This window comes from Streptomyces sp. NPDC018693 (genome assembly GCF_044391385.1).
Taxonomy (GTDB): domain Bacteria; phylum Actinomycetota; class Actinomycetes; order Streptomycetales; family Streptomycetaceae; genus Streptomyces.
On the sequence record NZ_JBIRZZ010000016.1, the window covers coordinates 111,676 to 157,430 of the forward strand.

Genomic DNA, 45,755 nt, shown 5'->3' on the forward strand with positions numbered 1-45,755 from the left:
CAGTGCCAACACCCCCGTGCCGTCCGGGAGTCGGTCGGCGAGGTCGGGGTCGGAGAGGACGAGTGCGCTGCCCGACTGGCGGACGATGTAGGCGAGGTCGTCGCCGGTGAGGTTCTGGTTCACCGGCACATGGACCAGCCCTGCGCGGGCGCAGGCGAGGAAGGCGATGAGGTAGGCGTCGGAGTTGTGGCCGTAGGCACCGACCCGGCCGCCGGGGGCGAGGCCCTGCGCCAGCAGGACGCCCGCCGCCCGGGAGACCGCCTCGTCGAGTTCCTCGTAGGTCCAGGTGCGGTCGCGGTACTCGATCGCGACGCGTGCCGGGGTGCGCCGGGCGCTGCGCCGCAGCACCCCGTCGACCGTACTGCCGTGTCCGGGCATCATGACCCTTGATCCTCGGCGCACCACCGGAGCGGGTCAAGTCGCCCGCCTCTGAGGGCCGTAACGCCTGCCCGCCGTCAAACTCCAGGCGACCTGCGCCGTCGAGAACTCCGGCCCCGCCATCCGCCCGGTGGTCGGAGTGTCCACGGCATCGCCGACCGCGTCCAGCAGCGTCACGCGCGGGTCGTCCACCGGATGACTGTCGGGGGGCCGCGCCGGAGCAGAAGGTTGTCCGGGCCCGGAAGTCCGTCGGTGCGGTCGCCGCTGCTCATCGGCGCCCGGTGGGGCGGCGGACAGGCCGCCGCCATCCGGTGGAACTCGGGGCGATCGGTCGTTGCGGTCCGCGCCGGCGGGCGGTTGAGAGACGATTCTGCTGACTCGTCCCTCTCCTCCCCCGCTCACCCGCCGCCAAGGGGCCGTATGGACATCCTCCTCGTCGCCAGCGCGTTCAACAGCCTGTGTCAACGGGTCCACGTGGAACTCTCCGACCTCGGGCACCGGGTGGAGGTGGTGCTCGCCTCGCACGGTGACGACGCGGTCCGTGCGGCCGTGCGGGAGTTCGGCCCCGAGCTGATCGTGGCGCCGATGCTGCGGACGGCCGTACCGGAGGCCGTGTGGCGCGCCCATACCTGTCTGATCGTCCATCCGGGTCCGCCCGGTGACCGCGGCCCGTCCTCCCTGGACTGGGCGGTGGCCGAGGGCGTGCCCCGCTGGGGGGTGACGGTGCTGCAGGCCGAGGCGTCGATGGACGCGGGGGACGTGTGGGCCTCGGTGCCGTTCACCGTGCCGCCGGTCGGCAAGAGCGACCTGTACCGCCAGGAGGTGTCCGACGCGGCGGTGGCCGCCGTACTGCTGGCCGTGGAGCGGTACGCGGGCGGCGGGTTCAAGCCGCAGCCGCAGAGCGATCCGTCGATCGGGGTCGTCCGGCGGGACTTCTTCCGGCAGGAGTGGCGGCGCGTCGACTGGGCGGCGGACGACACGGAGACGGTCCTGCGCAAGCTGCGCGGCGCCGACTCGCGGCCGGGCGTGCTCGACGAACTGCTCGGCCAGGAGGTGTTCCTGCACGGCGGTCACCCGGAGGACCGGCTGCGGGGCCGTCCCGGTGAGCTGCTGGCCACCCGGCACGGTGCCGTGTGCCGGGCCACCCGCGACGGCGCGGTGTGGATCCCGGAGCTGCGGCCCCGGCGCGGTTCCGGCGACCCGGCGCCCTTCCGCCGGCCCGCGACCTGTGTGCTCGGGGACCGGGCGCGCGGCCTGCCCGAGGAACCGGTCCCGCTGGAGCTGCCCGTCGAGCGGCGCACCTGGGCCGACATCCGCTACCGGCGGTCCGGCGACGTCGGTGTGCTGAACTTCGGCTTCCCGGGCGGCGCGACGAGCACCGACCAGTGCCGCCGCCTGCTCGCCGCCTACCGGTACGCCCTCACCCGGCCGACGTCCGTGCTGGTGCTGGGCGGCGGGCGGGACTTCTTCTGCAACGGGATCCATCTCAACGTCATCGAGGCGGCCGCCGACCCGGCCGGCGAGTCCTGGACCAACCTCAACGCCCTGGACGACCTGGCCGAGGCGGTGCTGCGCACCACCGACCGGCTGGTGGTGGCCGCGCTCGGCGGCAACGCGGCGGCGGGCGGGGTGATGCTGGCGCTGGCGGCGGACGAGGTGTGGTGCCGCACCGGTGCCGTGCTCAATCCGCACTACCGGCGCATGGGCCTGTACGGGTCGGAGTACTGGACGTACAGCCTGCCCCGGCGCGTCGGTGAGGAGCAGGCGGCACGGCTGACCCGCGAGGCGCTGCCCGTGAGCACGGCCTCGGCGCTGCGGCTCGGGCTGGTCGACCGGCTGGTGCCCGCCGCGCCCGGCGCGTTCCGCCACGAGGTGGAGCGGCTGGCGACGGCGCTCGCCGGCTCTCCCGAGCTGCCGGAGCGGATCGCCGCCAAGCGGGCGGCCCGGGAGCGCGACGAGGCCGAGCGGCCGCTCGCGGAGTACCGGCGCGACGAACTGGCCCGGATGCGCCGCATCTTCTTCGACCCCATGGCGCCGTACCACGCGCTGCGCTCCGCCTTCGTCCGGAAGGTGCCGAGCGGATCGCCCCGGCCGCTGGCGCCGCCGCCGGGGCCCGGCGACGCCGCCGGCCGGTAGGGGTGCCCGTTGAGCTCTCCCCGTCTGCTCGTGGCCGGTGTCGGCAACATCTTCCTCGCCGACGACGCCTTCGGACCCGAGGTGATCACCGCCCTGCGTGAACACCCGCTGCCCGCGAGGGTGGTGGTGCGGGACTTCGGCATCCGTGGGCTCGACCTCGCCTATGCGCTGCTCGACGGCCACGACGCGGTGGTCCTCGTGGACGCCGCGCCGCGCGGCCACCCCCCGGGCACCCTCTCGCTGGTCGCGCCCGAGCCGCCGCCCGCCGTCGCGGACACCGCCCCCGAGGCGCACGGCATGGACCCGGTGAAGGTACTGGCCATGGCCGCGCGGCTGGCCGACGGGCCGCTGCCCCGTGTCGTGCTGCTGGCCTGCGAGCCGGAGCGGCTGCCCGACCACGACGCCGATGTGGTCGACGGGCTCAGCGCCCCGGTGCGTGCGGCGGTCGCGGCGGCCGTGCCGCTGCTGCACACGGTGGTACGGCGGCTGCTGGCCGACCCGGCCGCGCCGCTCGCGTTCGGCCACGCGGAGGAATCCCCGGCCCCCTGCCCGGCCGGTCCCCGCGGAAGCGGGCCTCCCGGCGGCGAGGATCGCAGCGGCGGGTCGCCGCCCGCAGACTCCGAGTCCGCCCCCTCGCCCAGCAAGGAGCCCGCATGATGTGCCGGTCCGTGGACGTCAGACAGGCCGTCATGGCGAAGAACGACGATCTGGCCGCCGTCCTGCGCACCGACCTCGGCCGGCAGGGCGTCACCGCCGTCAATCTGCTGTCGAGCCCGGGCAGCGGGAAGACCGAGCTGCTGACCGAGGTCCTCGGGCGGGCCGTGCGACGCGGTGTGCCCGTCGCGGCGCTGACCGCCGACCTGGCGACGGAGAACGACGCCCGGCGGCTCGCCCTCTCGGGCGCACCGGTCAAGCAGTTGCTGACGGGCGGGCTGTGCCATCTGGAGGCCCGTCAGGTGCACGGCCACCTGGAGGGCTGGCTGCCGCCCGGGACGGAGCTGCTGTTCGTGGAGAACGTCGGCAATCTCGTCTGCCCGGCGGCCTACGACCTCGGCGAGACCCTGCGGATCGTCCTCATGGCCGTCACCGAGGGCGAGGACAAACCGCTGAAGTACCCCACCGCCTTCGGCTCCGCCCACCTGGTGGTGGTGACCAAGACCGACCTCGCCGAGGCGGCCGGGTTCGACGCGGCCCTCTTCACGGGCAACGTCGAGCGGGTCAACCCGGGGGTGCCCGTCGTACGGACCAGTGCGCGCACCGGCGACGGCGTGGAGCCGCTGCTGGCCCGGGTGCTCGCCGCGCGGGACGGCGCGCCGCCGCACCGGCCGGCGCTGGCGGCGCCGGAGCACCGGCACAGCGCGCTGTGACGGCCCCCGCCACGGCGGCCGTACGGCTGAGGGTCGCGGTGCGGGGTGTGGTGCAGGGCGTCGGGTTCCGGCCGTTCGTGCACCGGCTCGCCACCGAGGAGGCGCTGAGCGGCTTCGTCACCAACCACTGCGGCGGGGTGCTGATCGAGGTGGAGGGTCCGCCCGGCACGGTGGAGCGGTTCTGCGGGCGGCTGGTCCGCGAGACACCGGCGCTCGCCGCCGTCACGGGCGTCGAGAGCACGCCGGTCCCCGCCACCGGCGGCGGCGACGGCTTCGTCATCCGCCCCTCCGAGGCGGGTGACGGCCGGACCGTGCTGCCGCCGGACACCGCCACCTGCGCCGACTGTCTGCGGGAGCTGGCCGATCCGGCCGACCGGCGCCACCGGCACCCGTTCCTCACCTGCACGCACTGCGGCCCCCGCTTCACCATCGTCACGGCACTGCCGTACGACCGGGCGACCACCACCATGGACGCGTTCCCGATGTGCGGCGCGTGCGCGGCGGAGTACGGCGACCCCGGGGACCGGCGCTTTCACGCGCAGCCCGTCGCGTGCCCGGACTGCGGGCCCCGGCTGCGGCTGGTCCCGGCGCCCGGCCTGGGCCTGCGGCCCACCGAGGGCGCCGACGCGCTCGGCCTGGCGCGCCGGCTGCTGGCGGCGGGGCGGATCGTCGCCGTCAAGGGCCTGGGCGGCTACCACCTGGCCTGCGACGCCGGTGACGCGCGGGCCGTGGCGGAACTGCGGGCCCGTAAGCGGCGTGGTGACAAGCCGTTCGCGGTGATGGCCGCCGACCTGTCGGCGGTCGCGGAGATCGCCGAGGCCGGGGACGCCGAGCGCGCGGCGCTCACGAGCTCCCGGCGTCCCATCGTGCTGCTGCGCCCGCGTGGGGGCCCGCTGGCGCCCTGTGTGTGCCCCGGCAGCCCGCACGTGGGCGTGATGCTGCCCTACACGCCCCTGCACACCCTGCTGTTCGGGCTGCCCGGTGATCCGCCCGGCCCCCGGCTGCTGGTGATGACCAGCGGCAACCGGTCCGGCGAGCCCCTCGTCACCGACGACGCGGAGGCCCTGACCCGGCTGGACGGTCTGGCCGACGCCTGGCTGGCGCACGACCGCGCCATCACCTCGCCCTGCGACGACTCGCTGCTGCGGGTCCGGGCGGACGGCACCGAGCAGGTGCTGCGGCGCTCGCGGGGCTTCGTGCCCCGGCCGCTGGCCCTGCCGTTCGCCGTCCGGCCGGCGCTCGCCGTGGGCGGCGACCTGAAGAACGCGCCCTGTCTCGGCGAAGGCGGCGAGGCATGGTTCGCGCCGCACATCGGCGACCTGGGCGACCTGGCCACGCTGGAGGCGCTCCGGCGGGTGGAGGGCACCCTGCGGCGTCTGACCGGCATCCGGCCCGAGGTCGTGGCCGCCGACCGGCACCCCGGCTACCACTCGACGCGCTGGGCCCGCCGCCACGCCGACGGCCGGCCGGTGCGGCTCGTCCAGCACCATCACGCCCATGTCGCCTCCGTCATGGCCCAGCACGGACTCGACGGCTCCGCCCCCGTGATCGGTGTCGCCTTCGACGGCACCGGTTACGGCGACGACGGCACGGTCTGGGGCGGCGAGGTGCTGATCGCCGACTACGACCGATGCCGGCGCTTCGCCCACCTCGCCCCGGCCCCGCTGCCCGGCGGGGACGCCGGCGTGGCCAACCCCTGCCGCACGGCCCTGGCCCGGCTCTACGCGGCCGGGCTGCCGTGGGACGACGGGCCGGCCTGCTCACCGCAGGAACGTGCCGTCCTGGCACGGCAGTTGGAGCGGAACGTCGCCTGCGTGCCCACCTCCAGCGTGGGCCGCCTGTTCGACGCCGTCGCCTCGCTGACCGGGGTGTGCCATCGGGCCGGGTACGAGGCCCAGGCCGCGCTGGAGCTGGAGGCTGCGGCCGGGCCCGCCTGGGACACCGACACCGGGGCCTACACCTTCGCGCTGACGGCGGGCAGCCCCGTGCTGGTCGACCCGGCGCCCGTCCTGCGCGCCCTCGTCGCGGACCTGAGGCACGGCACCCCGGTGTCCGTGCTCGCGGCCCGCTTCCACCGGGGGCTGGCGGCGGCGGTCGCGCGGGTGTGCCGCCGCGCGCGGGACGCCACCGGTGTCCCGACGGTCGCGCTGACCGGCGGGGTGTTCGCCAACGCGCTGCTGGAGGAGGCCAGTTGGTCCCTGCTGACCGAGGCCGGTTTCACGGTGCTGCGGCACGAGGAGGTCCCGCCGGGCGACGGCGGACTCGCCCTGGGCCAGCTCGCGGTGGCGGCCCGCCATCCATGACCACACGGAGTGACCTATGTGTCTGGCAGTGCCCGGCCGCGTCCTGTCCATCGAGGACGGCAGCGAACCCCTCACCGGGCTGATCGACTTCGGCGGCGTGCACAAACGCGTCTGCCTGGAGTACGTGCCCGAGGTGCGGGTCGGTGAGTACGTCATCGTGCACGTCGGGTTCGCCCTGCAGCGGCTGGACGAGGAGTCGGCGCGGGCGTCGCTGCGGCTCTTCGAGGAACTGGGGCTGCTTCAGGAGGAGTTCGGCGACGCCTGGGGGCGGGCGGCGGCGGAGGCCGGGGAGCCCCGCACGACGGAGGAAGGAGCCCGGTGAAGTACATCGACGAGTTCAACGACCCCGAGCTGGCCCGCAGGCTGCTGGACGAGATCCGCGCGACGGTCACCCGGCCGTGGGCGCTGATGGAGGTGTGCGGCGGCCAGACGCACTCGATCATCCGGCACGGCATCGACCAACTCCTGCCGGAGCAGGTCGAGTTGATCCATGGCCCGGGCTGTCCGGTGTGTGTGACGCCGCTGGAGGTCATCGACCGGGCGCTGGCGATCGCCGCCCGCCCGGAGGTGGTGTTCTGCTCGTTCGGGGACATGCTGCGGGTGCCCGGCACCGACCGCGACCTGTTCCGGGTGCGCAGCGAGGGCGGTGACGTGCGGGTCGTCTACTCCCCCATGGACGCCCTGGAGCTGGCCCGCCGGCACCCCGACCGCGAGGTGGTGTTCTTCGGCATCGGCTTCGAGACGACCGCGCCCGCCAACGCCATGGCGGTCCACCAGGCCCGCCGGCTGGGCATCGGCAACTTCAGTCTGCTGGTGTCGCACGTGCGGGTGCCGCCGGCGATCGAGGCCATCATGACCGCGCCGTCCTGCCGGGTGCAGGGCTTCCTCGCGGCCGGGCACGTGTGCAGCGTGATGGGCACCGCCGAGTACCCGGACCTCGCCGAGCGGCACCGGGTGCCGATCGTGGTGACCGGGTTCGAGCCGCTCGACATCCTGGAGGGCATCCGCCGCGCCGTACGCCAGTTGGAGCGTGGGGAGCACCGGGTGGAGAACGCCTACGCCCGTGCCGTACGGGACGCCGGGAACCCGGCCGCGCTGCGCATGATCGAGGAGGTGTTCGAGGTCACCGACCGCTCCTGGCGCGGTATCGGGCGCATCCCGGACAGCGGCTGGCGGCTGACCGACGCCTATCGCGCCCATGACGCCGAGCACCGCTTCGACGTCACCGGCATCCGCACCGAGGAGTCCGCCCTCTGCCGCAGCGGTGAGGTGCTGCAGGGTCTGATCAAGCCGACCGAGTGCCCGGCCTTCGGCACCGCCTGCACTCCGCGCACCCCGCTGGGCGCCACGATGGTCTCCAGCGAGGGCGCCTGCGCCGCGTACTACCTGTACCGGCGTATGGACGGCGCCGCACCGGGCGGGAACGCCCCGAAGGAGATGAACCCCGTTGGCTGACACGGCCGCCACGGCACCCGTCGATCCGTCGAGCTGGTCCTGTCCCGCCCCGCTGCGCGACCAGCCGGTCGTCGTCCTGGGGCACGGGGGCGGCGGCGCGCTGTCGGCGGAGCTCGTCGACAGCGTGTTCGCCCCCGCCTACGGCAACCCGGTGCTGGCCGCGCTCGCCGACTCGGCGGTGGTCCGGCTGGGCGGCGCCCGCCTGGCCTTCTCCACCGACGCCCATGTCGTGCGGCCCCTGTTCTTCCCCGGGGGCAGCATCGGCGACCTGGCGGTGAACGGCACGGTCAACGACCTCGCGATGAGCGGTGCCGTGCCCGCGTATCTGTCGACGGCCTTCGTGCTGGAGGAGGGCGTGGACATGGACGTCGTCGACCGGGTCGCGCGGGCCGTCGGGGCGGCGGCGCGGGCGGCGGGCGTCACCGTGGCCACCGGGGACACCAAGGTGGTGGAGGCCGGGCACGGGGACGGGGTGTACCTGACGACCTCCGGGATCGGGCTGGTCCCGGACGGTGTCGACATCCGGCCCGACCGGGCGCGGCCGGGTGACGCCGTGCTCGTCAGCGGGCCGATCGGGCTGCACGGCGTGGCCGTCCTGAGTGTGCGTGAGGGCATCGAGTTCGGTGCCGACGTCGCCAGCGACACCGCGCCGCTGGCCGGTCTGGTGGCGGCGATGCTGGCGGTCACGCCCGATCTGCATGTGCTGCGCGACCCGACCCGGGGCGGTCTCGCGGCCTCCCTCAACGAGATCGCCCGCGCCTCGGGCACCGGCGTACGGCTGACCGAACGGGCGATCCCGGTGCCGGAGGCGGTGGCGAACGCGTGCGGGTTCCTGGGCCTGGATCCGCTGTACGTCGCCAACGAGGGGCGGCTGGTGGCGTTCGTGCCGCCCGAGCACGCCGAGGCGGTGCTGGCGGCGATGCGTGCGCATCCGCAGGGGGCGGGTGCGGCGCTCATCGGTGAGTGCGTCGCCGAGCACCCGGGGATGGTGGTGGCGTCGACCGGGCTGGGCGGCACCCGGGTGGTGGATCTGCCGCTCGGGGAGCAGCTGCCCCGGATCTGCTGATCTCAGCGCCGCCGGCCCCCGAACAGCCCCTTCCCGGGGCGCGGTTCGGCGGCCGGCGGCTGGATCTCGGCGTCGACCAGGAACTCCAGGACGACCGGGCGGTCGGCTGCCAGGGCGGCGTCCCAGGACTCGCCGATCTTCCCAGGGCGTTCACAGCGGATGCCCTCCAGGCCGAGCAGCCGGGCGTACTCGGCGTAGGGCACGGCGGGCACGGACGCGGCGCTGGGCAGGCGCGGGTTGCCGGTGGCGGCGCGGCGGTCCCAGGTGGCCTGGTTGAGGTCCTGGTTGTGGAAGACGCAGAACACCAGCGGGGGTCCTCCGGCCAGCCGGGGCAGCAGGTCCTTGACGGTGACCAGCTCGGCGAGGCCGCTCATCTGGAGGGCGCCGTCGCCGACGAAGGCGATGACGGGCCGGTCCGGGTGGGCCAGCCGGGCGGCCAGGGCGTACGGGACGGCCGTGCCCATGGCGGCGTACGTGCCGGACACCAGGGCCCGCATGCCGTGGCGCAGCCGCAGGCCGCGCGCCCACCAGACGGTGCTCGTGCCCGCGTCGGCGGTCAGCACGGCGCGCTCCGGCAGTCGTTCGTCGAGTTCCACGGCGACGGCGGCGGGGTTGATGAGATGGCCGAAGTGCTGGCGTGCCTCACCGCGTCGCTCCTCGTGCCAGGCACTCACCCGTGTCTCCACGTCCGCGCGCCAGGCGCGGTCCGCTTTGTGGGTCAGGTGCGGCAGCAGCTGACGCAGGGTGGCGCGGGCGTCGCCGAACAGGTACTCGCCCTCGGGGAGTTCCGCGCTGTCCTCGGCGATCTCCACGCAGCGGGGGCGTGCGCCCGCCGGCAGCCAGACGTCCCGTGTGACGCCCGCGCCGACGACGAGCGCGGCGTCGCAGGTGTGCAGCAGCCGCTCGGCGGCCGGGGTGGCGTACCGGCCGAGGCAGCCGGTGACGAACGGCATGTCGTCGGCGACGACATCGCGGCCGGGCAGGGTCTTGGCGACACCGGCACCCAGCAGTTCCGCCGCCCGGACGACCTCTTCGCGGGCGTCCCGGGCATCCGGGCCGACCACCAGGGCGACTCTGTCCGCCTCGTTCAGCAGCCGGGCCGCGCGGCGCAGTTCGTCGGCGTCGGCGGGCGGGCCGAGGCGGTGCCTCATGACTGCGGGGACGGCGCCGGGGGCCTCGGCGGTGTCCATGTCCTGGAGGTCGGTGGGCAGGACGACGACCGCGACCCCGCGCCGGGACCGGGCGGCCCACAGCGCCCGGTCGACGACCCGCGCCGCCTGGTCGGGCCGGGTGAGGACCTCGCAGTGCTCGGCGGCGTCCAGGAAGACCCGCTGCGTCGACGGCGCGCCGCCCACCAGGGCGAGGACGGGCCGCCGGTCGAGCCGGGCGTCGTACAGGCCGCTCAGCAGCTGGACGGCGCCCGGCCCGGAGGGGGCCAGACAGCAGCCGATGCCGCCGGTGAACTCCGCGTGGGCGCCGGCCATGAAGGCGGCCGCCTCCCCGTGCCGGGGCTGCACCAGTTCGGGGCGATCGCCGCCACGCCGCAGCGCCTCGACGAGCGGATCGGCGCCCTCACCGGGGCGGCCGAACACGCGCTCGATCTCCCAGGCCAGCAGGCGCTGCCGTACGACCTCCGCCACCAGGGGCATCGTGGTTCCCTCCACATGACATGACTCGGGCGGGCCCTGCGCCCATTGACGCAGACGGGCGCACGGCGTGCCCGCGCCGGGCGGGCAGAGGGGTGGTGCGCGCACCCGTACGGCCCAGCGGGCGTTTCGCCGGCCGGGAGGCCGGTCACGGCTGAGGGGAGTCGGGCCTGTGGCGGAGGGCGAGCGGGTGGTGGTGTCCGGGAAGGACGAGAAGGACCGGGCCGGCCGCGCGGAGCGGCGCGGTGAGCGTCTGGTGTCCGTGCTCGACCGGCGGCTGCCCGTCCGGGAGCTGGCCAGGGAGTATCTGCGCAAGTCGTTCCCGGACCACTGGTCGTTCCTGCTCGGCGAGATCGCCCTGTACAGCCTGCTGGTGCTGGTGGTGACCGGGGTCTATCTGGCGCTGTTCTTCCATCCCGACATGACCGAGCGGCCGTACACCGGCTCGTACGTGCCCTTGCGGGGGGTGCTGGTCTCGGAGGCGTACGCGTCGGTGATGCACCTCAGCTTCGAGGTGCGCGGCGGGCTGATGGTGCGCCAGATCCACCACTGGGGCGCGCTGGTGTTCGTGGCGGCCATCGGCTGTCATCTGCTGCGGATCTTCTTCACGGGTGCCTTCCGCCGGCCCCGGGAGGCCAACTGGACGATCGGCGTCACGATGTTCCTGCTGGCGCTGCTTGAGGGGTTCTCCGGCTACTCGCTCCCCGACGACCTGCTCTCCGGCACCGGGCTGCGGACCTCGCAGGGCATCGTGCTGTCGATCCCGATCGTCGGCACCTACCTGAGCTTCTTCCTCTTCGGCGGCGAGTATCCGGGGCACGACATCATCCCCCGGCTGTACCTGGCGCACGTCCTGCTGGTGCCGGGGCTGCTGCTGGTGCTGGTGCGGCTGCACATCGGGCTGGTGGTGCGTTTGAAGCACACCCAGTGGGCGCGGCCGGGCCGCAGCAACCGCAATGTGGTCGGCAAGCCGATGTTCCCGCAGTACGCGGCCAAGTCCACGGGGCTCGCGCTCACGGTGGCCGGCGTCCTGGCGCTGCTGTCCGCGCTGTTCCAGATCAACCCCGTGTGGGAGTTCGGGCCGTACCGGGCCGACCAGGTGTCCCTCGACTCCCAACCCGACTGGTACGTCGGTTATCTGGAGGGGGCGCTGCGGCTGATGCCCGCCTGGGAGACGGACTTCGCCGGGCACACCGTGGCCTGGGACGTGCTCCTGCCGGGGGTGGTGCTGCCGGCGGTGCTGTTCGGTGTGCTCTACGGGTATCCGCTCTTCGAACGGTGGCTGACCTTCCCGAACCGCGAGCGGCATGTGTGCGACCGGCCGCGCAACCAGCCGACCCGTACGGGGCTCGGGGTGGCGGGGGTGACGTTCTACGCCGTGCTGCTGCTGGCCGGGGCGCAGGACGTGCTGGGGTTCGTCCTCGACGTGCCGGTGGAGTGGCTGACGTACACCTTCCGCACCCTGCTGTTCGTCGGGCCGGTCCTCGCGTACTGGCTGGCGCGGCGGCTGTGTCTGGCGTTGCAGGCCGCCGACCGGCGGCGGCTGCGGGAGGGGGCCGGCACGGGGGACGTGCGGATGACCGGGGCCGGCGGCTACCGGGAGGGCCGCGTCGCGCCGCCCGGCGAGGAGACGTACGGGATCCTGGTGCGGGACACGCCGCTGCCCCGGGCGCGCGGCACCGAGGCGTGGCGGCTGTTCCACCGGCACCGCGTCCGGAACCGGCTCAGCGCCTGGTACTTCCGCGACCGGGTCGAGCTGCCCGCCACCCCGGAGCAGGCCGAGGCCGTGCGGGCAGTGGTGGCGGACCCCGAGGAGGCGGAGGAGGCGGCGCGCTCCTGACGGTCAGTCGGGGCACGCGGCCCGGCGTTCCTCCGCGGTGATCCACCGCCAGGTCACGGCCGCCGCCAGCGCGCCGATCGGCAGCATCGCCACGATCATCGCCAGGCCGCCGGCGCTGTCGCCCGTCGCCACGACCAGCACCGCGGGCAGGTCGAGCAGGGGCACGGCGAGGAACAGGTACACGCACCGGCCGGCGTCCGTGAGCCGGTGGCGGGTGCCCAGCACCGGCAGCCAGAACCACACGGCGGCGAGCACGACCGCTGCCTCGGCACCCCCGGGACCGGCCAGGACGGCCGCCGCGTGCAGCAGCACGAAACCCGGCAGGGCCATCCCCCAGGGCAGGGCCAGCACGCGCCAGAGCGGACTGCGCCGGGTGGCGTGGATCAGGCCCGGGACGACCAGCGACACGAGCAGGCCGGTCGCCGCCATGCGCTCCAGATGGGCGAGCGGCTCATGGGGTTGCGTGGCTCAGCCCTCCCCCGCCGTCGGTGTACGGCGCACCAGCAGGACCACCGCCACGACCAGCGCGGGCAGGGCGAGGACCAGCATCCAGGAGCCGTGGACCAGGGAGAGCACGGCGAGGGTGACGCCGGCGGCGCCGGGCAGCGCGGCCGGTCCGCCGCCGCGCCTGAGCCGGTAGCGCACGTGCCGCTCGGGCTCGGTGCGCGACGCGAGCAGGACGAGCAGGGCGACGGCCCCGAGGAGGGCGACGACACCGCCGTACAGCCAGTACGCGAGGTGGTCCTCGCCGTAGATCGCCAGGACGGCGAGGAGGAGGCCGTTGAACAGCGCCCAGCCCGCGACGACGAGGAAGGCGGGGTGGCGGGTCACGGGCCGCTTCCCTTCCGGGCGTCCAGCAGCGGGGCGTGGCTGGTGATCCGGGGCAGGGGGTGGTCGGGGGTGAAGTTCAGCGGCGGCGGGGGTGAGGAGGTCGCCCATTCGAGGGTGTGGGCGTGCCACGGGTCGGCGGCGGCCGGGGGGTGGCGGCGCAGGGAGCGTGTGCGCAGTGCCCACAGGACGTTGACGGCGAAGGCGGTCATGCCGAGCGCCAGGAGGCCGGCGCCGCAGCTGGACAGCAGGTTGAGCGGGCCGAACCCGTCGAAGTCGGCGTAGGTGGCGACGCGGCGGGGCATGCCCTCGTGGCCGAGGGCGAACATCGGCAGGAAGGTGAGGTTGGCGCCCGCGACCAGCAGCCAGAAGTGGATTCGGCCCAGGCGCTCGCTCAGCCGCACGCCCGTCACCTTCGGGAACCAGAAGTAGACCGCGGCGAAGAGCCCGAAGGCGCTGCCCGCGAAGAGGACGTAGTGCAGATGGGCGACGATGAAGTAGCTGTCGGTGGCGTGGTAGTCGATGACCGGGGTGGCGACCATGATGCCGCTGAGGCCGCCGATCAGGAACTGCGGGATGAACGCGAGAGCGAACAGCATCGGCGTGCGGAAGACGAGCCGGCCGCCCAGGATCGTGCCGATCATCGCGAAGTACTCGACGCCCGCCGGGACGAGCAGGGCGATGGAGGTCAGCGAGTAGTAGTCGTTGGCGGCCTGGCCGGTGGCGAACATGTGGTGGCCCCACACGCTCATCGACAGGCCCGCGAAGACCAGCAGGGACAGCACGGTGCCCTGGTAGCCGAAGAAGGCCCGGCCGGAGAACACGGCCAGGACCTCGGCGACCGCCCCCAGGTACGGGAAGAACATCACATAGACCACGGGGTGGCCGTAGAACCAGAACAGGTGCTGGTAGCCGATGTTCCACACGTTGGACTCGAACACGGCCGGGTCGGCGCGGCCGACGGCCAGCAGGGCGAGGGCGGCGAGCAGGGCGGGGAACGCGCCGATCACCATCAGGCAGGTGGCGACCATGGACCAGGAGAAGACCGGCATCCGCAGCATGGTCATGCCGTGGGCGCGTTTGCGCAGCGCGGTCCACAGCACCGCGCCGCCCATCAGGATCATCCCGGTGGTGGACACCAGGACGCCGACGATCCACAGGTCGGCACCGGAGCCGGGCGAGTAGACGCCGTCTGCCAGGGGCGGGTAGGAGAACCAGCCGGCCGCGTGGGCGCCCCGGGGCGTGGCGAAGCCGGCGAGGACGACGACGGCGCCGAGCGCGTAGAGCCAGTACCCGAGGAGGGTGGTGCGGGGCGCGGCGATGGCCGGGGCACCGACCTGGAGGGGCACCAGGTAGACGCCGAGGCCGAGCGCGAACGGCGTCATCACCAGGTAGATCATGCCGGAGCCGTGGATGGTGAAGAGCTGGTCGTAGGTGTGCGGGGTGAAGAACTCCTGGTCGGGCCGGGCGAGTTGGCTGCGCATGAGAAGGGCGAGGACGCCCATGAGCAGCAGCAGGGCGAGGGAGGTCGCGAGGGTGAGGACGCCGATGCGTTTGTGGTCGGTCGTGGTCATCCAGCCGAGCCAGCCGCCGGGCGTGACGTCGGCGCCGGGTGCGCGGCCGGTGTCGGTCTCGGGGGCGGCGGTCACGCGGGCGTGCCGTTCCGGTGCTGCTCGGCCAGCCAGGTGTCGTACTCCTCGGGCTCCACCGCCTTCAGCCAGAAGTCCATGACGTAGTGGCGGTCTCCGCAGAACTCGGCGCAGCGGCCGATCCAGCGGCCCGCGCGGTCCACGGTGACGGTGAAGGTGTTCTCGTGGTGGGGGAAGGCGTCCATCTTGTAGCGGAGCCGGGGCACCCACAGGGAGTGGATGACGTCCCGTGAGGTGAGGTGCAGGGTGACGGGGCGGCCGGCGGGGACCACCAGCGTGGGCAGGTCGCCGTCGCGGCAGGTGCCGGTCACCCGGACCGGGTCGCGGGGCCGGCGATGGGTGAAGGTCCAGCACCACTGGAAGGACGTCACGTCGATCCGGACCGGCCGCTGTCGCGGGGCGCGGTGCTCCTCGTGGTTCTGCCAGGCGGTGTAGCCGACGAGGAAGGCGGCGACGGCGGTCAGGGCGACGACGTAGACCTTCTCCAGGCCCATCCGTTCCAGGCGCTGCGACGGCGGCCGCCCGCTGCCCGCCCGGCGGCGGACCACGGCGAGCAGCAGCAGTGCCAGGACGACGACGAAGACGACGGTGGCGATGACGGACTCGACGGCGAAGACCGTTCCGAAGATGTGGCGTGTGTTCATCGGGGCCCGGCGGCCTCGGCGAACTCGATGCCGGTGATCTCCAGTTCGCGTCCGCTGCGCAGCCCGTCGGAGGGCCGGTCGCAGCGCGGGCACCAGAGGAACGGGGGGACGCCCACCGCGAACTCCTCGTCGCAGGGCCCGCAGTGGGCGACGGCGGTGACCTCCTCGACGACCAGGTCGGCGGCGGCCAGCGCGGTGCCGTCCCGGGCCACCTCGAAGGCGAAGGTGAGGGCCGCCGGGACCACGCCCGACAGTTCGCCGACGCGCACGTTCACCGCGGACACCGGGCCGGTGCCGTGCGCGCGGGCGGTCTCGCCGGCCTGCTCGACGATCGCGGTGGCGATCGACAGTTCGTGCACGGCGGTCACCTCGGGTGGTGGGAGCCGGAGGGGAAGCCGGCCATCCGCCAGATCCTGACCTCGCGGACGAGACCGGGGATCTCCCTGATCAGCAGGGCCAGGGCCGCGCCCGAGACCAGCACCGCCTGCGCGGTCAGCACGCGCCGGGCCGTCAGCTGTGGCATCCGTTCTCGCTCCTCGTCTCATCCCGGGGGGATGTTCGGCATGACCTTCAGGATCGCGTTGTGCTTCTTCCAGTGGACGCCGGTGGACCGGCGCGCGTCGGCGGTGCCGTCCCTGTGGTGTCCGGCCTGATGTCCGTAGGGGCCCTGGTTGCCCTGGTGGAGGCCCGGGACATGGGTGGGGGTGTCCGGTTTCACGGCCGGTTTCCCGACCCGGATTCTGCCCATCATGTGCTCCCTGAGGTGGGGGTCAGATCTGCGAGGAACGCCTCGACCGCGGGCCACACGCAGGTGCCGCCCGACAGGCCGCGCCATTCCCGTCGTACGAGGGCGACCAGACGGAAGCAGTCGTCGACCGGCACGATCCAGTGGTGGCGGGCGCCCCGCGCGGTGTTCGTCAGCAGGGCCTCGACGTCGGGTGCCACGCTCTCCACCAGTGGACACCCGGCGGCCACCGTCCGCCACGCGGCGGCCTCGACCTGCCAGCGGACGGCGCCCGCGGGTCCCGGACAGTGGGCGACGACGGTGCCGTCGGGGTGCGGGACGAAGAAGGCCAGGCCGACGGGGACGCCCAGGGGCGCGGTGTCCAGCGGGGGCAGCCGCAGGCGGCGTTCGGGGATCAGCCGGTAGTGGCCCTCGCTCGCCTCGCCGCGCGCGAACAGCAGGGAGCAGGGGCGGCAGGCGCACAGCACCTCCTGCCGCTCGCCGTCGTACAGATGGCGGTGCTCGCCGGGCACGGGTGCCGCGCACAGGTCGCAGCGCTCCTCGGCGGCGGTGCGCCGGTCGGTGCCGGAGCGGATGACGCGGGCGAGCGGGCCGCCGGCGGTGGTCACGGCAGCCTCCGGGTCGTGACCGTGTCCAGCGGTACGAAGGCGGAGGTGCCGCCGGGTTCCGGGGCCCGCTCGACGCCGCGCAGCTCGGGGGCGACGGCGAGGAGCGACTGGCGGACCGCGTCCAGCACGCCGGCGGCGGTCGAGCCGCAGCCCGGGGCCGTGAGGCGGATCCGGGCCACTCCGTCGTCGACACCGACCAGGTGGAGGTCGCCGCCGCGTTCGCGCAGGGGACCGCGCAGCCGCTCGACGGCGCGGTCCAGGCGGGGCAGCACATGCTCGGGGTGGACGTCGTGCAGCACCATCAGATGGCCGAGGAGTTCGTCGTCCGCGAACGCGGCCGCCAGGGACGCGTCGGTGCGGTCCAGGACGCGGGCCAGCGCCTCGCCGTAGATCTCCGTCAGGGCGCGGACCGCCGCCAGGGCGTCCCGGGCGGTCGGTCCGGGGGTGTTCTCCAGGCGGTCGAGCAGCTCGTCGACGCGGGCCAGCCGGGCCGAGACCGCGGTGTCGTCGAGCCGGGCCGGCTCAGCCATGGCCGGCTCCGTACGTGGGTGAGTGGACGGTGGTGAGCGTGTTGCCCTTGCCGAGGTACATGTGGACTCCGCAGGGCAGGCACGGGTCGAAGCTGCGTACGGTGCGCATGATGTCGACGCCCTTGAAGTCGTCGGGCCCGTTCTCCTCGAAGATCGGCTGGCCCTGGACGGCGTCCTCGTAGGGGCCGGGGGTGCCGTGGCTGTCGCGGGGGCTGGCGTTCCACGGGGTGGGCGGGTACGGGTGGTAGTTGGCGATCTTCTTGTCCTTGATGACGAGGTGGTGGGAGAGGACGCCGCGCACGGCCTCGTGGAAACCGCAGCCGATGGCCTCGTCGGGGACCTCGAAGTTCTCGAAGACCTTGATCTCGCCGGCCCGCACCAGGGCCATCGCCTTCTCCAGGAACTCGAAGGCCATCGCGGCCGCGTAGGCGACGAAGTAGGGGCGGGCGCGGTCGCGTTCGATGGTGTTGCTCCACCGGGGGATCTCCCACTCCAGTGTCTGCTCGGGCAGCTTCTCGCTCCTGGGCAGTGTGATGCGCACGCTGTGCCCGGTGGCCTTGACGTACGGGGTGTCGACGAGGCCGTTGAGGGCGGTGGACCACAGCCGGGCGAGGGGGCCGCCGCCGGTGTCGAGGGCGAGGTGGCGGTCGGTCTCCCGGTGGTACCAGCGGGGGCTCATCACCCAGCTGTAGTTGCCGTCGAAGTCGCGTTTCTGCGGCACCGGGACGGTCGTCTGGTTCCAGGGGTGGCGCATGTCGACGGGGTTGCCGAGCGGGTCGTGGGTGACGAAGGGCTCCTCGGCGGTCCAGTCCTCGTAGAAGGAACTGCCGAGCAGGACGCGCAGGCCGAGGTTGATGTCGACGAGGTCGTTGGTGACGAGGTCGCCGTCGACGATGATGCCGGGGGTGACGTACATGGCCCGCCCCCAGTCGCTCATCGTCTCGTAGCGGTAGTCGCAGACCTCGGCGTTCTGGAAGGCGCCCCAGCAGCCGAGCAGGATGCGGCGGCGGCCGACCTCCTCGTAGCCGGGCAGGGCCTCGTAGAAGAAGTCGAAGACGTCGTCGTTCATGGCGACGGACTTCTTGACGAAGTCGAGGGTCTTCATCAGCCGGGAGAGGTAGTCGGTGAAGGTGGTGGGGGTGGCCATGGTGCCGACGCCGCCGGGGTACATCGTCGACGGGTGGACGTGGCGGCCCTCCATCTTGCAGAACATCTCGCGGGTGACCCGGCTGACCTTGAGCGCCTCCTTGTACATCTCTCCCTCGAAGGGGTTGAAGGAGCGCATGATGTCGGCGATCGTCCGGTGGCCGTGGAGGTCGCCGCGGGGTGCCGGGGTGCGTTCGGCGCGGGCCAGGACGCCCGGGTTGGTGGCCTTGACCATCGCCTCGCAGAAGTCGACGAACACCATGTTGTCCTGGAAGATGGTGTGGTCGAACATGTACTCGGCGGCCTCGCCGAGGTTGACGATGTGTTCGGCGAGCTCCGGCGGTTTGATGCCGTAGGCCATCTGCTGGGCGTAGTCGGAGCACGTGGTGTGGTTGTCGCCGCAGATGCCGCAGATGCGTGAGGTGATGAAGCCGGCGTCGCGCGGGTCCTTGCCCTTCATGAACACCGAGTAGCCGCGGAAGAGGGACGAGGTGCTGTGGCACTCGGCCACTTCCCGGTTGGCGAAGTCGATCTTCGTGTAGATGCCCAGGTTGCCGATGATCCGGGTGATCGGGTCCCAGGACATGTCCACCAGCTGCGCGGGCCTGCGCTCGCGGGTCCCGGCCCGGTCCTCGGTCTGTGTCATGTCACTTCCTGTTTGCTCGGAGTCCGCGGCGGTTTCTCAGGGGCGCCAGTACGGGTCGTAACCGCTGGTCAGCGCCGGTTCGTTGTGGTGCCACCTGGCTTCGCGGTTCACAGCCATGCTGGTGATGCCGCGCATCCGGCGGATGAAGGCGCCGTAGGGCTTGATGAGGATGGTCGACAGGGCGCCGCCGGTGGGCTCGTCCATGAACGGCATGAAGGCGTCGGGGAAGCCCGGCATGGTGCAGCCGATGCAGATGCCGCCGACGTTGGGGCAGCCGCCGATGCCCGACATCCAGCCGCGCTTGGGCACGTTGCAGTTGACCACCGGGCCCCAGCAGCCCACCTTCACCTGGCACTTGGGCGCGTTGTAGTCCTTGGCGAAGTCGGCCTGCTCGTAGTAGGCGGCGCGGTCGCAGCCCTCGTGGACGGTCTTCCCGAACAGCCAGGTGGGGCGCAGCATGTGATCCAGCGGGGGCGGCGGGGCGGCGCCGGCCGCGTGGTACAGCACCCAGACCAGGGTTTCCATGAAGTTCTCCGGCTGGATGGGGCAGCCGGGGACGTTGACGACGGGCAGCGCGCCCTGCGTCCTGTAGTCCCAGCCCAGGTAGTCGGACAGGCCCATGCTGCCGGTCGGGTTGCCCGACATCGCGTGGATGCCGCCGTAGGCGGCGCAGGTGCCGGCGGCGACGATCGCCCAGGCCCTGGGGGCGAGCCGGTCGATCCACCAGTTGAGGGTGAGGGGTTCGCCGGTCTCCGGGTCGTTGCCGAAGGACGTCCAGTAGCCGTCGCCCTCGATGATGTTCTGGTTGGGGATCGAGCCCTCGATGACGAGGATGAAGGGCGCGAGGTCGCCGCGGGCCGCGGCCCGGTAGGGGGCGAGGAAGTCCTCGCCGCCCTGGCTGGGCGAGAGCACCTTGTTGTACAGGTGCACCTTGGGCAGGCCGGGCACCAGTCCGGCGACGAGGTCCTCGATCGACGGCTGTCCGGCGGCGGTGAGCGAGACGGTGTCGCCGTCGCAGCTCATGCCCTCGGAGATCCAGAGGATGTGGATCTCGTCGAAGCCCTCGCGCCGCTCGCCGCGCTCGGGCTCCTGACTGACCTCGGTGGTGCCGCTCTCGACGGTCATGTCCTCGGCCTCCGTTGCAGTCGGTCCCGGGCCCGGTCGTACGCGGCGGCCACCGGCGCGGCCAGGGTCAGGGCGGGCGGACGGTCCGGGGCGTGCGGGTGGGGCCGGGTGGGCGCGCCGTACTTGGCCCTGGCCAGCGCCTCCCCGAGGCGGTCCAGCTGTTCCTGGGGTACGGCCGCGCGCAGCCGGGGCAGGAACTCCGCTTCCTCCTCGCGGACATGCTCCTCGACCTCGGCGCGCAGCTCGTCGACGAGGCCGTCGGTGCGTTCGTCGCCCTCGGACAGCCGGTCGAGGGCGAGCAGGGTCTTCTTGACGGCCATGTGCTCGCCGAGGTGCCGGTCGACCTCGCGGGCGCCGTCCGGGAGCGTCTTCCTGGCGAGGGGGTAGATCAGCATCTCCTCGAGGGCCGCGTGCTTGGACAGCTCCCGCACGATCAGCTCGACGACGGCTCGGCGCTGCTTGTCGGAGGCGGCGGCGTGGTAGTTGCGGAACAGTTGCTCCACCATGCGGTGGTCGCGGACCAGTACCTCAAGGGCGTCCATCGCGCCCTCCCTCGTCAGTGGGGGTCAGGGGCATGAGGGGGGTGACCTCGTGGGGGCGGAAGTGGTGGAAGCGGCCGTACCAGCCGTTGAGTTCCGCCGCCGGGTCGTCGTCGAGCGTGACGGCGAGGTGCACGCTGCCGTCCACGTCGTGGAGTACGGCGGCCACCGTGGCGGTGCGGCCGGCGAGGAACATGTCCTGCGCGTCGGCGCCCCGCCCGGCCGGGCACAGCCGTACGGCGCTGCCTGCGGCGACCGGCACACCGTCGACGAGCACGCTGTCGGTGGTCGGGGAGAGCCCGTCGTCGCCGCCCTCCTGCCACCAGGGGACGCGGGTGGTGGGCGCGGCGGGTTCGAGGGAGCGGATCGCCCCGTGCAGCCGGGCGAAGATCTCCGGCGGCATGGTCTCCACGCGGTCGAGGATGTCGGCGGCGCGCGGGTCGGTGCCCCGGGCCTCCCGTTTCTCCTCGTCGGTGAGCAGCAGGGTGCGCAGCGAGAGGATCTCGTCGATCTCCGCGGCGTCGTGCAGGTCGCCGGGGCTCTCGGGGGCCACCTGAGGGTGGTCGGGCAGGAGGATCGGCGCGGACAGCATGGTGCCGGCCTCGCCTCCCAGTACGGGGAAGGTGTGGATGTTGCGGCAGGTGTGCGAGGGCGGCGGGTCGGTCAGGGACAGGAACTCGGTGCTGTCGCCGCCGATGAGGGTGTGGGTGGCCAGGAGGGCGTGGCGCAGGGCCTCGGCGCGGGGGGTGTCGGCGCCGGGTGAGGGGCCGGTGTTCTCGGTGCGCACGCGGAGCCGGTGGAGCGGGATCGGGCCGCCCTCTTCCAGCCGTTCCGCCCGCAGGGTGGTGACCGCCTGGCAGGACCGGCGTCGGCGGACGACCCGGCCGGTGCCCTCGGGGAGCGGCTCGGTCTTTTCACCGCCCGGGGATCCGACCGGCACGCGGTGGTCGCCCGCGAGCAGACGGTCGAGCGGGACGGTGATGTCCACCTCGCGGGGCACCGCCTCGTCGAAGGTGAGATGGACGGCGTCCCCGGCCGTGAGCGACTCCACCGGCCGGTGCCGGCCGTCGGGCGTCCGCTGTTCGACCTGCTTGTGCTGGAGTTGCAGATAGCGGACCCTGAGCCGGATCACGGCCGTGGGAGCGGCCCGCAGCAGGCACTCCGTCTGCTGGTACCAGGAGTCCACCGAGCCGGACAGGCCCGGCGGGACGGGGCCGTCGCGCTCGGCCCACGCGCGCGGGGTGAGGACGCCGAACTGCCAGCGCACCCGGTTCTTGGGCGAGGACCGGCGGTACGGGTAGAGGAGGTAGCCCTCGTAGAGGACGGCGTCGGCGACCGCGCGCAGGCGCCGGAAGCCGTCGCCGGCCACCGTCCCGGCCCGTGCCTCGTCGATCGTCATCCCGCCTCCTCGCGCCGTCGGCTGCCCGTACGTCGGCCATGCCTTCCACGACCGTCACACGCCTCACACCCGACCGCCTCTCACGGCCGAACGGGGCTGGGCCACTCGGGCTACGGCCGTCCGCTCCCCGTGCCCGGCCCTCGGCGGCGGGGCAGGCTGTGGGGACCGGACCCCGGAGCGCTGGGAGGCACGGATGCTCCGCACCCCTCTGTGTGACCTGCTCGGTATCGAGGTGCCGGTGATCGGGGCGCCCTTCGGCCCGTTGGAGGAGGTCGATCTGGCGGCGGCCGTGTGCGCGGCGGGCGGGCTCGGCAGTGTGGGGACCGGAGGGCGTCCGGTGGACGGTCTGCGGGAGCAGTGGGCGCGGCTGCGGCGGCTGACGGACCGCCCGTTCGCGATCAACCACACCATGCGGCCGTTCGACGAGGAGGCGTTCCGGGCGACGCTTCGGGCGCGGCCCGCCGCCGTGTCGTTCCACATCGGTGTGCACGCCGACCTGGTGGCCCGGGCCCGTGACGCGGGCGTGCCGTGGATCCAGCAGGTGCAGGATCTCGCGGAGGCCGAGCAGGCCGTCGCCGCCGGTGTCGATGTGATCGTCGCGCAGGGTGGCGAGGCGGGCGGGCACGGCGGTGAGGTGGCCACGATGGTTCTGGTGCCGCAGGTCGTGGATGTCGCCGGCGGGATCCCGGTGGTCGCCGCGGGCGGCATCGCCGACGGGCGCGGGCTGGCGGCGGCGCTGGCGCTGGGCGCCCAGGGGGCCGTGCTGGGCACCCGGCTGCTGGCGTCGACGGAGATGGCGGTCGCCGACGCGTGGAAGCGGCGGATCGTCGACGCCGACGCCGGGGACGCCGTCAAGATCGTGCGGCACGAGCGGATCCTGCCCCCGTTCTCCCGCCCGGGCTGCCGCAGCGTGCCGCGCTCGCTGCGCACGCCCTTCCTGGACGAGCTGGCCGACCACCCCGAGCGGTTCGCACCGGCGACGACCGGGCCGCGGCTGCTCCAGGCGGCCCGGGAGGGGCGGGCGCACGAGTACGTCCCGCTCGCCGGGCAGTCCGCGGGCCTGGTCCACGACATCGCACCGGCCGGGGAGATCGTGCGGCGGGTGGTGGCGCAGGCGGAGGACGTGCTGCGGTCACGGGCCGCCTACGTCCTGCCGTACGGCGGCTGAGCCGAAGGCGCCGGATCAGACCGGGCGGGTACGGCCCTCCCAGTACGGGTCCCGGAGCCGCCGCTTGTACAGCTTGCCGTTGGGGTCGCGGGGCATCTCGGTGACGAAGTCGATGCTCTTCGGGCGTTTGTAGCCGGCCAGGCGGTCGGCGCAGTGGGCGAGGAGGGCGGCGGCGAGGGCGGGGCCGGGTTCCTGGCCGGGGGCCGGTTCCACGACGGCCTTGACCTCCTCGCCCCAGTCGTCGTGCGGGATGCCGAAGGCGGCGGCGTCGGCGACGGCGGGGTGGGCGAGCAGCACGGACTCGATCTCGGCGGGGTAGATGTTGACGCCACCGGAGATGATCATGTCGATCTTGCGGTCGCGCAGGAAGAGGTAGCCGTCCTCGTCGAGGTGGCCGAGGTCGCCGACGGTGAAGAAGTCGCCGATGCGGTTCTTCCGGGTCTTGTGCTCGTCCTTGTGGTAGGCGAAGCCGCCGGTGCTCATCTTCATGTAGACGGTGCCGAGTTCGCCGGGCGGCAGCCGGTTGCCGTCGTCGTCGAAGACGGCGAGTTCGCTGATCGGCCAGGCCCGGCCGACGGTGCCCGGCTTCTTCAGCCAGTCCTCGGCGGTCGCGAAGGCGCCGCCGCCCTCGCTGGCCGCGTAGTACTCCTCCACACAGCTCCCCCACCAGTCGATCATGGCCCGCTTGACGTGGTCGGGGCAGGGCGCGGCGCCGTGGATGGCGTGCCGCATCGACGAGACGTCGTAGGACCGTCTGACGGGCTCGGGCAGGGCGAGCAGGCGGTGGAACTGGGTCGGGACCATGTGGGTGTGGGTGCACCGGTGGGTGTCGATGAGGCGGAGCATCTCCCGCGGTGTCCACTTGTCCATGAGGACCAGACGGTGGCCGATGTGCAGGGACGCGCCCGCGAACTGCAGCACGGCCGTGTGGTAGAGCGGCGAGCAGACCAGGTGGACGTTGTCGTCGAAGGGCCGGATGCCGAAGATGCCGAGGAAGCCGCCGAGGTACGCCTCCTCGGGGAGCTTGCCGGGCAGAGGGCGCCGGATGCCGCGCGGGCGGCCCGTCGTACCGGAGGTGTAGTTCATGACCCAGCCGAGGGTGCGGTCGGCGGGCGGCGACGCCGGTTGTCCGTCGAGGAGTTCGGCGTACGGTCTGAAGCCCTCGGTCTCGCCGACCGTGTACCGGTGAGTGGCGGGCAGGCCGGCCTCGTCGGCGGCCCGGCGGGCCGCGTCGCCGTAGCGGGCGTGGGTGAGGAGGACCTTGGCGCCGGAGTCGGAGACGATCCAGGCGATCTCGGGGGCCACGAGGTGGTGGTTGACGGGGACGAGATAGAAGCCGGCCTGGGTGGCGGCGAGGTAGGCGGTGAGGAACTCGGGGCCGTTGGGCAGGACGACGGCGAAGGCGTCGCCGCGCTCGAGACCGGCCGCGCGCAGACCGTGGACGAGACGGTTGACGTCCGCGTGCAGCCGGCCGGCGGTCCATTCCTCGCCGTCGGGGGCGATCAGCACGGTGCGGTCGGGATCGGCGGTGGCCTGGGCCCAGAACCCGGCGGGGAGTGCGGTCGGGGTGGCGGCCGTGGGTGTGTCCGGTGTGTCCGGGCCGGGGGTGTTCGTCACTGGCCGCTCCTTCCGGCGATGCGGTCGAGCCGGGCGACGGCCTGTTCGAAGCCGCGGGTGAGGTCGTCGACGACGGCCTGGACGCCGCGGACCTCGTTCATCCGGCCGACGATCTGGCCGACGGGCGTGCCGAGGAGCGGGTCGACCTCGTACTTCTGGATGCGGGAGACGGCCTCGGCGACCAGCAGCCCCTGGAGGGGCATCGGCAGGGTGCCGGGGCCGGTCGGGTCGTCCCAGGCGTCGGTCCACTCGGTGCGCAGCTGGCGGGCGGGTTTGCCGGTCAGGGCGCGGGAGCGGACGGTGTCGCCGGAGCCTGCGGCGAGCAGTTTGCGGGTCAGGGCGGGCGAGCTGAGTTCGGCCTCGGCGGTGGTCAGCCAGAGGGAGCCGAGCCAGACGCCCTGGGCGCCGAGGGCGAGTGCGGCGGCGACCTGGCGTCCGGTGCCGATGCCGCCGGCGGCCAGGACGGGCAGCGGGGCGACGGCGTCGACGACCTCGGGGGTGAGCACCATGGAGGCGATGTCGCCGGTGTGGCCTCCGGCCTCGTAGCCCTGGGCGACGACGATGTCGATGCCCGCCTCCCGGTGCTTCTGGGCGTGCCGGGCGCTGCCCGCGAGCGCGGCGACCAGGACGCCCTGTTCGTGGGCGCGGGCGATCACATCGGCGGGCGGGGAGCCGAGGGCGTTGGCGAGCAGTCGGATCGGATGGTCGAAGGCCACGTCGAGCTGACTGCGGGCGACCTGCTCCATCCATCCGGTGATGCGCCAGCCCGACGCCTCGCCCTGGGGCAGTTCGGGCACGCCGTACCGGGCGAGGGTGTCGCGGACGAACGCGCGGTGCCCCTCGGGGATCATCGCCTCGACGTCGGCCTCGGTCACCCCCTCGACCTTCTTCGCCGGCATGACGACGTCCAGGCCGTAGGGTCGGCCGTCGGTGTGCGCGTCGAGCCAGTCGAGGTCGCGCTTGAGGTCGTCGGGTGCGGTGTAGCGGACCGCGCCGAGCACCCCGAGACCGCCCGCCCGGCTGATCGCCGCGGCGACGGCGGGGAACGGCGTGAAGCCGAAGAGGGCGTGCTCGACTCCCAGTTTCTTGCTCAGCTCCGTCTGCATGGGCGCAGGATGCCCCAGACCCCCCAAGGACGGAAGAGGTTTTCTGATGCACCGTCAGATCTTCTGAGGCACCGCCCGGTCCGGCCGGGGCCGTGGAGCGCGGTGACTATCGGTTGAACACCGCCTTCTGCACTTCGTTCGGCCCGTCGAAGTGGTCCTCCTTCAGCCCGTCGAGCCGACTGACGACCTCGCGGTCGGCGTGGTTGCGGCGGGCGCGTTCGACGAGGTCCTTCTTCTCGGCCGGGTACTCCATGCCCTTGAGGGCCTTCTGCACGTCGGTGGGGCTGAGGTCCGCCATGAGAGCCTCCCGATGAGGTCCGTTTCATCCGGCTTTGCCCAGTACCCCGCCCTACGTGGTGCATGCGATTCGCCGCGGATCAGTCCCCGCCCCGCTCCAGGACGGCCATCGCCGCGTTGTGGCCGGGCACCCCGCTCACCCCGCCCCCGCGCACCGCGCCCGCCCCGCACAGCAGCACGTTGGCGTGCCGGGTCTCCACTCCCCAGCGGCCGGTGCCCTCCTGGGCGTACGGCCAGGACAGCGCGCGGTGGAAGATGTTGCCGCCGGGCAGGCCGAGGTCGCGTTCCAGGTCGAGCGGGGTGCGCGCCTCGACGCAGGGGCGGCCGTCGGCATCGGTGGCCAGGCAGTCGGCGAGCGGCTCGGCGAGGTGGGCGTCCAGCTGGGCCAGGGTGAGCTTCAGCAGTTCCTCGCGTACGGCGTCGTTGTCCCGTGCGAAGAGCCGGGCGGGCGTGTGCAGGCCGAAGAGGGTGAGGGTCTGGTAGCCCTGGTCGACCAGGGCGGGGGCGAGGATCGTGGGGTCGGTCAGCGAGTGGCAGTAGATCTCGGAGGGCGGCGCGGCGGGCAGCTGTCCGGCGGCGGCCTGGGCGTGGGCGGTGGCGAGCTGGTCGTAGCCCTCGGCGATGTGGAAGGTGCCGGAGAACGCCTGGCGCGGGTCGACGGAGGTGTCGCGGAGCCTCGGCAGCCGCTTCAGCAGCATGTTCACCTTGAGCTGGGCGCCCTCGGCGGGTTCCGGCGGGGTGTCGCCGGTGAGGGCGGCGAGCGCCTGCGGGGAGGCGCCGACCAGGACGTGCCGGGCGGCGACGACGCCTTCGCCGTCGGCCGTGCGGTAGGTGACTTCGGCGGTGCGCCCGTCGGTGTCGATACGCACGGCCTCGTGGCCGGTGGCGAGCACCGCACCGGCGTCGCGGGCCGCCGCGGCGAGGGCGTCGGTGAGGGCGCCCATGCCGCCGACGGGCACGTCCCAGGCGCCGGTGCCGCCGCCGATCACGTGGTACAGGAAGCAGCGGTTCTGGGCGAGGGAGGGGTCGTGGGCGTCGGCGAAGGTGCCGATGAGCGCGTCGGTGAGCACCACGCCCCGCACCAGGTCGTCGGCGAAGCGGTCCTCGATGGCGGCGCCGATCGGCTCCTCGAAGAGGGTGCGCCAGGCGTCCTCGTCGTCGATCCGGTGGCGCAGCTCGTCCCGGGTGGGCAGCGGTTCGGTGAGCGTCGGGAAGACCTTCTCGGCGACCTGCCCGGTCATGCCGTAGAAGCGCTGCCACGCCGCGAACTCGCGCTCGCCGCCGGTCAGCCGCGCGAACGCCTCCCGGGTGCGCCGCTCCCCGCCGCCCACCAGCAGGCCGGTGGGTCGTCCGCCGCGCTCCACGGGGGTGTACGAGGAGATGTCGCGGGCCCGGACGCGGAAGTCCAGGGCGAGGTCGCGCACGATCTTCTTCGGCAGCAGGCTGACCAGGTAGGAGTAGCGCGACAGGCGGGCGTCCACGCCGGCGAAGGGACGGGTGGAGACGGCGGCGCCCCCGGTGTGGTCCAGCCGCTCCAGCACCAGCACGGACCGTCCGGCCCGGGCCAGGTAGGCGGCGGCGACCAGGCCGTTGTGACCGCCGCCCACGATCACGGCGTCGTAGCTGCGGGTTCCCTCGTGTGCGGACATGGTCCTTGGTAACACGCGGTGATCCACATCGGCCAGACAGGCGCGGGCGGACGGCGGTGCCCGCGACCGGCCCGCCCCGGACGGCTCGGGTCCGCTGCCCGCCGTGCCGGTCTCACGCCCCGCCCGCCTGCCGGCGCCGCCGCAGCACCGCCGCCCTGCGGTGGAGTCCGGCGGCCTGCGCCCTCCTGCCGAGCCGCTCCAGGCAGTGCGCCTCGTCGTCGCGGGCCGCCAGGGTGTCGGGGTGGTCGGAGCCCAGGACGCGCTCGCGAACGGCGGCGACCCTCCGGTACTCGGTGAGGGCGTCGGCCCAGCGGCCCAGCCAGCCCAGGGCGACGGCGACCTCGCGGTGGCTGACCAGGGTGTCGGGGTGGTCCGGGCCGAGGACGCGGCCGCGGATCGCGCACACGTCGCGAGCCTCGGCGAGGGCCGCCTCCCAGCGGCCGAGGCGGCCGAGGTTCACCCCGAGGCCGTGGCGGGCGCGCAATGTCTCCGGGTGGGCCGGGCCGTGCACCCGGGCGCGGTCGTCGATCAGCTCGCGGTACAGCCGCAGCGCCTCCTCGCTGCGGCCGAGGCGGCCCAGGCTGATGCCGGTCTCGTAGCGGGCGGCGAGGGTGTCCGGGTGGTCGGGGCCGAGGGCGCGGGCGCGGGCGGCGGCCACCTCCCGGTAGGTCCGCAGCGCGTCCGCCCAGCGCCCCGACCGGCCGAGGGCGTAGGCCACTTCGTAGCGGGTGACGAGCGTGTCGGGGTGCTCGGGGCCCAGCACCCGGGCGCGGGCGCCGGCGACCTCGCAGGCCATGCGGTACGACTCCTCGGTGCGGCCGAGCCGGCCGAGGTTGAAGGCGAGGTTGTGGCGGCAGCGCAGGGTGTCGGGATGGTCGGGGCCCGCGGTGCGCAGCCGGGCGGCCAGGACCGAGGTGTACACCTGATGCGCCTCGGCCGGCCGTCCCGACTGGCCCAGCACATACGCCATCTCCTGGCGGGCGGCGAGCGTGTCCGGGTGGTCGGCGCCGAGCACCCGGGTACGGACCGCGGTCACCTGCCGGTATTCGCGCAGGGCGTCGGCGGCGCGGCCGGTGCGGCTGAGAGCGAAGGCGACCTCGTAGCGGCTGGCCAGGGTGTCGGGGTGATCGGGGCCCAGCAGCCGGGCCCGTTCCGCGGCGACCGAACGGTGCACCTGCCCGGCCTCCGCCCAGCGTCCGAGCCGCGCCAGGCTGAGGCCGGTGCGGTGACGTCCCGCCAGCTCGGCGAGCACCTCGGCGGGCGGCTCCTTCGGGGCGGGCGCCGCCTTGACGGCCGTCGGGGCCGACCGGGGTGTCCAGGTGCCGGTCAGCCCGGCGCCCGCGTCGGGCGGTGTGCCATGCGGTCCGGGACCGGTGGCCTTGTGGCCGGTGGTCATACCCCGGGTCCACGACGGCAACGGCGGTGCGTCGGCGGCCGGGTCGACGGTCCGCAGGTCGAGAAAGCTCGGGTGGGCAGGGCGCGGGTCGGGAGGGCGCAGGCCGGGGGCGGCGCGTGGGTGGGGCGACTGCAAAGCGGAAGGGCAGGGGTCGGGCGAGCGCGGGTCGGACGGACGCGGGTCGGACGGACGCGGGTCGGACGGCTGGACGCCGGGGGCATGTGGGTCAAACGGCCGGAGGTCGGGGGCGTGTGGGTGGGGTGGGCGGAGGTCGGGTCGGGATGTCACCAGCGTCGGGACATAAACCGGGGTGGTGCGGCCCAGGTCGATGCGCCGGGCCAGTTCCCGTGCGTCGTGCGGGCGTTGCTCGGGCCGCTTGGCCAGCAGGTCCAGGATGATCCGCTCCAGGTAGTCGGGCAGCTCGGAGCGGAGCTCGCGGGGCGGCCGGGGCACGGTGTCCCGGTGGCCGACGAGGATCGCCCACGGGTCGTCGAGGTCGAACGGCGGCGCCCCGGTGGCGATCTCGTACAGCACACAGCCCAGCGAGTACAGGTCACTGCGCTGGTCCACCTCGGTGCCGCCGATCTGCTCCGGGGACATGTAGTGCGGGGTGCCGATGGCGACACCGGTGCCGGTCAGCCGGGACGTCAGCCCGATGTCGTGGCCGAGTCGGGCGATGCCGAAGTCACAGATCTTCACCGTGCGGTCGGCCAGCCACACGATGTTGGCGGGCTTGAGATCACGGTGCACGACGCCCTGCCGGTGCGTGTAGGCGAGCGCGGCGGCGACCTGGTCGGCGATCTCCACCACGTCGGCCACAGGCAGCGGCCGCTGCCCGCCGTCCTCCAGCCGCTGGCACAGGTCGCGCCCGTCGAGCAGCTCCATGACGAGGAACAGCACGCCCTCGCTCTCACCGAAGTCATGGACGACCGTCACCCCGCAGTGCTGCAGCGAGGCGGCCACCCGTGCCTCCCGGCGGAACCGCTCACGCAGCACCCGGGTGAAGGCGGCGTCGTGCTGCGGGCCGGGCGGTTTGAGGCACTTCACGGCGACCTGCCGGCCGAGCGACTCGTCCCGCGCCCGCCACACTTCGCCCATGCCGCCGCGCCCCACCGTTTCGAGCAGTCGGTAGCGGCCCTGGATCAGCCTGCTGTCCCCCATGGCGTGCCGTCGCCCCCGTTCGCCCGGCCCTCCGCTGGCTCGTCCAGTATGGCGAGCACTCGCCCCACTTTGTACGGGGCCGGACGGGCCTGTGGACCGAGCCGGGCCATGGCCCGCAGGATGTGTTTCGGTGGCAGCTGCCAGCGCAGACGTGCGGGAACGCGGCGCAGCAGGGCACCCGTGGCACGCAACCGGCGGGTCACGACGGCGGGTTCGGGGGCCGGTCTGCCGTACAGCTCATGGGCGTACGGAGGCAGGGAGGCGTACGCCAGCCTCGCCACGCGCCGCCACAGCACGTCGCGCGCCGGGACGAGCAGGGGGTGCGTCGGCGGACGGAGCAGGAAGTCGTCGACGATGTGCGCCTCCTCTCCGGCGGCGAGTTCGGGCCGCACCTTCTCGAAATACGCCTCCATTTCCGCCCTGGTCGCGGGCACGGTGTCGGGGTCGAGGCCCACCAGGCGGGCGCTGACACGATGTTCGGCGAGATAGCGGTCGGCTGCGGCGTCGCTCAGGGGATATCCGGAGCGGCGCGCGACGTGCAGATAGGAGTCGATCTCGGCGCAGTGCACCCACAGCAGCAGCCCGGGTTCGTCGACGCCGTACCGCTCCCCCGTGTCCGGGTCGGTCGCCGAGATCATGCGGTGGATCTTCCGCACCCTGGCGCCGGCCCGCTCGGCGGCCTCGGTGGTGCCGTATGTCGTGGTGCCGACGAAGTTCGCCGTGCGCATCAGCCGGCCCCAGGCGTCACGCCGGAAGTCGGAGTTCTGCAGGACACCGCGCACCGCGCGGGGGTGCAGGGCCTGAAGGTAGAGCGCCCGGACCCCGGCTATCCACATCATCGGATCCGCGTGCAGCTGCCAGGTCACCGAGGACGGGGTGAACAGCCCCGGGTCGGCCTCGCTCATACGGTCCACCTCCGCGTACGCCCGTTCGACCACGATGGCACGGCGCGTGAGCCGGGTACACACCGCCGGGCGCGGTCGCTCAGGAGCCCGCGGCGGTCTCTCCGTAGGCCCGGAAGGCCACCCTCGCCTCCAGGTCGAGGAAGTTGGCGCCGGCCGGGGACGGAAGGCCGAGCACCGCGTCGAGCACCGGACCGAGGAGACCGCAGCCCGAGGTGCGCGGGGCCGTGAAGGCGTGGTCGGCGACACCGAAGCCGACGACCAGGGGCTCCCGGGTGACGACACGGGGCGGGACCGTCTCCTTGAGGACGAGCCGCACGGGCTCGGCGTCGGTGCCTATGGAGCAGCCCGGCGGCACCCCGGGGCCCCCGAGGCGGAAGGTGAGGTCCAGTTCTCCCCGGCGCTCGTCGTCGGAGTGGAAGTCGGACCGGCCGCCGTACTCGGGCGTGATCGTCAGGGCGGTGCCCCGGACGCGGGTCGGTCCGGCCGTCATCGCGCCGAAGACCTGGCGGTACTCGCCGTTGTCCGTGCCCTCGGCGAAGGTGATCGTCATGGCGTCGGCGAGCGGTTGGTCGATGCGGCCGAGGGTGAGGCGGGCGTCGGCCGTCATGGCCTCGCAGCGCCAGGCAGCAGGATCCGCACCCTCGGGCAGCGCGGTGAGGGCCGGGCAGGCGGCGAAGTCGAAGTCCGCCCCGGCCGTGCCGGCGTGGGCGGGAGCCGCCGTCGCGCCCGCGCTCAGCACGGCCAGCGCGGCCGCCGTCAGGGCGAGGCGTCGGGCCCGGCGCGCGGGGACGGCGGCGGCCGTACGGGTGGGGTGAGACATGGCGTCCTCCGGGTCGCAGATCACATCGGTCACTAGGAGTGCTGTCGCTCTGCGACCCAGCATTACAGAGAATTCTCTGCAGAGAAAGCTCTGCAGAGAATCACCTGTAGTATTCCTCTGTGAGCGAACAGGAGCGGCAACAGCAGCCCGAGAGCCGGACCGTCAGCGACCCCGCGGCCCTCAAGGCCCTGGCCCATCCGCTGCGGCTGAAGATCCTGCGCCATCTCGGCATCCACGGACCGGCGACCTCGACGACCCTCGCCGCGGCCCTCGGCGAGAACACGGGCACCCTCAGCTACCACCTGCGCCAGCTGGAGCGCGGCGGGTTCATCGAGGACGCCCCGGACCGCCCCAGCGGCCGCGAGCGCTGGTGGCGGGCGGTGCGCGGACGGGACGTACGGCGGCCGCCGCAGGAGGGGATGACCGAGAGCGAGCGGGCCGTCGCGACCACCCTCGACCGGATGCGGGCCGAGGAGGACATGGAGCTCGTACGGCGGTTCACCGCCGAACAGGCCGACGCGCAGGCGTGGTTGCGGGGCTCGCGGAGCCTGAGCCACCTCACCGCCGAGGAGGTCGACGCCTTCCACGACGCCTATCTGGAACTCCTCGCCCGTTTCTCCCGCGGCCCGGAGGAGGCCCCGCCCGGCGCCCGGCCGGTCCATCTGCGGTGGTTCGCCCTGCCCGCCGACTGAACCAGGCCCGGGCCGGCGGGCTGTCAGGCTCCTCCGCTCGTCACCCCCGCACACCGTCGCGGGGCCCGTGCGGGTCCCTCGTGACCTCCTCCAGGGTCCGGGTGAGCCCCGCCGCCCATGCATCGACGGTGGCGGGCGTGAACAGGTCCGTGGAGTACTCGAAGGTGGCGGTGATGATGTCGCCCCGGGGTTCCAGCACGACGTACAGCTCGTTGCGGGCCACTCCCGAGGTGGGCAGGGCGCGGACCGTGGCCGCCGCCGGCCGCAGGTCGAGGGCGGGCGGTGGTGTGGTGACCACGGTGAACAGCACGGTGGGGAAGAGCGTGTCCCCGGTTCCGGGCGCGACGAGTTCGACCACGTCGTTGAGCGGCAGCTCCTGGTGGTCGAGCACGGTGAAGAGCGTGCTGCCCAGCTGGGTCACCAGGTCGGCGAAGGTGGGCGCCGCGCCGAGCCGGGCCCGCAGCAGCACCGCGTCACCCAGCAGGCCCACCACATCGGCCCGTTCCGGACGGGTGCGGTTCGCACTGGACGCGGCCAGCACCAGGTCGGCGGGATCGTCCGGGCACACCCTCCCCAGCCAGGTCGCGAACGCCGCGGCCAGCACGGCGTAGGGGGTGGTGCCGAGCCGGGCCGCGGTGTCCGCGACCCGCTGGGGTGTGTCACCGCCGATGACCCACCGGTGCAGGGCCCCCCGGCCGGACAGCCGCTCGGGCCGGGGCCGGTCGCAGGGCAGCGCCGGGCGCAGGGGTACGCCGTCGAGTTCGGCGCGCCAGAACCGCTCCAGCCGGGCCCGGCGTTCACCGCCGAGCGAGTGTTCCGCGCGGGCGCAGTCGGTGAACCGTACGGCGGGCGCGGGCAGCGCGGTGTCCTCGCCGCGCCGCAGGGCGTCGTAGAGCTCGCCCAGCTCCCGCCAGACGATGCCCATGGACCAGCCGTCGGACACCGCGTGGTGGAAGACGGTCACCAGCACCCACCGGTCCTGGCCGAGTCGCGCCAGGCGGAAGCGGAACAGCGGCGCGCGGTCCATCGCGAACGCCTCGGACGCCTGCTCCTGGCACCACCGCTCGACGAACGCGGCGTCGTCGGCGTGGGCCGACAGATCGGTGACCGGGAGGTCCACCGGTACCTCGGCCAGGATCTCGACCAGGTACTGCCCGTCGCGCCGTACCGTCCTGCCGCGCAGGGCGTCATGGCGCGCCACCAGGTCCCGCAGGGCCCGGGTGAGGAGTGGCGGGTCCAGCTCGCCCCGTACGTCGACGCGGTGGGCGATGTTGTAGACGCTCGGGTCGGTGCGCTCGTGGTGGCGGCGCCACAGACGGCGCTGGGCGGCGGTCATCGGCGCGGTGTCCACCACCCGGTCCGCGGCCGCGGCGCGTTCGCAGCGTGCCGCCACGCCGCGGATGGTCGGTTCGAGGAAGAACTCCGCCATGGTCAGCTCGGTGTCGAGCTCGTCCGTCATCTGGTGCAGCAGGCGGATCGCGCTCAGCGAGTGTCCGCCGAGCTCGAAGAACGAGCGGGTCACCGGGACCTGCTGGGCGCCGAGTTCGTCGCACCACAGTTCGTGCAGGATCTTCTCCAGCCGGGTGGCGGGGAGTTCCTCCGACTCCAGGTCCTCGCCGCCGGCGCCGGGCAAGGGGGCGGGCAGCCGATGCCGGTCGAGCTTGCCGGAGGTGTTCACGGGGAGCCGGTCCAGGCTCGCCCAGTGGCGCGGCACCAGGTGGTCGGGGAGTTCGGCGGCGAGGGCGGCGCGCAGTCGGCGCAGTTCGGCGTCCGGTACGGCCGGAACCACATACGCGACGAGTTCCGCCTCGCCGTGCCGGTCGCGCCGGGACACCACGGCCGCGTCGCGCACCCCGGGCAGCGCGGTGAGCGCGGTCCGGACCTCGGCGGGTTCGACCCGTCGGCCACGGATCTTGACCTGGTCGTCGGCGCGGCCCTGGTACTGCAGGGTGCCGTCCGTGCGCCAGCGCGCCAGGTCCCCGGTCCGGTACCACACCTCACCGGTGCCGTCCGGGAGGAAGGCGGCCGCCGTCTCCTCGGGCCGCGCCAGGTAGCCGGACGCGACGGGGACGCCGCCCACGTGGATCTCACCGACTGCCCCCACGGGGACCGCCCGCCCGGACGCGTCCAGCAGACGGACGCGGGCGCCGGGGACCGGGGCACCGATCGGTGGCCATTCCTCGCCCTCGGGGTCGACCCGGTGCGAGGTGACGATGATCGACGTCTCGGTGGGTCCGTACTGGTTGTGCAGCACGCACCGGGGGTGGGCAGCGAGGAAGCGACGGAACGCGTCCGTCAGTTGCAGGGCCTCGCCGGCAGAGAACAGCTCGCGCAGGGTGGGCAGCTCGGGGCCGGTCTCGATCAGGTACTTCAGCGGGGTGCAGGGCATGAACAGGCGCTGCACCCCGTGGTCGCGTACCGCCTGGGCCACGGCCGCGGGATCGTGCCGTACCTCGTCGTCGATCAGGACGAGCGCGGCTCCGGAGGCCAGCGTCGTGAAGATCTCCTGCACGCTGACGTCGAAGGCGGGCGAGGTCCACTGCAGGGTGCGCAGCGCGGGATGCTCCCGCAGGTGTGCCTGGACGAGGTTGGCCGGGCCCCGGTGGGGTACGACGACGCCCTTCGGATGGCCGGTCGAGCCGGAGGTGTGGATGCAGTAAGCGGGGTCCTCGGGGCGTACCCCGTCCGGCACCGGCCCGTCCGGGAGGCCGGCGTCGACCTCGTCCGTCCGCTGCACGGGCACGCGTGCCCCGAGTTCCGGATGCCGTGCGCGTGCGGACTCGCAGGTCAGCAGGAGGACGGGGGCGCCGTCGTCCAGGAGCGTGGCGAGCCGGCGGGTGGGCAGGGTGGGGTCGAGGGGCAGATAGGCTGCCCCGCTCTTGAGTACGGCCAGCAGGGCGGTGATCAGTTCCGGGCCGCGCGGCAGCAGCACCGCCACGCGTTCGCCGCGAGCCGCGCCGCGCCGCCGGAGCTGCCGGGCCAGCCGGTTGGCGCCTGCCTCCAACTCCCCGTAGGTGAGGTGCTGCCGACCGCTGATCAGGGCGACGGCGTCCGGCGTCCGGCGCGCCTGCGCCTCGAACAGGCCGTGCAGGATGCCCGGCGCGCCGGGAGCCGACGGCTCGTCCGACTCCCCCGTCCGGGCCAGGGCGACGCGGTCCGTGTCGTGGGCCGACGGCTCGTCCAGGTGCCCCATCCGGGCCAGAGCACAGCGGTCCGCGTCCGTCACGGCGGTCAGGTCACCGAGCGGCGCGCCGGGCCTGTCGAGGGCGCGGCGCAGGGTGTGCTCCACGTAGTCCACGAAGCGGCGTACGGTGCTCTCGTCGAAGAGGGCGGTGTCGTACTCGACCATGAACCGCACGCCGTCCCGGTGGTGCGTGAAGTAGACGCTGAGGTCGAACGGGGCGCGTGCGCTCGGCGTGTCGAGCAGGGTGGCCGTCAGCCGGGGCGGGTCGAAGTCGGCCTCGCCCTCGTTCTCGTACTCCACCATCACCTGGAACAGCGGGTTGCGGCCGGGGTCGCGGCGCGGGTTCAGCGCGCCGACCAGTTCGTCGAAGGGGACGCCCCGGTGTTCGAGGGCCGCGGTAGTGGCGGCCCGTACCCGGTGGAGCAGGGCGGGGAAGTCGGGATCGCCGCTGAGGTCCATCCGCAGGGGCACGGTGTCGAGGTAGAGGCCGATGTGCCCCTCGGCGCCGGCGGGGCGGGTGGCGACAGCGGTGCCGAGCACCACGTCCCGCCGGTCCGCGAAGCGGCCCAGCACCGCGCCGACGGCACCGGTCAGCACCATGAACAGGGTGACGCGGTGCTCGGCGGCGAACGCCCTGAGTCGTCCGACGAGTTCGGCGTCGAGCCCATGGGTGAGGCCGGCGCCGGCTCCCGATCTGACCGGCGGGCGGGGCCGGTCGGTGGGCAGGTCGAGGTCAGGTGCGCCCTGCAGTTCGCGGCGCCAGAAGTCGAGGGAGGCGGGGTCCGGCAACGGCTCCGGCACCGGCTCGGGCAGGGGCGGCAGCTGGGGGTCGCCGTCCGGTCGGGCGCGGTAGAGCGCGGCGAGATCGCGGATGAGCACGGTCGTCGACGGTGAGTCGAACACGATGTGGTGGGCCATCAGGAAGAGCAGGTGCCGCTCCTCGGACAGCCGTAGCAGCCGGGCCGTGACCAGGGGCCCGGTGGTCAGGTCGAGGAGCCGGTGCCGCTCGTCCGCGAGGGTGGCGCGCAGCGCCTCCTCCTCCGTGGCCCCGGTGTGGTCGTCGACCGGGCAGTCGAGCCGGACGTAGGGGCGGATCTCCTGGTACGGGACTCCGGCCTCGTCGCCGAAGACCGTGCGCAGCGCCGGATGCCGGTCCGCGACCCGTTGCAGCGCGCCTCGCAGGGCGGGGACGTCCAGCGGGCCGTCGAGGCGGATCGCCTTGGGCTCGTGGTACATGCGGGTTCCCGGATGCAACTGCTCCAGGAACCAGATGCGGCGCTGCGCGGGCGTGAGCGGCGCCCGCCGCGGCCGGTCCGGCCCCGCCGGGGCCATGGTGTCGTCCCGCGCGCCGCGCCGCACCCGGTCCAGCACCGGCAGCGCCGCGAGGACCCGGTCCCGGTCCACGCCGAAGTCGACGAAGCAGGCGATCTCGTCCGCCCCGGCCGCCGTCAGACGGCGCACCGTCTCGGCGGCCGTGCGCTCGTCGCCGATGAGGGCGCGTGACGCGCAGTAGCGCTCGTAGGCCCGGCCGAGCAGGAACTCCACGTCCTCCTCGGGGGTGTTGTCCAGGTCGACGTCGAATCCGAGGCTGTTGGTGACCTGGTCGAAGAGGGACAGCGAGGAGCGCAGGTACGACACGAAGGGCCGGTACGCCTCGGCACGGGCGCGTGCCGCGTCGTCGCCCAGGTAGGTGTGGACCAGGACCACGACCCGGCCCGCCGCGGGGTCGAGTCCGTGCTCGGCCCGGGTGCGGCGGTACAGCGCGATGTTCTCCGCGAGCTGCTCGACGGTCTGCGTCATCAGGTTGGTGACCACGCCGAGGTCGGCGGCGGCCGCCCGGCGGTAACTGTCGGGGTTGCCGACGACGGCCGCGTACAGGGGGATGCTCGGCTGCACGGGGTGCGGGTGCAGGCGTACCTCCGTGGTCTCGCCGTCGCCCGCGGTCACCGTGACCGGCTGCCCCGACCAGAGCCGGCGTACGGTGTCCAGCTGTTCGTACATCACCTCGCGGTGCCGGCCGAAGTGGTGCGGGGCGAGCGCGAAGTCGGTGGCGTGCCAGCCGCTCGCGACGCACAGACCGGCCCGGCCGCCGGAGATGTTGTCGACGACCGACCACTCCTCGGCGACACGGACGGGATGGTGCAGGGGCAGGACCACGGAGCCCGCGTGCAGCCGGATGCGGCTGGTCCTGGCGGCGAGCGCGGCGGCGAGCACGGAGGGGTTGGGGAACAGGGCGCCGAAGGAGTTGAAGTGGCGCTCCGGGAACCACAGGGCGTGGAAGCCGCTCCGGTCGGCGAACTCGGACGCCTCCATGATCAGCGCGTATTTGTCGCCGCTGTTGTTGTCCTGGGGGTAGTCGCCGAAGAAGTAGAGGCTGAAGTCGGGGCCGGTGGTGGGCTCCGGCTCCTGCTGCGGTTGAGTGGGCACCGGCTCAGTGCGGTCCGGCGGCGGTGCGGTGGGCGGGGTCAGGGCGTCCAGTTGGCGGGAGATGACGTCGGTCACCTGGTCGACGAGGTGCTGGGCGAGCTTCAGCTGCTGTGCGAACAGGTCGTGCAGTTCGGGTTGTCCCGTCTCCGTGAGTACCGGTGTCGGTGCTGGTGCCGTCTCCGTGGGTACCGGTGCCGGTGCTGGTGCCGGTTCCGTGGGTTCGGGCCGGCCCCCGCGCAGGCCCGCCAGGTGCTCGGCCAGCTTGCGGGGCGTGTCGGCCGAGTCGAAGAGTTCCCGGACCGGGACACGGACGCCGAAACGCTGCTGGAGGTCCGTCGTCATGCCCATCAGGGAGAGGGAGTCCGCCCCCAGCTCGAAGAAGGAGCCGTCGGGTGTGACCTCCGAGGCGTCGCAGCCCAGCTTCCGGGCTGTCAACTCCCGTACGACGCCGAGGAGATCACTGGCATCGGCAGGCGGTACCGACGCGCGGGACCGTATGTCGTCGGACGCGGCCGGCGATACGGGCGGACGAGACCGTCCGTCGTCGGGCGCGGCCGACGGTACAGACGGACCGGACCGTCCGTCGTCGAACGGCAGCGGACGCCTCCGCAGCGGGTGGCCCGGCAGCGGCACCCGCCCCCCGCCGCCGTTGACCGCGTGCCAGCGCGGCTCGGCTCCCCTGCCGTAGAGCCGGCCCAGCGTGGTCAGCAGTCCGTGCGCCTGGTCGGTGCCCTGGGTGCCCCCGCCCTGTCCGCGCAGCCAGCGGCTCGCGGGAGCGCAGTGCCGGCCGAGGCCGGTGAGGGTGTCCCCGGCGCCCAGCTCCAGGAAGTCCGCGCAGCCCTGGGCGACCGCGGTGGCCATGGCCAGGTCGAAGCGGACCGGCTGCCGCGCATGGCGGCAGAGGTGGTCGGCGTCGACGGTCCACCCGGCGGGGCGCGCCGCGCCGTCGGCCGTGGTCACCAACGGGACACGGGTCGGACGGTACGTCACCCGCCCGGCCACGGCACGGAACTCGTGCAGGGCCGGCTCCACGGCGGCGGAGTGGAACGCCCGGTCCACGGGCAGCGCCCGTCCGCGCAGCCCCTCCTCTCCGAGCAGCCGTGCCGCCTCCCGCAGGGCCTGCGGCGGGCCGGAGATCACCTGGGCGCGGGGTCCGTTGGCGGCGGCCGGTTCGGCTCCGGCGGCCCGGGCGATACGGCGGACGGTGTCGGGGTCGGCGCTGACCGCGAGCATGCCGCCCGGCGGGCACAGGGTGTGCATCAGCCGCCCGCGCCATGCGGTCAGGCGCAGACCGTCGTCGAGGGTGACGGCGCCCGCGGCGTACAGGGCCGCGTACTCGCCGATGCTGTGGCCGAGCAGCAGCGCGGGGCGGACGCCCAGGTCGTGCCAGACCTCGGCGAGTGCCGCCTGGTGGGCGAACAGGGCGGCCTGGGCGGTCTCGGTCGGCCACACGGCGTCCGGCGCGTCCGGCGCGTCCGGCTCCTTCAGCAGCAGCGCCAGCAGGCTGCCGCCGAACTCGGCCGCGTAGACCTCCTCGCACCGGTCGAGCACCTGCCGGGCGGCCGGGAGCGTGGCGTGGATGCCGCTCGCCATGCCGAGGCGGGCGCTGCCCTGTCCGGGGAAGGCGAACGCGAGCGGACCGAGCGGCGGTTCCGCCTTCGGGAGCGGAGTGTTCTCCAGGGCGTGGGCGAGTTCCCCGGCCGTGCGGCCGACGGCCGTCGTCCGTGCGGCGCGGTGCGGTCGGCCCAGCGCCAGGGTGGCCGCCACGTCGGCGGCCGAGAGGTCCGGCCGCTGCCGCAGCCGGTCCGCGAGCGCCGTGGTGAGCTCGGCCAGCGCTTCCTCGTCGCGGGCCGACACCGGTACCAGGACGGGCCGTTGCGCCGTCGGAGCCGAGGGGCGCGGCGGGGCTTCCTGGAGGACCACGTGGGCGTTGGTGCCGCCCACGCCCAGGGCGCTCACTCCGGCCCGCAGCGGCGAGCCGCCCGGTGCCGTCCAGGGCCGTAGTTCCGTGCTCAGCGTCAAAGGGCCGGCGTCGAGGCGGAGTTCGGGGTTGGGGCGGGTCAGGTGGGGGGTGGGGACCAGGGTGCGGTGGCGCAGCATGAGCACCGTCTTGATCAGTCCGGCCATTCCGGCGCAGCTGTCGAGATGCCCGATGTTCGGCTTCACCGAGCCGACCGCGCAGAACCCGGTGCGGGTCGTGTCCTCGCCCAGCGCCCGGGCGAGCGCCTCGAACTCCACCGGGTCGCCCAGCCGGGTGCCGGTCCCGTGCGCTTCCACGTACGAGACGGTCTCCGCGGGGACGTCCGCCCTGCGCAGCGCCCGGCGTACGACGTCGACCTGGCCGGCGAGGCCGGGGGCGCTGAAACCGACCTTGTCCGCGCCGTCGTTGTTGATCGCGGAGCCGAGGATCACCGCGTGCACCGTGTCGCCGTCGGCGAGTGCCCGGTCGAGCCGTTTGAGCAGCACGGCCGCCACACCGTTGCCGCCCACGGTGCCGTCGGCGTCCGCGTCGAAGGCGCGGCAGCGTCCGGTGGGCGACAGGATCGAACCGGGGTGGCTGCGGTAGCCGGTCCCCTGGGGCAGGTGTACGGCCGCGGCGCCCGCGAGGGCCAGGTCCGTCTCGCCGGTCAGCAGCGCCTGGATCGCGAGGTGTACGGCGACCAGGGAGGTGGAGCAGGCCGTCTGGACGCCGATGGCGGGGCCGGTGAGCCCGAGCCGGTAGGCCACGCGGGTGGCCAGGAAGTCCGGCTGCCGGCCGATGGTGCTCTGCATGCCGGTGACGAGGTCGTCCGTCCCGCCGTGCACCCGCTCCTGCTGGTGGTCGTAGAGGTTCATGCCCGAGCCCGCGAAGACCCCGATCCTGGTGTCCGGTCCGGTGGCCGCGTAGCCGGCGTCCTCCAGGGCCTGGTGGCAGCACTCCAGGAACAGCCGGTGCGCGGGGTGGGTGAGGTGCGCCTCCTTGGGGCTCATGCCGAAGAACTCCGCGTCGAAGTCCTCGGCGCCGTCGAGGGCCCCGGCGACGGGCACCAGGTCGGGGGCCCGCCGCTGCTGCGGGGACAGGCCCGCGGCCGCGAGTTCGTCCTCGCCGAGGGCCCGGACGCTGACCACGCCGTCGCGCAGGTTGGTCCAGAACCGCTCCACCGAGTCGGCGCCCGGGAAGCGCAGGGACATCCCGACGACGGCGATGCGGTGATCCGCCGCCGTGTCTCCCGCAGGCGGGCCGGCGTGGTCCGTCCCGTCCGGTGCCCGGGTGGACAGATGGGCGGCGAGGGCGGCGACCGTGGGGTGTTCGAAGAGCGCCGTCTGGGGGATCGGTGTGCCCAGTCGCCGGGCCAGGCGTGCGCGCAGCCGGGTGAGGTGCACGGAGGTCAGGCCCAGTTCGTAGAAGGGGACGTCCGTGTCGGCCGGGCGTCCCAGCACCGCGGCGGTCTCCTCGCCCACCGTCCGCAGTACGTCGGCCCCGGTGGACGGTGTGCCGCCGGTCAGCCGCTCCCGCAGCGCGGCGCGGCGCACCTTGCCGGCCGGTGTTCTCGGGAACTCCGCCTCCGGTACGGGCAGTACATGGGTGGCCGTGAGGTGCAGCCGCGCGAACAGGGCGGCCTTCACCTCCCGGGTGATGCGTGCGTCCTCCTCGGCGCCGCGGCTCACGAAGAACACGGCCAGTTCCTCCGTGCCGCTGTCCGGTGCCGGGACGCCGCAGGCGGCCACCTCTCCCTGCCGGACACCGGAGACGGCGGTGGCGGCCTCCTCGACCTCGTGGCTGTGCACGTTGTGCCCGTTGAGGACGATCAGGTCCTTGCGGCGGCCGGTGATGACGACCTGGCCGCCGTCGAGGAAGGCGAGATCGCCGGTCTCCAGCCAGTCCCGTCCGGCGGGGAAGGCGGCCGTGTCCGCCTCCGGGTCGTTGACGTACCCGGCGGTGAGGCGGGTCGCCGAGTGCACCTGGAGGCGGCCGACCCTGCCCTCGGGCACCACCTCGCCGTGGTCGTCCACGATCCGCAGGGTGACCCCGTGCGCCGGCGAGCCGGCCGCGACGAAGGTCACGCACCGGTCCCCGGGCGTGTCGTCGTCGGCGGGTACGACATCGCCGCCCGGGCCGCTCTCGATCAGGCGGTGCACGGTGCCCGGGCGGTCCAGCCTGCCGTGGGTGACAGCGGTGACGGTCTCGGCCATGCCCCAGGCCGGCACGATGTGCTCCTCGCGGACGCCGTACCCGGCGGTGGCGTCGAGGAAGCGGCGCAGCACCGGCAGCGCGATCTGTTCGCCGCCGCACAGCAGGGACTTCAGACCGCCGAGGTCCCGGTGCGAGGCCGGCTGTGCGGCGAGTTCCTCCGCGACGAGCTGGTAGGCGAAGGTCGGCGCCCAGCTGTGCTGCGCCCGGTGCTCGTGGAGGAGGTCGAGCCAGCGCAGGGGTTCGGCCAGCACCAGCTCGGTCGGCGCGTGGACGTTGGCGCTCCCGGTGAAGACGGCGAGCACGTGGTACAGCAGGAACGCCCCGCTGTGGTCGACGGGCAGCCAGTTGACCATGGTGTCGTCCGGGCGGACGTCCAGGATCCGCCGGGTGCTCGCGGCGAAGTCCGCCAGTCCGGCGTGGGTCAGCCGTGCCGCCTTGGGGGCGCCCGTGCTGCCGGAGGACAGCATCAGCAGGGCGGTGTCGGCCGGGTCCGGCTCGGTCAGCTCGTCCGCGGGCGTGTCGGCGAGGCAGTCCTGGACGGCGACGACGCGCGCGGCGTCGGCGGCCTGTGCGGCTGTCGCGGTGTCGGCCGTGTCGGCGAGCACCAGCGCCGGTTCCAGTGCCGTACAGGCGTGGCGCAGGCGTTCCAGCGCGGGAGAGCCCGGTGCGGGGCGTTCCGCGAGGGACGCGGGGCGGGCGCCGCCGAGGACGCAGGCCCAGAAGGCGGGGAAGAACTCGGCGAGCGGCAGCCCGCACAGCACGACCGTGTCGCCGGTGCGCACGCCGTGCTCCCGCAGTCCGGTGAGCAGTCGCCGGGCCCGTGCCAGCAGTTCCGGATAGGGCCGTGAGGTGGTGGCGCCGTCCGGGTGCAGGGTGACGACCCCGGCCCCGGTGGCGGTGTCCGCGGTCCGCAGCAGCGCCTGGACGGCGTCGCGCGGATCGTCGTCGGTGTACTCCGGCTCAGGACCCGTGAGCAGAGCCTGCCCCCGTACGCGTTCCATGCGTGTCCTCTCTCTCCTGTGCGCTGGATGACGGCGGGCACCCGCCCGTGCCGCTGCCGGCGGCGGTGAACAACGCGACCGCTCCGCATACGGCGATGGCGTGGAAGACGGCCACGACGGCCGGGGCGGGCAGAGCCTCCAGTGCCGCGCCCGCGGCCACGGTGCCCAGCGCGAAACCGGTCGTCTCGGCCATGGCGGACAGGCCGAACAGCCGGCTGCGCTCCTGGTCGGGGGCGGTCTGAAGGCGTGAGGTGTAGACGATCTCGGTGCTGCCGTCCGCGAACCCCGCCGCCGCGGCCGCCGCCACCAGTCCCCAGGCGGGCAGCCCGGTGAACGCGGCGGTGAACGACAGCGACATCACGCAGGTGCCGACGGCGAAGGCGCGCTCGCTCCAGGCCGTGTCGTGCCGGCGGCGCTTGAGCACCTGGTGGGCGAGGAAGGTGCCCACCGCCCAGGCCGCCCAGAACCGGGTCATGAACCCGGCGGGGTCGGACGGCGCGCCGGTGTGCGCGACGACGGGCAGGGCGATGTTGTGCGAGGAGGACGCCAGGGCGTCGACGCCCCGCAGCAGGACCATGCCGAGCAGCAGCCCGCCGAGGCCCGCCGTGCGGCGGCGCGGCCGGGGCGCGCTCGCCGTCGGGGCGTGGCTCGGCGCCTCGTCCGTGCGGGGCCGCAGCGCGATGACCGCCGCGGCGGACACGACGAAGCTCGCGGCGTTGACGGCGAACGCCCCGGCGTAGCCGCTGTGTCCGATGACGGGTGCCGCCGAGGCGAAGCCGAGCACCGTGGCGACGGACCGTGCGCTGACCAGGACGCCGTTCGCCCGGACCCGGCCCCGCGCGCCCACCATCACGGGCACCGCGCTGCGCAGGGCGACGTTGAAGAGCGTGTTGCCCGCGCCCATGACCACCGTCACGGCGAGGAGCAGCCGGAGCGGGGGGTGCGCGGCGCACAGGGCCAGCACGGTCATGGCGGCGGCCTGGGCGAGGTCCGTGCCGATCAGCACGGTGCGGCGCGTGACCCTGGTCAGCAGTCGCCCGGCGACGAGACCGGCGCCGACTCCGCAGAGCAGCCGGGTGGCCATCAACGCGGCGACGCCGAGGGCGGTGCCGGTGACCTCGTAGGAGAACAGGCTCAGGGCGATCAGGTTCAGAAAGGTGCCGTACGCCGACACCGCGTGCGCGGCGACGAGGGCACGGAACCTCCACCCCAGGACCACCACCGCACTCCCCCGTCGCTCGGCAGCCACCGCCCGGACCCGCGACGACCCACGGCTGTCATGCCCGTGTCCGTGTCGCGCGGCGCCCGAGCACCGGTCCCGGGAAAGCTAACCCGGGAGCGCGGTGGGGCGGCGGGGAGGAACGCGGAGAGTGTCAGGTCGACCGGCGACGAGCCGGGCGATTTCGACGCGGTACCCGAATACACGGATCCGAACAAGGTCGAACCCCGGCTTGGACAGAAACCTTGACGAAGTATCAGGGCCTTCCTACGCTCACCTTCCCTGGGAGCGCTCCCACACCCCCACCGCCCCCACAGTGGAGGTCAATCGTGACCGACCTGCTCCGGCGTCCCCGACTGATCGGCGGTCTCGCCGCCGCCACCGCTCTTTTCACCACACTGCTCCACGACACGATGTACCGCACCGCGCTGGCCTGGCAGAACACCGCCTACAACCAGCCCCCGCACCCCAGCTTCTTCATCGGCGCCACCATGCCCACCGCGCCCCGTCCCACCGTCTTCACGCCCTGAAGGTGAGGGCGAGTCGTGACCACAGCTGCCAGGTGTCTCTACTGCATCGCGAAGGCATACCGGTGGCCGGTGCACCGTCGCCCGGCTGATGCGCGACCTCGGCCTTGAAGGCGCCCGGCGCCACCAGTTGGCGGGCCTTCTTCCTGTCCTGCCATGTATGAGCTGATCGCAGCCGGTGCCGTCCCCAGCGGGACCCGGCACCGGTGTCCTCCCGGTTCCGAGCCCGGAGAGGGCTCGGAACCCGGGAGTGGGGGGTCATCCGGCGGTCAGAGTGGTCCACTTCTGGTTGGAGCCGCCGTGGCAGTCCCACAGCACGAGCTGTGTGCCGTCGGCCGTGGAGGAGCCCGGAACGTCGAGGC

The 45,755-nt window shown here is 73.8% G+C and carries 35 protein-coding genes and 1 pseudogene (1 of these 36 running past the window's edge); 11 read left to right on the forward strand and 25 right to left on the reverse strand.

The window, feature by feature from the left end; genetic code table 11:
- A protein-coding gene (locus tag ACH5AC_RS31580) for an acyl-CoA synthetase (RefSeq protein ID WP_398865670.1) crosses the window boundary here: on the reverse strand, nt 1–381 show its start. 1,113 nt of this gene lie to the left of the window's left edge; 381 of the gene's 1,494 nt are visible here — the first part of the coding sequence; it begins with the start codon at nt 379–381; its stop codon lies beyond the left edge, outside the window.
- Nucleotides 382–798: 417 nt separating this feature from the next.
- On the opposite strand from ACH5AC_RS31580, the gene ACH5AC_RS31585 reads away from it, so the two are divergent.
- From ACH5AC_RS31585 to hypE, 7 genes are read left to right on the forward strand one after another with little or no spacing between them, the layout of a single operon-like run.
- Entirely contained in the window at nt 799–2,514 is a 1,716-nt protein-coding gene (locus ACH5AC_RS31585) for an enoyl-CoA hydratase-related protein (protein ID WP_398865671.1), read from the forward strand.
- Nucleotides 2,515–2,523: 9 nt separating this feature from the next.
- Nucleotides 2,524–3,171: a hydrogenase maturation protease gene (locus ACH5AC_RS31590; RefSeq protein ID WP_398865672.1), complete on the forward strand. Its 648-nt coding sequence runs from the start codon at nt 2,524–2,526 to the stop codon at nt 3,169–3,171.
- Nucleotides 3,171–3,881 (forward strand): hydrogenase nickel incorporation protein HypB, encoded by a 711-nt coding sequence (gene hypB / locus ACH5AC_RS31595; protein ID WP_398865709.1) that lies wholly within the window; start codon nt 3,171–3,173, stop codon nt 3,879–3,881. The genes ACH5AC_RS31590 and hypB overlap by 1 nt, the downstream gene beginning before the upstream one ends.
- Nucleotides 3,878–6,184, forward strand: coding sequence for a carbamoyltransferase HypF (gene hypF / locus ACH5AC_RS31600; RefSeq protein WP_398865673.1), 2,307 nt, complete (start codon nt 3,878–3,880; stop codon nt 6,182–6,184). The genes hypB and hypF overlap by 4 nt, the downstream gene beginning before the upstream one ends.
- Nucleotides 6,185–6,200: 16 nt before the next feature.
- A complete protein-coding gene (locus ACH5AC_RS31605) occupies nt 6,201–6,506 on the forward strand; it encodes a HypC/HybG/HupF family hydrogenase formation chaperone (protein WP_398865674.1) in 306 nt (101 codons plus the stop codon).
- Entirely contained in the window at nt 6,503–7,639 is a 1,137-nt protein-coding gene (gene hypD / locus ACH5AC_RS31610) for a hydrogenase formation protein HypD (protein WP_398865675.1), read from the forward strand. The genes ACH5AC_RS31605 and hypD overlap by 4 nt, the downstream gene beginning before the upstream one ends.
- Nucleotides 7,632–8,705 carry a hydrogenase expression/formation protein HypE gene (gene hypE, locus ACH5AC_RS31615; protein ID WP_398865676.1) on the forward strand — a complete coding sequence of 358 codons (1,074 nt, stop codon included), beginning with the start codon at nt 7,632–7,634 and terminating at the stop codon, nt 8,703–8,705. The genes hypD and hypE overlap by 8 nt, the downstream gene beginning before the upstream one ends.
- Nucleotides 8,706–8,707: 2 nt before the next feature.
- Here hypE and ACH5AC_RS31620 read toward each other — a convergent pair whose 3' ends face one another.
- Nucleotides 8,708–10,354 (reverse strand): thiamine pyrophosphate-dependent enzyme, encoded by a 1,647-nt coding sequence (locus ACH5AC_RS31620; RefSeq protein WP_398865677.1) that lies wholly within the window; start codon nt 10,352–10,354, stop codon nt 8,708–8,710.
- Nucleotides 10,355–10,523: 169 nt separating this feature from the next.
- On the opposite strand from ACH5AC_RS31620, the gene ACH5AC_RS31625 reads away from it, so the two are divergent.
- Nucleotides 10,524–12,191 carry a cytochrome bc complex cytochrome b subunit gene (locus ACH5AC_RS31625; RefSeq protein WP_398865678.1) on the forward strand — a complete coding sequence of 556 codons (1,668 nt, stop codon included), beginning with the start codon at nt 10,524–10,526 and terminating at the stop codon, nt 12,189–12,191.
- 3 nt (nt 12,192–12,194) lie between these two features.
- On the opposite strand, the gene ACH5AC_RS31630 is transcribed toward ACH5AC_RS31625, so the two are convergent.
- The 13 genes from ACH5AC_RS31630 to ACH5AC_RS31690 are packed head-to-tail and all read right to left on the reverse strand — an operon-like array spanning nt 12,195 to nt 22,050.
- Nucleotides 12,195–12,620, reverse strand: coding sequence for a hypothetical protein (locus tag ACH5AC_RS31630; protein ID WP_398865679.1), 426 nt, complete (start codon nt 12,618–12,620; stop codon nt 12,195–12,197).
- A gap of 39 nt (nt 12,621–12,659) precedes the next feature.
- Nucleotides 12,660–13,022, reverse strand: coding sequence for a hypothetical protein (locus tag ACH5AC_RS31635; protein WP_398865680.1), 363 nt, complete (start codon nt 13,020–13,022; stop codon nt 12,660–12,662).
- Nucleotides 13,019–14,668 carry a cbb3-type cytochrome c oxidase subunit I gene (locus ACH5AC_RS31640; RefSeq protein ID WP_398865681.1) on the reverse strand — a complete coding sequence of 550 codons (1,650 nt, stop codon included), beginning with the start codon at nt 14,666–14,668 and terminating at the stop codon, nt 13,019–13,021. Before ACH5AC_RS31640 ends, ACH5AC_RS31635 begins: the two co-directional genes overlap by 4 nt.
- Entirely contained in the window at nt 14,665–15,312 is a 648-nt protein-coding gene (locus ACH5AC_RS31645; protein ID WP_398865682.1) for a cytochrome c oxidase subunit II, read from the reverse strand. Before ACH5AC_RS31645 ends, ACH5AC_RS31640 begins: the two co-directional genes overlap by 4 nt.
- Nucleotides 15,309–15,671 (reverse strand): hydrogenase maturation nickel metallochaperone HypA, encoded by a 363-nt coding sequence (gene hypA / locus ACH5AC_RS31650; RefSeq protein ID WP_398865683.1) that lies wholly within the window; start codon nt 15,669–15,671, stop codon nt 15,309–15,311. Before hypA ends, ACH5AC_RS31645 begins: the two co-directional genes overlap by 4 nt.
- Before the next feature lie 5 nt (nt 15,672–15,676).
- Nucleotides 15,677–15,835, reverse strand: a complete 159-nt coding sequence (locus ACH5AC_RS31655) for a hypothetical protein (protein WP_398865684.1) — start codon at nt 15,833–15,835, stop codon at nt 15,677–15,679.
- Between the two features lie 18 nt (nt 15,836–15,853).
- Nucleotides 15,854–16,060 carry a hypothetical protein gene (locus ACH5AC_RS31660; RefSeq protein WP_398865710.1) on the reverse strand — a complete coding sequence of 69 codons (207 nt, stop codon included), beginning with the start codon at nt 16,058–16,060 and terminating at the stop codon, nt 15,854–15,856.
- A complete protein-coding gene (locus tag ACH5AC_RS31665) occupies nt 16,060–16,665 on the reverse strand; it encodes a DUF5947 family protein (RefSeq protein ID WP_398865685.1) in 606 nt (201 codons plus the stop codon). Before ACH5AC_RS31665 ends, ACH5AC_RS31660 begins: the two co-directional genes overlap by 1 nt.
- Complete coding sequence (locus ACH5AC_RS31670) at nt 16,662–17,195, reverse strand: NifU family protein (RefSeq protein WP_398865686.1); 534 nt, start codon at nt 17,193–17,195, stop codon at nt 16,662–16,664. Before ACH5AC_RS31670 ends, ACH5AC_RS31665 begins: the two co-directional genes overlap by 4 nt.
- A complete protein-coding gene (locus tag ACH5AC_RS31675) occupies nt 17,188–18,987 on the reverse strand; it encodes a nickel-dependent hydrogenase large subunit (RefSeq protein ID WP_398865687.1) in 1,800 nt (599 codons plus the stop codon). Before ACH5AC_RS31675 ends, ACH5AC_RS31670 begins: the two co-directional genes overlap by 8 nt.
- A gap of 36 nt (nt 18,988–19,023) precedes the next feature.
- Complete coding sequence (locus tag ACH5AC_RS31680) at nt 19,024–20,112, reverse strand: hydrogenase expression protein HypE (RefSeq protein ID WP_398865688.1); 1,089 nt, start codon at nt 20,110–20,112, stop codon at nt 19,024–19,026.
- On the reverse strand, nt 20,109–20,654 hold the full coding sequence (locus ACH5AC_RS31685) for a hemerythrin domain-containing protein (RefSeq protein ID WP_398865689.1): 546 nt from the start codon (nt 20,652–20,654) through the stop codon (nt 20,109–20,111). The genes ACH5AC_RS31680 and ACH5AC_RS31685 overlap by 4 nt, the downstream gene beginning before the upstream one ends.
- Nucleotides 20,641–22,050: a hypothetical protein gene (locus ACH5AC_RS31690; protein ID WP_398865690.1), complete on the reverse strand. Its 1,410-nt coding sequence runs from the start codon at nt 22,048–22,050 to the stop codon at nt 20,641–20,643. The genes ACH5AC_RS31685 and ACH5AC_RS31690 overlap by 14 nt, the downstream gene beginning before the upstream one ends.
- Before the next feature lie 193 nt (nt 22,051–22,243).
- Between ACH5AC_RS31690 and ACH5AC_RS31695 the strand changes: the two genes are divergently transcribed.
- Nucleotides 22,244–23,218: an NAD(P)H-dependent flavin oxidoreductase gene (locus ACH5AC_RS31695; protein ID WP_398865691.1), complete on the forward strand. Its 975-nt coding sequence runs from the start codon at nt 22,244–22,246 to the stop codon at nt 23,216–23,218.
- Between the two features lie 15 nt (nt 23,219–23,233).
- Here the strand turns inward: ACH5AC_RS31695 and ACH5AC_RS31700 are convergent, their stop codons facing one another.
- The 7 genes from ACH5AC_RS31700 to ACH5AC_RS31730 all read right to left on the reverse strand — a co-directional run bounded on the left by ACH5AC_RS31700 (nt 23,234) and on the right by ACH5AC_RS31730 (nt 32,202).
- On the reverse strand, nt 23,234–24,835 hold the full coding sequence (locus ACH5AC_RS31700; RefSeq protein WP_398865692.1) for an acyl-CoA synthetase: 1,602 nt from the start codon (nt 24,833–24,835) through the stop codon (nt 23,234–23,236).
- On the reverse strand, nt 24,832–25,941 hold the full coding sequence (locus tag ACH5AC_RS31705; protein ID WP_398865693.1) for an NAD(P)H-dependent flavin oxidoreductase: 1,110 nt from the start codon (nt 25,939–25,941) through the stop codon (nt 24,832–24,834). Before ACH5AC_RS31705 ends, ACH5AC_RS31700 begins: the two co-directional genes overlap by 4 nt.
- 106 nt (nt 25,942–26,047) lie before the next feature.
- Complete coding sequence (locus ACH5AC_RS31710; protein WP_398865694.1) at nt 26,048–26,239, reverse strand: DUF2795 domain-containing protein; 192 nt, start codon at nt 26,237–26,239, stop codon at nt 26,048–26,050.
- A gap of 79 nt (nt 26,240–26,318) precedes the next feature.
- The gene (locus ACH5AC_RS31715; protein ID WP_398865695.1) at nt 26,319–27,887 is read right to left on the reverse strand and encodes a phytoene desaturase family protein; all 1,569 of its coding nucleotides are present in this window, start codon (nt 27,885–27,887) and stop codon (nt 26,319–26,321) included.
- A gap of 112 nt (nt 27,888–27,999) precedes the next feature.
- The gene (locus tag ACH5AC_RS31720) at nt 28,000–30,444 is read right to left on the reverse strand and encodes a tetratricopeptide repeat protein (protein ID WP_398865696.1); all 2,445 of its coding nucleotides are present in this window, start codon (nt 30,442–30,444) and stop codon (nt 28,000–28,002) included.
- The gene (locus tag ACH5AC_RS31725) at nt 30,426–31,349 is read right to left on the reverse strand and encodes an oxygenase MpaB family protein (RefSeq protein WP_398865697.1); all 924 of its coding nucleotides are present in this window, start codon (nt 31,347–31,349) and stop codon (nt 30,426–30,428) included. Before ACH5AC_RS31725 ends, ACH5AC_RS31720 begins: the two co-directional genes overlap by 19 nt.
- A 79-nt stretch (nt 31,350–31,428) precedes the next feature.
- Nucleotides 31,429–32,202, reverse strand: coding sequence for a hypothetical protein (locus ACH5AC_RS31730; RefSeq protein ID WP_398865698.1), 774 nt, complete (start codon nt 32,200–32,202; stop codon nt 31,429–31,431).
- Between the two features lie 86 nt (nt 32,203–32,288).
- On the opposite strand from ACH5AC_RS31730, the gene ACH5AC_RS31735 reads away from it, so the two are divergent.
- Nucleotides 32,289–32,861, forward strand: coding sequence for an ArsR/SmtB family transcription factor (locus tag ACH5AC_RS31735; protein ID WP_398865699.1), 573 nt, complete (start codon nt 32,289–32,291; stop codon nt 32,859–32,861).
- Nucleotides 32,862–32,901: 40 nt separating this feature from the next.
- On the opposite strand, the gene ACH5AC_RS31740 is transcribed toward ACH5AC_RS31735, so the two are convergent.
- On the reverse strand, nt 32,902–43,647 hold the full coding sequence (locus ACH5AC_RS31740; protein ID WP_398865700.1) for an amino acid adenylation domain-containing protein: 10,746 nt from the start codon (nt 43,645–43,647) through the stop codon (nt 32,902–32,904).
- Nucleotides 43,607–44,896: an MFS transporter gene (locus ACH5AC_RS31745; protein WP_398865701.1), complete on the reverse strand. Its 1,290-nt coding sequence runs from the start codon at nt 44,894–44,896 to the stop codon at nt 43,607–43,609. The genes ACH5AC_RS31740 and ACH5AC_RS31745 overlap by 41 nt, the downstream gene beginning before the upstream one ends.
- A gap of 359 nt (nt 44,897–45,255) precedes the next feature.
- Here ACH5AC_RS31745 and ACH5AC_RS31750 point away from each other — a divergent pair.
- Nucleotides 45,256–45,396, forward strand: a pseudogene (locus ACH5AC_RS31750) (hypothetical protein); the annotation flags it as partial.
- Nucleotides 45,397–45,651: 255 nt separating this feature from the next.
- Here the strand turns inward: ACH5AC_RS31750 and ACH5AC_RS31755 are convergent.
- A partial coding sequence (locus ACH5AC_RS31755; RefSeq protein WP_398865712.1) for an RICIN domain-containing protein occupies nt 45,652–45,755 on the reverse strand: 104 nt, incomplete at its 5' end.

Coding starts and splice junctions, on each gene's coding strand:
- ACH5AC_RS31680 (WP_398865688.1), bottom strand. CDS start 20,112: ATGACCGTCGAGAGCGGCACCACCGAGGTCAGTCAGGAGCCCGAGCGC.
- hypB (WP_398865709.1), top strand. CDS start 3,171: ATGTGCCGGTCCGTGGACGTCAGACAGGCCGTCATGGCGAAGAACGAC.
- ACH5AC_RS31705 (WP_398865693.1), bottom strand. CDS start 25,941: ATGCAGACGGAGCTGAGCAAGAAACTGGGAGTCGAGCACGCCCTCTTC.
- ACH5AC_RS31620 (WP_398865677.1), bottom strand. CDS start 10,354: ATGCCCCTGGTGGCGGAGGTCGTACGGCAGCGCCTGCTGGCCTGGGAG.
- ACH5AC_RS31655 (WP_398865684.1), bottom strand. CDS start 15,835: ATGCCACAGCTGACGGCCCGGCGCGTGCTGACCGCGCAGGCGGTGCTG.
- ACH5AC_RS31670 (WP_398865686.1), bottom strand. CDS start 17,195: ATGGCTGAGCCGGCCCGGCTCGACGACACCGCGGTCTCGGCCCGGCTG.
- ACH5AC_RS31645 (WP_398865682.1), bottom strand. CDS start 15,312: ATGAACACACGCCACATCTTCGGAACGGTCTTCGCCGTCGAGTCCGTC.
- ACH5AC_RS31585 (WP_398865671.1), top strand. CDS start 799: ATGGACATCCTCCTCGTCGCCAGCGCGTTCAACAGCCTGTGTCAACGG.
- ACH5AC_RS31605 (WP_398865674.1), top strand. CDS start 6,201: ATGTGTCTGGCAGTGCCCGGCCGCGTCCTGTCCATCGAGGACGGCAGC.
- ACH5AC_RS31675 (WP_398865687.1), bottom strand. CDS start 18,987: ATGACACAGACCGAGGACCGGGCCGGGACCCGCGAGCGCAGGCCCGCG.
- ACH5AC_RS31720 (WP_398865696.1), bottom strand. CDS start 30,444: ATGGGGGACAGCAGGCTGATCCAGGGCCGCTACCGACTGCTCGAAACG.
- ACH5AC_RS31715 (WP_398865695.1), bottom strand. CDS start 27,887: ATGTCCGCACACGAGGGAACCCGCAGCTACGACGCCGTGATCGTGGGC.
- ACH5AC_RS31630 (WP_398865679.1), bottom strand. CDS start 12,620: ATGGCGGCGACCGGCCTGCTCGTGTCGCTGGTCGTCCCGGGCCTGATC.
- ACH5AC_RS31740 (WP_398865700.1), bottom strand. CDS start 43,647: ATGGAACGCGTACGGGGGCAGGCTCTGCTCACGGGTCCTGAGCCGGAG.
- ACH5AC_RS31660 (WP_398865710.1), bottom strand. CDS start 16,060: ATGGGCAGAATCCGGGTCGGGAAACCGGCCGTGAAACCGGACACCCCC.
- ACH5AC_RS31710 (WP_398865694.1), bottom strand. CDS start 26,239: ATGGCGGACCTCAGCCCCACCGACGTGCAGAAGGCCCTCAAGGGCATG.
- ACH5AC_RS31690 (WP_398865690.1), bottom strand. CDS start 22,050: ATGACGATCGACGAGGCACGGGCCGGGACGGTGGCCGGCGACGGCTTC.
- ACH5AC_RS31725 (WP_398865697.1), bottom strand. CDS start 31,349: ATGAGCGAGGCCGACCCGGGGCTGTTCACCCCGTCCTCGGTGACCTGG.
- ACH5AC_RS31695 (WP_398865691.1), top strand. CDS start 22,244: ATGCTCCGCACCCCTCTGTGTGACCTGCTCGGTATCGAGGTGCCGGTG.
- ACH5AC_RS31685 (WP_398865689.1), bottom strand. CDS start 20,654: ATGGACGCCCTTGAGGTACTGGTCCGCGACCACCGCATGGTGGAGCAA.